Consider the following 57206-nt stretch of genomic DNA (forward strand, 5'->3'; position numbering starts at 1 on the left):
CGAGGCTTCTTCTTCCCCATACGCTCCATGATGGACATCCTCCCAAGAGGGGCAAAGCCCTCAGACAGGGTGTCCGTCAAACCGGATCAAGCCCACTGCTGGAGGCGACGGCGAAGGCTTCCGGCACCAGCGTGGAGAAGCTCGGCGCGGCCCCCGAAGCGAGCGAGGCGCCCGCGCCCCGAGACCTGAGCCACTTCGCCGGAACGACACTCGACGCGGCCGACATCGAGTCCGCCGCCCTCCGGTACCGGCTGCCCGGTCCGGCGATGGAGGGCTTCATGACCAGCCTGGCGGCGATCGAGGAGGTGCTGTCGGAGCGGGCCGCCACGCTCGGCGTCGAGATCGTCCGGGGCGCCGACGTCACGGCCGTGACGCAGGACGACCAGACCGTGACCGTCACCGCCGCCGGACAGCGGTACCAGGGGCGCTGGCTGGTGGGATGCGACGGCGGGCACAGCACGGTCCGCACGCTCGCAGGCTTCGACTTCGTCGGCACCGAGCCCCTGTTCACCGGCTACGCCGCCCAGGTCACCTTCGCCGACCCCGGCCGGCTGCCCCTCGGGTTCAACCCGACGGCGAACGGCATGTATCTGCGTACGCCGCTCGAAGGACACCTGGGGATGATGGACTTCGACGGGGGTACCTTCGACCGCTCCCAGCCGCTCACCCGCGAGCACCTCCAGACGGTGCTGCGCCGCATCACCGGCACCGACGCGACGCTGACCGAGGTTCACCTCGCTTCCAGCTTCACCGACCGCGCGATGCAGGTGACCACCTACCGCCGGGGCCGCGTGCTGCTCGCCGGCGACGCCGCCCACATCCACTCACCGCTCGGTGGACAGGGACTCAATCTCGGCATCGGCGATGCCCTCAACCTCGGCTGGAAACTCGCCGCCGCCGCGCACGGCACGGCGCCGGACGGCCTGCTCGACACCTACACCAGTGAGCGCCATCCCGTCGGCGCCGCCGTGCTCGACTGGTCCCGCGCCCAGGTGGCGACGATGAATCCGGGCCCCAACGCCCCGGCGCTGCGCCGGCTGATCCACGACCTGATGAGCACCCCCGACGGCGCCACGCACGTCTACCGCAGGACGTCGGGTCTGTTCAACCGGTACGACCTGGCCGACGAGCACCCGCTCGTCGGCCGCACCGCGCCCGACTTTTGCTTCGAGGACGGCACTCGCCTGGGCAATCTGCTGCACCAGGGTCAGGGCGTCGCACTCGACTTCGGCACCCATCGCGTGCTCCAGGACGCGGCCGGGGAATGGAAGGGCCGGATCCGGTACGCCGCGGGACCGGTCCGCAACGATCTCGGTTTCACCGCCCTGCTCGTCCGCCCCGACGGCGTCGTGGCGTGGGCGAGTGAGCACACCCCCCAACGTGAGGCGTTCGCGCAGGCCACCGCCCGGTGGTTCGGCACTCCGCAGAGCTAGGAACGCTCGACGGTACCCGGCCCGACGAGGCGGTTTGCCGACGGCCTTCAAGGCCGAACGCCAAAATGCTGAACCTCGCCGGATTCCCCATCCCTGGTCTCACCATTCCGGCCTCGGCCGCGACATCGCGCGATTCGTCGGGACGGCGCCGCCGGGCCACGCCGGTCCCCGCGGCGATGCCGGCCGACGGCGGTTGCTCCGGTCGCCGTGTTCCCGAATCAGGCGAGGTACGCGACGACGGAACCGGCCGATACCCACGGGATGGGCGCCTCCGCCGGCTTCATCCGCGGCGTCGCGCCGGCCATCGTGCTCGGCCGCCAGTGACAGCGGATCGTGTCTCCCCGCGGATGGGGCGCGCGCTGATCACCGCAGGCGCGGTCTGCCGTTGACGACCCTCCACCTCGCCATGATCGTCACCTCGGGCGAGCCCCATCGGCCCGGTCGAACGTGGCGCCTTGTCCGTTCCCGATCGACCTCGTCTGCGCCGGAGCGTCGATCCGCAAGCGGCGGACCGCGAACGACCGGTCTGCACACCCCATCACCTCCGGACCCCCGGGTGACTTCGAACCCGGTGCGTATCACCGTCCCGGACACCAATCCCGAAACCGAAAGCCCAAGGAGCCCGATTATGCACACCACCCACAACTCCCCCTCGGCTCCGGTAGGTTCGAACCCTCCCGGATGGGTGCGCACCTGGGGAGCCGCGCCGCAGGCGCCGGACGACTCCGTCTCCGGCATCGAACCCTTCGAGAACGCGACGCTGCGCCAAATCGTGCGCGTCAGCGGTGGCGGAGGCCGCATCCGGATCCGTCTCAGCAACGAGTACGGAAACGCCCCCGTGACCATCGGCGCCGCCCGTATCGGCCTCGCGGACTCCGACCGCGAGATCCGGCACGGCAGCGCTCGTGCGGTCACGTTCAGCGGCCGGCCGACCGCCATCGTCCCGCCCGGCGCGCCGGTCCTCAGCGACCCCATCGACCTGGACGTTGCCGCGCTGTCGCGGCTGACGATCAGCATCCACCTGCCCGGCCGCGTCGCCGCCGTCACCTGCCACGGCACCTTCCACGCGCTCGGCTGGATCATCCCCGGCGACGCGACCACCTTCACGTCGCTGCCCACAGGCGCAATCCCCCTGCCGGCGCAAGCCCTGATCACCGCCGTGGAAGTACAGCCCGACAACCCCACCCGCGCCATCGCCGTCCTCGGTGACTCCCGCGTCGACGGCTTCGGCTCCAGCCCCGGCGCGGATCGGCGCTGGACCGACCTGCTCGCCGAGCGGCTGGACACCCGCGGCGGCCCGGCGTGCTGCGTGGTCAGCCAGAGCATCAGCGGAAACCGACTGCTCACCGACGGGATCGGCACCGCCGCCATCGCCCGCTTCGACCGCGACATCCTCGCCACCCCGGGCCTCGGCCACGTCGTGATCGCCGTCGGCAACGACCTCGTCTTCTCCTTCGCGCCCGACACCGAGGAGAACTCCGAGTTCCTCGCGATGTTCCCCGGCGACCCGGTTGGCGTGGACGACATAATCGCCGCCCACATCCAGGTCGCGACCCGAGCCCGCGCGCACGGCGCAAAGGTGCACGCCGCGACCATCGCTCCCTACGGCGCCTCCGAAATGTACTCGCCCGAGGGTGACAAGGCGCGCGAGCAGGTCAACTCCTGGATCCGCACGAGCGGTGCCTTCGACGGCGTCCTCGACTTCGATGCCGTGTGGAGCGACCCCTCCGATTCCACCCGTATCCGCAGCGACCTGCACATGGGTGACAACCTCTACGGCAACGACGCCGGCTACCAAGCCCTCGCGGAAGCCGTCGATCTCTCCCTCTTCGACTGGGCACCGCCCTTTCGGGGTCTCGGACGCACCCGGCCCCGGCCGTCGTCAAACGATCGGCTGAGACGACAGCCGAGGCGGAGCACTGTGGAATCGAAGGCGTCATCCGACAGCACGCACAGTCGGCACTGCATCGGTGATCTCACCCGGCGCGAACCCGTCACTGCTGCGCTTGCACCGGATCGTGCCGCCCCGGGCCGGCGTATGCGTCCGCCGCTGCGCTGGGCCGGTGGATGCGCGGACGACCCTCCTTTCTGACCCGGGAGGACGACTGGGCGTGGGTCAGGGTCCGTCTCCTCGACGGCTGGGACGTGGTGGCGCGAGGTGGTCCGGCACGAAGCGGGATGGCATCGCTGTTCACGCGACGCGCTTCGTGCCGGAATTCACCGTAGTGTCGCTGGATGGGCGCATGATGATGAACACCACCGTCTGAGGCAACGGCAACGGCAACGTCGCCATCCGCCCCTGGCGTCTGCCGGCGGAGCCGTCTCTCGCCTTGACAGTGGACTCAGTCGTTCCAGGTCAGAGCGTCTCCATCGACGAACTTCGTCGTTCAGGGACGGTTCGTCGAGCAAACGACACGAAGTTGAGACTCCAGCGCCCGACACCTCGTGAGACTGCGCGAGAAGCAGCAGGTCACGAAGGCGGCCTCCGACGCGAGCCGCGAGACCCTACAAACTGTGTAGGTTCTCAAAACGCGTGTCAGATTCTCAGTCACGATGTCAGATGAGTGTCAGATCTGACATGGATCTGAGAACATGCGACTTTTCTTGATAGGTGACACCTGATCGCGATGGTTGCCGCCGATGGCAGGGGCAGTGCCACGTCGCTCATGCCGTAACAACATGGTGCGCGATTGCCTGGGGCAACGCGTCCCGGGCGGAGCGGGACTATCGAACGTGCTGGGTAAGGCCGAACAGAGCACCGGTGGGATCGCGCATGGCCACGTCTCCGTTGGAGTCCTGGCGAACTTCGGTCGCACCGAGCTGTCGGGCCTGCTTGGCGTCGGCATCGGGTCTGTTGCTGGCGAAGCTGACCAGCCAGAGTGATCGCTGCACTGTTGGTTTCCCTGGCGGCTTGCCGGTGGCGGCGATGGAGTTGTCCGGCAACCGGAACTCGGTGTGCTCAGGGTTGGAGTTCCAGTGCAGTGCTGGTCGGTAGAAGGCGGCGGCATGCGCGGAGTGGTCGGTGAGAAGGCTGATGCCGGCGAAGGTGCCCGGTTCGTGGTTCAGCTGCACGCCGGTTTGGGTGCCGGGCTGCCAGAGTGACAGTGGTGCGCCGACGGGGTCGAGAGCGACGGCGTAGTGGCCGAGTGGCCCGACTTCGGTGGGTGCCACGATGATCTGGGCGCCCAGGTTCGTGAAGCGGGTGGCGGTGGCTTGGATGTCCGACACGGTGACGTTGATCGTCCAGTAGGGTGCGCCTGCGTCCTCGGCCGGCCCCAGGGCGGCGACGAGATGTCCGCGCAGCGTGCAGAGCCGGTAGCCGTTGGGGTCCGGTTGGGCGACGGTCCAGCCGAACAGCGCGGTGTAGAAGGCCGTCGTCGTCTCCGTGTCGGGAGTGCCGAGGTCGATCCAGCTCACGGTGTTCTCGGGGTGTCGCGTGATGTTCATCGAGATGCCTCTCCGTTGGGACCGCCTCGCTCCGGCAGTGGAGCGAGGCGGTGTCCAGAGCTGACTCCGCGGCGCCCTGCGGTGTCAGGTGTAGTAGGGCGAGTTCAGGTCGATACTGGCGTCCTTGACGATGTCGCCGTCGAACAGTCGTGTCGTTGCCGGGGCTCCGGCCCGGCGGGCTTCTTCGGCGAAGGGGCCCTGGGCGAAGGCCAGGGCGTTCTCGGCGCTGTCGAACTCGTAGAAACCACCGATGGTGTGGGTGCCGATCCCGGACAGCCACGTCTTGCGGATCAGGCCCGGCGCGGTCTTCAGAGCCACGTTGACCTGGTGCCAGTCGAACTGATCGAACGGCACTGCCGCTTGGATCTCGGTGTAGAGAAAGGTCTTGCCCATCACGAACCTCCGGTTTTGGGGGCTTTCCAGCCCACCCCACTAGTACGTGCGTCCTAGTGGGGTGAGCATGGACTAGGATGTCCGTACTAGTCAAGGGGGTCGCGATGGCCGCGGACACGAAGTCCCGCATGATCAGCGCAGCGATCGGACTGCTGCAGCGCCACGGCCTGGCCGCGATGTCCTTCACCGACGTCCTGGCCGAGAGTGGGGCCGCGCGCGGAGCGATCTATCACCATTTCCCGGGCGGCAAACAGCAACTCGCGCTCGAAGCCGCTCGCCGCAACGCGGAGGACGTTCGCAGCCACCTGCAGGAACTGCCGGCCCGCACGCCACGCGAAGTCGTGGAGGCGTTCCTTGGCAACGTCCGCCCTGTCGTGCGGGCGTCCGCCGGGGGCGGCGGTTGCGCAGTCGCGGCGGTCACCGTCGACGGCGGTGCGGCCATTGCCGACCAGGGCAGCCTGCGCACTGTCGCGGCCGAAGGGTTCGCCGGCTGGGCCGGCGAACTCACCGGAAAACTCACCCACGCCGGAATGAGCTCATCCCGGGCCGCCGATCTGGCCACCCTCATGATCGTCACACTCGAAGGCGCCCACATCCTGTGTCGCGCTGCGGGCAGCATCGCCCCTTTCGACAGAGCTGCCGCGGCCCTGCTCTCCGGCCTCCCGAGCTCGGGTTGAGCCGGTGCCGGAACACCACAACGTGGCGCGCTGACACGATCAGGCTTCTGCCATGGCATGCACATGGCTGTGCGGGCTGGGTGTTGCTGTGACGCAACACCTTGGCCGCACGGCCTTGTCCCATCGTGTCTTCACCGGCCTCCAGCGCCGTCGACTCGGTTCGCTGATCGCAGAGTTGGCCGAGGCGTGGATGGCCGCCGAGGAGGGCCGACTGCACGAGCGTCGAGGCCGCAGCCGGTTGCGTGCGGTCGGCGCGGGACCGAATCACCAGCTGGTGTTCACCGACCGGGTCATCGCCACGCTGGTCCTCCTGCGATTCCAGCTCCCGCACGGGGCTCTGGCCCTGCTCTACGGAGTGGACCGCTCCACGATCACCCGGGCTGTCCACGAGGTCCGTCCCCTTCTGGCCGCTCGTGGCTTTGCTGTTCCCGGGCAGGGTGACCGGCGGCTTCGCACTCTCGCGGACGTCTTCGCCTATGCGGCGGTTGAGGACGTCGAGCTGCGGCTGGACGGGACGGAGGTCCGGGTTCGACGACCCCGGGCGAACAAGCCAGGCCGTCGCGTCTACGTCTCGGGCAAGATGCGGCAGAACACCAAGAAGGCCACCGTCGTCACTGACGGGCAGGGCCGCACCCTGTGGGCCGGGGCCTTCCGGCCCGGCCGAATGCACGACCAGACAGCCGTGAAGACCGAGGGAATCTGCGAGCTGTTCGAGCAGTACCCCCAGGTCAGGGCCAAGGTCGACGCGGGCTACCGGGGACTGGCCAAGCAATTCCCCGACCAGGTCCAAGCCCCGCCGCTCAAACCGAAGAAGGGCGCCGCGCCCGAAGACATCGCCGCCTGGGACGCAGCCCGCCATCAGCAGTCCTCGGAGCGCATCTGCGTCGAGCATGCCAACGCTGAACACAAGCAGTGGCGAACCCTCCAGCGCTACCTCGGACGCCGCGAGTACTTCGACGGGACCTACGCCGCAGTCGCCGCCCTGGTCTCCGACCGCGCCGCCGAGAGGTGAGCACCCATCAGACAACCCGCCAGGCCAACACGCCCCGACCTCATTCGTACACAAGGCCGTAAGGGACCTGGGGGTGCCCCCTGGCGGCTGATGTGGGGGTTCGGTGGGGTGTAGGAACGGTCGGAGGGCGGAGTCCGTTGGACGTGCATGGACCTGAACATGCGAGCGGGACATCAGGGGACGGGACCTGGTGCGATTACCCCCGACGGCTGCGCGGTCGAGCTGTATTCGCGGCTGCCGGTCGGGGCCGAGCCTGACATCATCGTCGCGGCGGTGCCGGCGGGCGCGCACATCCTGGAACTGGGCTGTGGTGTGGGGCGGGTGACCCATCCGCTCTTGGAGCGGGGCTTCACGGTGACTGCGTTGGACGAGTCCCGGGAGATGCTGGAGCGCGTCCGCGGGGCGCGCACGGTGTGCAGTCCGATCGACGACCTCGACCTGGGTGAGACGTTCGATGTGGTGATGCTGGCGTCGTTTCTTGTCCACGCTGGAGATGTCGATGTCCGACAGGCGCTGTTGCGCGCCTGTGTGCGGCATGTCGCTCCAGGAGGCTGCGTACTGCTGCAGCGGGAGGGCGAGGGGTGGCATACGGACCTGCCGCGCGAGCGTGTCGACCCCAGTGGCTTCACTGCGCGGATCGTGTCGTCGGAGCCGGTCGGTGATGGGGTGCACTCGGTGTATGCGGAGTACGAGTTTCCGGACGCCACATGGACACAGACTTTCCTTTCTCGGCCGCTGACAAAGGAACAGTTCGAGGGGGCACTGGCGGGGGCGGGTCTGACGGTGGACAAGTACCTAACGGCGGACCAGACGTGGGTGCGCGCGGTTCTTGCAGGCTGAGGCATTCCCTGTCGGTGTACGACGATGAGATTGATGTTGACCGTCAGGTCGGCGGCTGCCATGACGGCCAGGGCGATCGTTGTTCGTGCTGGTCGTCGTCGCTGCTCAGGTCTGTCGGCTGAATTCCAGGTGAAACCACCAATTGGGTATCTCCCTTTGTAAAGAGTCGCACTGCTTCGAACTTCGAAGCTGGTGTCAACCGGACCGAAAAACAGGCGAAGGCGCCAACAAAGAACGACCTTCCGGTGCCAAGTAGAACGACCAGATCGACCGCAGGCTCCAGGTCAACACGCCGGCTCGGTGTCATCTATCTCGAAAGGTCGCAGAACAGCAGGTTGAGACGTCACTCGTTCGAGTGATGCCTCAATCTGCCGCCCTGTCTCTTGCTTAGCCGGTGGGATCGTATTTCCGGATGGTGCAACCCGGGACTTGGGGGCGCTATGACGGCCGAACCTATACCTGAACACATCACGGTGAGTCTGCGCCGCAGCAACGGCTCCGTGGCCGAGGACCGTACATGGGCCTCGACGCAACTGGGCGAGCTGTCAACGGCCGTACCTTGGCGGACATTTCGTTGGCGCGCAGGTCAGAAGCACTACTCAGGCGCCTACTGGTCGGGGACGACGCGTGACCACGTGATCTACGAGTCGCGTCTGGAACTTGCCCGGCTGCTCTTCGCCGATTTCGATCCGGCCGTACATCGCATCCTGGCCCAGCCCTTCTGCTGAAAGCGGAGCTGGACAGGAAGGTCCGTAAGCACATCCCGGATTACTTGCTGATCACTGACGGGGGGCCGGTCGTGGTGGATGTCAAGCCGCTTAGCCGGTTGTCCAAGCCCGAGGTCGCCTTCACCTTTGAATGGACCCGTCGGGCAGTGGAATCCCGGGGATGGCAGTACGAGGTCTGGAGTGAACCGTCGCCAGCAAGGCTGGAGAACATTCGGTTCCTTGCGGGCTACCGCAGGGACTGGCTGTTTGACCCCGAACTCGTGGAAGAACTCCGCAACGCCGAAATTGACGGCACGCCGCTGGGTCAGGTCGTACGGTGTCTTCCCGGCCGTCCGGTACCGCAAGTCCGGTCAGCGGTATACCACTTGCTCTGGACTCACCGCCTCGTCACAGACCTCGATCAGCCGCTCAGGGCCACGCAGATCCTGAGGACAGTGGCATGAGCAGGGCCGCAGCCCGCGTCGGGGTGGGTACGCGCTTCCGCTACGACGGAGAGACCGTCGAGGTGGTCCGAGATGGCAGCGACCACCTCGGGCAATGAGGTCGTCCTGAAGGACGGCCGGGGGCGACTCGTGCGCTTGTCCCTCAAAGGGCAGTGTGCATCGTGAAGTTGCAGGTCACCGGTGTGGTGTGAGGGGGGCCGTAGGGGGACTCGTGCTGGTCGGCGGCCGGTGTCCATGGCGAAGATCGTCCGACCGGTCAGCTGGAGTGCTTCTCGGGTTCTGCTGTACTTGCTCGGGGGCTGGCCAGCACTCTGGAATCATTCCCCGCGCCAGGCGGCTGACCGGCCACCAGGGCACACCGCAGCGAGTGGCGCCGATGCGCGCAGGACGGAGTGCAAGTCATGATCCTCCCGAAGGTCCGGGACCCTCGCTTCGTGACGATCCGCCGTGGTGGAACTCTCACTGATGCGGATCACCGTCTCCTCGCTCTATGGGCTGCCTCGTGCGCAGAGCATGTCCTTGGCCACTTCGAGTCGGCCCAGCCTGGGGACCCGCGACCGCGCCAGGCGATCGAGCATGCCCGGGCCTGGGTACGTGGCGAGGTCAAGATGATGCAGGCTCGCGCGGCGGGCGGCCATGCGATGGGGGCAGCCAGAGACCTGCGCGGGGCAGCACGGCATGCCGCGTACGCCGCAGGCCAGGCCGGGGTTGTCGCCCATGTCGCCGCGCACGAGCTCGGCGCGGCTGCCTACGCGATCAAGGCCGTACGTGCAGCGGCGCTGGAAGGCGAGAACGAGACCGCAGGACGACTCGAGTGCCAGTGGCAGCGCGATCAGCTCCCGGAGGCGATCCGTGAGCTCGTACTTGATGACCAGAGGTTGCGCAACGACATCTGCTGGTCGGTGTTCGACTGTTGAGTCGGATTCTGCTGCGTCTGCCGTGGGGGTCCGTCTACGATCCGTCGCTGTGCGGATACGCCGCCGGGTCGCGGGGAGGGTATGGGGATGTCGGAGCTGGAGCGGATCACGGCTCGCCGGAGCGAGTTGGATGCGCTCGCCGAGGAGCTGGGCAAGCAGCTTCAGGAGGTCCAGGCGGAGCGGGAGGAGTTGGTGATCGCCGAGCGGGTCCTGCAGCGGCTGGCTGAGCAGGATCGGGTCGAGGCGCAGGCCGCCGTGCTGGAGGCCCCGGTGAAGGTGCAGGTGGCGGGGCGTGCGGCGCTGCTGGTCCCGCACCGCGGCGAGTGCCCGGACGAGACCGCGCTGCCCGGTGACTACCAGCGGATCTTGTCAATCGTGCGGGCCGCCGGCGGCCCGGTACAGGTGCGGGCGGTGGGCGAGGAGCTGGGCCTGGAAGTGGAGGTGCGTGGGAAGTTGGAGCCACTGCGGGCGAAGCTGGTCAAGCTTGCGGACCGCGGCTGGCTGCACAAACGTGGCGACGGGAAGTTCACCGCCCGCCTGTAGCCGAGCCGGAGGTGTGCGCCGCCACGGCGTAACCTCAGGGTCCCCGGCGGCAGTTGATTTTGGTGTGAAGAAAAACAACCCTCACGCCGAGGGCCCCGATGGTCTTGTCTACACCGCTCGCCTGCCGCTGTCGAGTGCCACCCTGAACTGGCTCGCCGACCTGATACGCGGCCACCTGAAGAAGATCGGCTCCAGGTGGCGGGCCCTGTCCGCCGGGAAGATCGCCGGAATCGTGCTGGCGGTGCTGCGCTTTGACCAGCGGCCCGGCGACCTGGCCGGCGGGAACGGCGTGCACCGCACCACCGTCACCCGGTGGGTGAGGGAGGTCGTGGGCCTGCTGGCCGCCCGCGCCCCGCGCCTGGACCGCGCGCTCAAGAAGATCGCCCGATCGGGTGGCGGGGTGGTGCTGCTGGACGGCTCCCTGATACGCACCCGTCGGCGCACCGGGGCCGAGAACCGGAAGAATTACTCCGGCAAGCACAAATGCCACGGCCTGCTCGTGATCGCGCTCACCGACGACAAGGGCCGCTTGGTGTGGGTCTCCGCGGTCCGGCCCGGACGCACCTCGGAGATCACCGCCTGCCGCCACGACCGACTCACCGCCCATCTGCGCGCGGCCGGCCTCGGCGCGATCGCCGACCTGGGCTTCGTCGGCCTCGACGACAGCGGCCCGGACGCCGACCCAGCGGTGATCACCGGCTACAAGGCCGCCCGCAACCGGCCCTTGACCCGAGGGCAGAAGCTGTCCAACAAGGTGCTGGCCGCGGTCCGGGCGCCAGTCGAGCACGGCTTCGCCCACCTGAAGAACTGGCGCGTGCTCAGCAAGGTCCGCACCGACCCGAAGTGGGCGACCGCGCTGGTACGGGCCCTGCTGGTCCTGACGAACCGCGAAATCGCCCGCTGACCGACGATCTTCGCGAAAGTCATCCGCCCATGACCAGCGTGAGCACGCCGACATCGACGCACACCAGACCCGCGACCTGCAACTTCACGATGCACACCGCTCATTGCGGTGCGCTCTGTACGGCAGCGTTTGCCTCTTTCGTGGGGTTTGATCTCACTTCGCTGGTCTCGTTCTCACTGCACCTGTCACGGTCGCCTCCGGTGTGTACGTGAGTACTGGAGGTGACGATGGACCCGGATCTGATCGAGGTCGAGTGGGCTGATGGGGGCGGTGGTGGGCTGCGGACGTCGGTTCTCGGGGCGGCGGTTCGGGTTGCGTTCGAGTCGGTGCTTCCGGTCCGGCGTTTTGCTTCCTACCGAGGGCAGCGGCACTTTCCGGGGTGGTACTGGGCTGCGACGACCGAGTCGTTGGTGGGATTCGAGTCCTGGCTGGAGCGGGACCGGGCGATGTTGCTCGACCATGATCGGCGGGTGGTGGGGCTGGCGTCGCAGCCGTTCCGGGTGTCGTGGCCGGGGCCGACGCGCCGGATCTCGCATACGCCGGACTACTTCGCACGGTTGGACGACGGCTCGGGGTTGGTGATCGATGTCCGGCCGGCGGACCGAGTGGGGCCGGATGACGCGGTGAAGTTCGCGGCGACCGAGGCGATGTGCAGGGCGATGGGGTGCTGGTCGTTTTCGCTGGTACACGAGCCGGATCCGGTGGAGATGGCCAATGTCCGCTGGCTGTCGGGCTATCGGCACCCGCGCAACCGGGTCGGCACGGTCGCGGCCCGGCTTGAAGAGGCTTTCCACGAGCCGCAGTTGCTGATGGACGGGGCCGAGGCGGCGGGTGACCCGTTGGCGGTGCTGCCCACGCTCTTTCACCTGTTGTGGTGGGGTGACCTGCACACCGATCTGAGGATTCCGCTGAGCGATGGCACCCGGGTCGGACTCGCGGCGGTGAACCATGGGTGAGTTGGCTCCCCGAGGGGTGCTGCGGGTCGGGGACCGGATCCGGTTCGAGGGCCGCACTCGGCAGATCGTCGGACTGGAGGGAACGGCTCTGCGGCTGGTCGGCGAGGAGGGGGACGTCAGCGTGATGGCGGCCTCTCACGTGATGGCCGCCACCGACTTCGAAGTCCTGGGGCAGGCACCCGATGCGGTCCCGGAGGCGACGTTGCCGCCGTTCGCCCTGGTGGACGCGCTGCCTCCGCCGGTGGTCGAGCAGGCCCGGTTCTGGGAACGGCACGTCGTGGAAGTGATCACCGGCCTGCCCCCGGACGCGGAGGAGGGAACCGCTCCTCGTCCCGAGTTCGACCCGGCCTGGCGGACCCTGCTGGAGCGGGAGGCCGCGAAGGTTGCCGAGTTGGTGGCCGGCGGACAGCAGCTCAGCCAACGGACGTTCCTGCGGATGCGTCAGCGTTACGAAGCCGAGGGGCTGTGGGGACTGGTGGACGGCCGGTTCCGGAAGCCGCCGGCGCCGATCCCAGGCACCGGTCGGGTTGACGAACGTGTCGTATCGTCGGCCATCACTCGTCGATCGCCGTCAACCTCTCCCGCCGGTACACCACGTGCGTGCCGTCGCGTTGTCGATCGACCAACCCGGCGCGATACAGCAGTTGCAGGTGATGCGACGCGGTCGAGCGCGCCACGCCTAGCCGGGAGGCGACTTCGGCGGTGGTGGCACCGCCGGTCAACTTGGCAAGGATCAGCGCACGCGTCTCCCCCATCACCTCACCGAGTCCCGTCGCGGCCGGCTTGCGACCCCGCTGGCCGCGCCCGGTGCGCCGATCGGGCCTGGCCGGATAGTGAATGACCGGGCTGCGCCGATCGGGAGATCCCGGCGGATCGATGGCGAACCGCGTGCGGTGGAACCACGGTGAGGGTTGGAAGATCAGGCGCGGCTCGGCGAGACGCGCCCCACGCGGATGCGGATACCGCAACCCGATGTCGATCCCACCGCCGTTCCAGACCACACACCCCGTCGAGATTGTCGATCGCGGCCACGAGCCCCGCGCCCGCCGCCGTACGTGCCCGGGAGGCGATGTCGGCCTCCAGAGAGTCGCGGATGCGCGGCCAATCGGCCCGACGACGGCGTGGAACAGCCGGGCGAGCTGATCCGCGGCGGCCTGCGTCAGGTCCGCCTCGCCCTGCTCCGTCGCACGGGCGAGCTTGCCCGGTAACTTCCCCCGCCGGTGATGATGGCGATCTCATGCCGGATCCGATCGGTTCCGGTGGCGGTGATCACGTGCAACTCCTCGTCCAGATGACCGATGTGCGCCGCTGGAAGCGGACGCAGGAAGTCCGGACAATAGCCGTGCGCACGGCGGGGCCGGAGCGGTCGCCCGAACGCGGTGTCCAAGGCCGTAGTCCCGTGCGGCGGGTTCTGCTCCGTCCCCGACGCCACAACGACCGTGTGCGGACGGCTGGTGCGGAACCTGAGGCGGCCCCGCACCAGCCGAGAATCGTCGTTCTTCGCAGCCGCGGACGCCAGGCCGCCTACGCTCACGGCACGGCGATCACCTGCGGCCGGCGAGGCGACTTCGAGAACACCGCCGTCGACGCACTGCACGCCGAGGGGCTCCGGCTGCCGGCTCCCGGACATCAACGGGCCGGGGAAGGTGCACCGCCACGGCCTCGGTTGCCCATCGCGTCCGCCAAGAAGCTTCCGCGGAAAGGACTCAGGACACTAGCCGACCTGCTCCACTGTCCAGTAATGGGAGGTGACGGGGACCCTCTGCACGACGAGACGGCCTGTGACACCGGGGTTGTCCACCAGACTGCCCCAGGACGCGGAGTGGTCGCCGGGTGTGTGCTCGATGTCGACGTACACAGGGCTTCCCGGACTGTCGGAGCCGACGGAGACGGTCCAGTCCGCGTAAATGTCACCGCAGTTGTCGCTGACGACCACGTGGTAGAAGTCCGTCACTCGCAGGCACGCGTGCCGGCCGGAGCCTTGGGCGGAGACCTCCATCGTCCCGTTGGAGCGTTGCCGCACCTGCCAGTTTGCCGAGGTCGATGCGGTCTCCGTGCAGGCGCCGAGAGATACCGTCCCGACGCTCCCGCCGGTTTTGGGCCAGGTCAGGCACTTTCCGTCGCTGAGTGCCGGGAATCGATAGACACCGTCCATCAGCGGGGCGGCTTGGGCGGGCTGGGCAAGAACAGCAACCGCAGCCAGGGCAGCGGCTGTCACAGCGACGAAACGAGAACGCACGGCTGGGAACTCCTCGGACAGTCGTGGGTGAGCCGATTGCGCGGCGCGAAGCCGTTACGGACTCACCCGCCGCTCGGTTGGCGGCGGGATCGATACTCGAACGCCGGCTCGTCGCGCCGCAGCCCGAGAGGCGTTCCGTCACCCGCCCGGCCGAACGCCGTCACTCCGCGGTGTGAACGGTGTATACGCGTCGCCGTATCCCTTCGGCAGCGACGGCTCGGGCCCCGCTCCGTGCACGCGCACGCCCGTGCCTCCTCGCCGCCGACCAGCGGGATCGGACCGGTTTGCGGACCGACAGAGACGGGCGGACATTCTGCTTTTGAGCAGTTCCCTCCCTGTTCCTCGCGCTCAACCGCTGTGATGGTGCGCGGTTTGTGCCCGTGACGGTGCCCATCGACCCTGGCCATTCATCGAAGGGTGCCGGTCGCGGGTCGGGTCTTCGGTGCCGACAGTGCGACGCGAACGCCGCCCGGATCGCGATGTCAGTCGCGGGGTGCGTGCAGGACCCGGTACCCGGCCTTGCCGAGCAGCCCGTCCAGGTACGCGCCGCTCGCGGCCGCGGTGGCGGCGGTCAGCAGGAATTGGCCCTCGACCGAGAGGTTGTGGGTGGAGGAGGTGCGGGCCTTCGTGAGCATCGCGTCGACGGCGGTGTGCATGGTGGGGTCGGTGGGGGTGTGCAGGACGAGCGCTGGTACCAGGCGTCGCTCGGCGTCGCGTCGGGCTTCGAGGCGGCCGCCCCACCACGCGTCCCCTGCGTCGGTGATCAGGTCGTACAGCTGGTGCGCACGTACTCCGCCGTCGAGGGCGAGCCCGACTGGGCGTGGGCCCGGATCGACACCACTGTCGCCGTCGACTTCGCCTTCCACGCGGACGACGCCCGGATCGAGGCCGGCGACCTGCCCGACGTGCAGGACGATCGCGCTCCCTCCGTCGATCTGTGGCTGGAGTGCAAGGGGGTGGAAGCAGATCTTTGCCGACGCCAACGGCCGGTGCCGTGTGCAGGGGGTCGGTGTCGCGGCGACGTCGCACCGGCTCCGACGTCCACTTGAGCGCCTGCGGACCCGACCCGAAGTCGGCGGTGACAGAGACGGGTTGAAGCTCGTGGCCGTCGTCGAAGAACCCGGAACGGGGGCGTATCCGCACGCGCCGCGGAACCTCCTGTCGCCGGCCCTGGCCCACGCGGCGGCCATCCGCGACCACCTCAACGAGCTCTATGTCCGTACCGCCGTCGCGGTGCTCACTGCTCCCGGCGGGCCCTACTCGCGCCATACCCGGGAGCGGGTGCACGGTTGGCTGGCCGTCCTCGCCGGATATCTGCACACCAATACCCCCACCGGACGCACAGTCGCGCGATGGACGTTCGTCCGGAAGCGACCTGGTCCTGCACGACCTCCGGCCTCTGGTCGGTGAGTGACGCGCCCGCAGGATCCACACGGTGCTGATCGCCGTGGTGGTGATGTTCGCAGCGGGCATCGGGACACGCGACTTCGAGTCGTCGACGTACGGCCTCCTGGGCGCGGACGCGACCGCCCTGATCCTCCTTCCCACCCTGGTGGCAAGCACGTGGGGAGCGTGGACGACTCCACGGCATGCCAACCCATCCCGGCGGCGAACCCGCCAGGGCGTCGGGCACTGGGACTGTCGACACCATGAGGCGCGGGCGAACATTGCCTTCCGGAGGCAATCGAGTTGCCCGTGGGAGGCAAGGTCCGGATCCGATGTGTCGACCTCGGGTCGACACATCGCGCGGTGAAGCCGAAGAAGTGCGCGGCGTTCCGAAAGCGTCACGGCGGCGACGACTGTTCGCCGCGATGTACGGGGACCGCTTCCGGCACGTGGAGGGCCTGGGCTGGTACGCGTGGGACACCTACCGGTGGCGCCGTACCGGCGGCGAGACGCCTCGGCGGTGCCGTCGTCGACCTGCGTCACGACAGGGTCGGGGCAGTACCGTCTCGTCCCACGCGCCGGGGTCCGCGTTGCGATCGACGGCGGTGTAGCGGCCCGTCGCGCGGTCGGCGCGCCACACCGTGTCGGGTGCGAACGCGGCGCGTGGCACGGCGAGCAGGGCCCCGCGTACCCACGAGGTGGGGAAGGCGCCCTCGGCGTCGAGGGCGCCCACGATCTCGGCGTCGTCGCGCACTACGCCTTGTCCCGTCCCGGGCCAGGGTCCCCGATGCCGGGCAGCGCGCCGTCCTGCTTCTGCTTGGGATCGGGCTGCGGCGGATCCGGCTGCGGCGCCGGCGGGGCACGTGGCACTGGCAAAACAGCGGCGACCGTGCCGGCTATGTCGCCACCCGCCTGTGGCAACAACACCAGCCGGCCGGGCCGCCCCGACCGTCTGCGGACACTCGTCGCCGGCGGTGCAGCCGGCTGTGCCGATGATCACCCCGAGGCGGCGGTAGTGCTGTCCTCGGCGCTCGGTCTGGTGTCAGCGGCGGGTTTCGATCTTCAGGTCGCCTGCGGTCACCGTGCGGATGTGGTCACTGGCGAGCAGGTCGTGCGGGTAGCCGAGGTCGATCGCACTGACCTTGTCGAGGCGGGCCAGCTGATGGGCGGTGAGGTCGACCTCCAGGGCGCCCAGATTCCCCACCAGCTGCTCCGGGGTGCGAGCGCCGATGACGGGTGCCGTCACGCCCGGATTCTGCAGGGTCCACGCCAGTGCGACCTGGGCGGGTGTGTGTCCCACCTCCGCGGCGATCTCCCGCACGACGTCGGCGATGGCGAGGGTGCGTTCGGTGACCATGCCCAAGCCGGCGTTGAAGCTCTTGCGGTTGCTTTCACCGGAGTCAGCGCCCGTCGCGGTCAGGTCGGCGCGGCTGTACTTGCCGGAAAGCACGCCGCCGCCCAGGGGTGAGTACGGGGTTACTCCGAGCCCCATCGCCCGCGCCATCGGGATCAGGTCACGTTCTCCGCCCCGGTTGATGAGGCTGTACTCGATCTGCAGCGCGACCAGCGGCGACCAGCTGCGCAGGTCGGCGATCGCCTGCATGCGCGAGATCTCCCAGGCCGGAGCATTGGAGATCGCCACGTACAGGACCTTGCCGTGGCGGACCAGGTCGTCCAGGCCGCGCAGAATCTCCTCGACCGGTGTCATGAAGTCCCACACGTGCAGGAAGAGTAGATCGATGTAGTCCGTTTTCAGCTGCCGCAGGCTGGTTTCCACCGACCCGAACAGGCTCTTGCGGTGAGCGCCCCCGGAATTCGGGTCGCCGGGCCGGCGCAATGTCGTGTACTTCGTCGCCAGTACCAGGCTCTCGCGGTGGTCGCGGGTGAATTCGCCCAGCATGCGCTCGGAGCTGCCATTGGTGTAGGTACTGGCCGTGTCGATGAAGTTGCCACCGCGCTCGACGTAGAGGTCGAACAGCTTGCGCGCATCGTCGTGCCCGGCACCCCAGCCCCACTCGGTGCCGAAGGTCGCCGTGCCCAGTGCCAGCGGTGACACCCGCAGCCCGGAACGGCCCAGCAACCGATAGGTGTCGAGGGTGAGTGACATCATGTCCTCCTGTGCTCGTGATCGTCGTCGAGCACCAGCCTGCGACCATTGCCGCCCGACGGTAAGGGAAGGAAGTTCCTGGGAACACCAGTCCTACCCCGGGGCGTTGGACCAGCCATGAGCATCGGCACAGTGGACGTGACACAGGAGCTGGCCGCATTCCTACGGACCCGGCGCGAACGCCTGGATCCGCGGGATTTCGGCCTGCCTTCGCGTCGGCAGACCCGGCGAACCCCGGGACTGCGCCGCGAAGAGGTTGCCGAGCTGGCCGGGGTCAGCACCGACTACATCGTGCGACTGGAACAAGCCCGCGGGCTGCGGCCTTCAGCGGACGTGGTGGAGGGGCTGGCCCGGGCGCTGCGCCTCGCCCCCGATGAACGTGCCTACCTCTTCGGCCTGGCCCAGCAGCGCCCCCGCGATGCCGACGAGCTCGCCACCACTGCGGCGCCATCACTGGCCCGGCTGGTCGCCGACCTGTCGCCGCTGCCGGCCATGCTGATGAACCACCGCTACGACATCCTGGCCTGGAACGGCGAAATGGCGAGGCTGCTACTGGATTTCGACACCCTGCCGCCGTCGCAGCGCAATGCCATGTGGTTGTGTCTGATGCATCCGGAGCTACGGGAGTTCTACGTCGACCGCGAACGCGTCGTGCGGGAGGGGATCGCTCACCTGCGCGCTGCGTGGGCCGCGCATCCGCAGGATCAGGCGTTGAGCGACCTCATCGCCGAATTCATCACGCGTGACGAGCAATTCGCGCGATTGTGGGCCGAGCGAGAAATCAAGGTCAACGGCCGCGGGCGCAAGGTGATACGGCATCCGGACGTCGGTATGATCGCGGTGCATTTCGAAACGCTTACGCCACTTCAAGATCCGGACCAGCTGTTGGTGATCTACCGCGCCGCGGACGATGAGAGCCAGTCCGCATTGGACGAACTGTGCGCACGGTGAGTGATGTGGAACCGTCCGTTCGTGCACTGAGTCGAACCGTCGTGCCGGCCTCTTTCCGGGATCCATCGGCGAAATCCGAGCCGAAAACATGCCGAGATCGCTGCGGCTTTGCCACCGGCCGCGCCGGGCATACGGCGTCGGTGATCGCATGCGCGGCTGAACCCCGAACAACCTCGCCTCGGGTGTCACGTGGCCCGGTGCGACCCGACCGTTCGGGGTCGGGGCGGCCGGGTCGCGGCTGGTGTCCGGGGTGGGGCTGCGGACCCGGGCCGAACCGGGCCTGAGGAAGGCGTCCGCGGCGTGCGCTGCCGGCCGGGGGCACTACGTGCCCGCCCTCGTCACGGACCACTTCGTGACGGATCCGACGATGTCGTTCGGGACCCTTCGGGACCCGTCCACGGGCACCGGCGCGTTCTTGCTCCGATCCGCAGGACACCTGGCACGACGCGCCCCGGATCTGAAGGCGAGCCGGAGCGTGCCGAAGCCCTTCTTGTTCCTTGCCTCGACGATGCACCGGACCGACCGCGACGGTGACGGCGACCCGCATCGACCGAGCGCCCGCACGCCCCTAGGCACTTCGAGGCAAAGCTGACATCGGACCTGCGCGCGGTCGTGGAGCTTGATGCCGAGCGGATCATGCGGTCCGTGCGTGTCCGGTGTACGGGCGAATCCCTGACCGATTGCGCACAGTGTGGCCTGGACCGAACTTCGGGCCGTGGTGTCGAGGCGCTGTGGACAACACGGCCCGGTCCGGGCGTCGAGATCCGGATCGTCGACGACGCGGGGCACTCGCTGCCGACCGGTGTCACCGTCCGATCCGTACCGCCGGCCCTCTTCCCTGTCCGGTGTCATTGCAGTCAGTCGGTCGCGGCGCGCCGACCTGCAGCGACTAAGTTCGATGACACGACGTCCGAGCGTCGAGCGATGGGCCGAACTTACGAACGCGATTCCGATGCGGACGGCCTCCCTGTTGCGGCGGCGTCACCGACGCTCCGCGGCCACCCTGAGATCCGTCACGCTGAGCTGAGTGCTGTGGGGTCACAGGCTGTGGGCGATGGGGTGCAGCGGTTCGTACAGGGGGAGTTCGGCGCCGCTGGGGAGCCGGATCGCAGTCAGTTTGCCCCAGCGCTGTTCGCTGACCGGGCGGGTGATCTCGACACCCTGCGCGCGGAACTCGCCGAGCTGGGAATCAAGGTCATCGCACATCAGGAAGAACTCGTGCTGGGGCGGGCCGTCGGTCGGGTGCACGGCCACCTCGGCCGGGGGCAGTTTGAAGATGAGCCAGCCGCCGCCCGCGTCGACGCCGGGAAAGTCGAGGACGTCACGGATGAAGGCACGGTCCGCCTCGGCGTCCTGGCTGTAGAGGATGACATGTGCACCGCTGATCATGGCTGGCTCCTGCCCGTTGGGGTGCCGGCGGTCGTGTCCCGGCATCCTGGCACGCTCAGTGCAAGAAACCTTCGACTGCATTCGATGACACGACGACTGAGTTGCATGACAACGGAAATTCCCGCTCCGGCGAGCCGGGCGCTGCCCGAATGGCTATGACGGTCGCCGGCGGGCTCTGGCACAAGTTCCGGTTCCGTGATCCGGTAACGCTGGGTGACGAATATGGCTGCGGGGTTGGCTCGGAGATTGCCTGAAAATCGCGTATGAGGCCTGCCGGCCGGCCCAGAATCATCGGACATGGAGAGTGCGTCGTCGCTGGAGAAGGTGCTGTTTCCGGGTCTGTCGGGGGTGTCCCTATCGTCCGTGGACCTGGATGACGGTGTGCTGAAAGTGAAGGCACGGGGGCGGACGGCGAGGCGAACTGCCCGGTTTGAGTGGATGGAAAATGTGTGGCTGGTGCCGGAACAACTGTGGCGGTACCGAGAGTTCGCGGATCGACGTCTCGGGGCTCGCCGAGGAGGTCATGCGGTCGGCTTGTCTCAACCGGAACGACAGCCAGGCCTTGATATCCCTGGTCGAGGGCATCCCCCCGATGGACATCCAGGAGTTCCTCGATGCCGGCGGCAGGAGTCCCCGCTGGTTCGAGACGGCGGTGAGTGGGTCGGCGACGCTGGGGACGATGGCCGCGGCCGCGTCGGTACCGGGGGCGCGGCCACGCTCTGTTCGTGAATTCCGGCGACGATGTCATCGACCAAGTGTTCGGTCGTGAGTGTAGGGCGGACCGGTCTGTCCGAGCGGCTGGTGTCCGGTGGGCGGCGTTGATCCGGTCATGTGGTGGATAGTTCCGGTCAGCTTTGCTCGGGTGGTTCCCGCCTGGTTGGTGGCGTGTCAGGATCACGTGTCTCCGTCGGCTGGAGGTGGGCGCGAGCCGGTCGGTCGGGGTTGTCTGTGCGATGCCGGGCGAGTGGTTGCGGGTGTCGTGCGTGAGGCGGGGCGCGTCGTGGCTGGTTGGGGTTGGCCTGGCCGGTGACGTGCAGGTCTTGGGATGGACGATGACGAGGGGGACTCGTGGCGTTGTCCGATGAACTCGCCCTGCCGGGCGTCGAATCCGGGCGGTTACCGGCGATCGCACGGTTCCTGACGGACAACGAGGGTTGCCGTCATCGGCGTGGAGGTCGTTGCGACCTGGCCGACCTGGCAGATCGACATGCCGTACCTGACCTGCGACCTGAGCTCCCTGTCCGAACTGGGTTTCGGGTCCGCCGCGCTCGCCCTGCCGGCGGCGCCGAACGAGGAGGGCGTCCTGTGGCCCGGGGCGATGGCGGCCCTCGCCTTTCCTGGAGCGGGCCGCGCCGAGCACCTGCTGATGGCGGAGCAGGAGCTGACCGGCGTGTGGCGCGTGGTCGGCTACTTCGCCGACCGTCTCACCTTCGCCTCGCTGACATCACTGGCCGCGCTTCCCTTCGTGGACGCCGACGTCCTCGGGGACGTCGCGCTCCCGGACGAGATCCAGGACATCCTGTCGTCGCTGTACCTGGTCAGCATCGGCGGGGCCTTCGACACCGTGACCGGGCGCTTCCGGGAGATCACGCTCGACCTGCGCCTGGACACCACCGACTGGGAACTTCTCCCGGACGTTCTGACTCTGGACGAACTACGCCTGTGGCTGCACCTGATGACCGCCACACCCGCCCCGGGCACCGCAAGCCCCGGGCCGATCGCCACACAGGCGCGCGAATCCGGCCCGCCCGGCGGGGGATTCTCGGCCGCTCCTTTGCTGCGCGGTGGGTTGTCCGGGCACTGCCGGCTCGACGGCGGTTACGTCCTGGACGCGGCGGTCTCCTTCCCCGACGCCTACCTGACCGCGGTCGTGTGGAACCCGAGCGGCGGCGCCGACCTGATCGGCGATTCCCTCGAGGGGACCGGTCTGCCCTCTGGTATCGCCCTGCGTCGCCTGGCGGTGGGCTGTGCGCCCGGGTCGGGCGTGTACACCCTCGCGCTCGCACTGGACACGAACTGGGAGTTCGCCCCCGGCCTCGAACTCACGGGACTGTCACTCCAGTTGACCCATGGGAGCGCGGCCACGGACGTGGTCTTGACCGGGTTGGTCGACCTGGACGGTGTACCGCTGATTCTCCAGGCCCGCCGCGGCGCCGACGGCTGGGGCGTGGCCGGCGCCGCCTACGGCATCGACCTGGGCGCGGTGGACGCGTTGTTCGAGACGGCGTTCGGCGTGCCCTTGCCGGGTTCCCTCGCGGGCCTGGAACTGACCGAGATTCACGTCGCGTTGAACTCCACACCCGCCGGGTCGGTCACCCTCACCGGGACGCTGCCGATGGGCGACGCCGGCAACCGCGCCGCGTTCACCCTCGACGCGCAGGTCACCAGGGACGGCGGCGGGACGCCGAACGTGACGTTCTCCGGCTCCCTGGACCTGGTCGTCGCGCTGGAGGACATCGACTACCCCATGCGTTTGGACATGGAACTGGATCACGGCGGCACGGGCACGGCATGGAGCGCCCGGTGGAACGCCTCCGACCGGGCCGTGCCCTTGTTCGCCCTGCTGGCCGCGGTCGGCGTGGACGGTATCGACACGGCGGAGCAGGTGTGGCCGGCCGCACTGCGGCCGGAGCTGCGGTCACTGGGGATCGTGTACGACTCGGTGGGCGGCCGCACCGTGTTCTTCGCCGCGGTCGACCCGCTGCAGGTCGTGGTCGCGTCCGGGCGCAACCCGCAGGGCCGCCCGGTCACCGCCGTGCAGGCCGTGGTGGCCGCCGAGGCCGGATTGTCGTCGCTCCCGCTGCTGGAGGGCCTGATCCCGCCTGCCGCGGATCTGATGCTGCATGGGGTTCGACTCCTTTACACCTCGGCCCCCGTGCCCGCGCCGCTGTGGGAGGGCCTGAACGCGGCGATCGTCGCGGCCGGGTCCGAACTGACCCTGCCCGCGCTGGACCCGGGCGTCGACGGCCTGGGCGCGGGAGCGTGGCTGGCGGTCGACTACACACTCCCGGGCATCGCGCGATCGGTGATGTCGCTCCGGCTTGCCGGACCCCGCCCACCGGTCAACCCCCAATCCCTGGAGCCGGCCCAAACCCCGTCGCCGCCGCAGCCGTCCACGGCACCCGGCGCGTGGCTGGACGTGGGTCGCGCGTTCGGGCCGCTGCACGTCGCCAGGATCGGTTTGGCCTACACCGAGGGCACGGTGTGGCTGATGGTCGACGCGTCCTTGTCCGCCGCGGGGTTGACGATCGGTGTGGCGGGCCTGGGCCTGGGCATCGACCTGAACGGTGAGGGCTCGTTCCCGGTGGAAACCCGCCTGGACGGGTTGGGCGTGGGTTTCGAACGCCCGCCGTTGCGCGTGGCCGGCGCCCTGGTCAGCCGCCCCACGCCCGAGTGGCCGGTGCTGGTCCAGGGTTCGTTGACGGTGGAGTTGGCCCCGAAGTTCGCCGTGTTGGCGCTCGGCGCCTACCAGAAGTCGCGAACCGGGGCGGTGTCGTTGTTCGTGTTCGGGCGGGCGTCGGGCCCGTTCGGGGGCCCGCCGCCGTTCCACGTGACCGGCTTCGCCCTCGGGTTCGGCTACCAGTCGAGCGTGCGAATCCCCGAACAGCACGAGATCGAGTCGTTCCCCCTGCTCCAGGGCGTGAAAGACGAGGAAGTAGACCTCCCGGCGGATCCGCTGCAGACCCTGGCGTTGCTCACCGGCGGCGAGAACCCGTGGGTGAAACCGACCCAAGGCCAGATCTGGCTGGCCGGCGGTCTGGACTTCACCTCGTTCGAGTTCGTCCGAACCCGCGTGCTGCTGCTCCTGGAGGCCGGAAACGACCTCACCCTCGCGTTGATCGGCAGAGCATCGGCGAGCTTCCCCAAGACCGGCAAGGCGTATGCGCGCATCGGCGTGGACCTGCGCGTGGTGTACCAGTCCGCGCGCGGTGAACTCGCCGCCACCGCACAACTCGTCGACTCCTACGTCATCGACCCGTCCTGCGTCCTCGCCGGCGGGTTCGCGTTCTACCTGTGGTCAGGCAAGAGCAGTCACGCCGGAGACTTCGTGATCACGGTCGGCGGCTACCACCCGGACTACCGGAGCCCCGGCCACTTCCCGGTCGTGCCGCGACTGGGGTTCGCCTGGTCGCTCGGCTCGACGGTCAACATCACCGGCGCCGCGTACTTCGCCCTGACGCCCAACGCGGTGATGGCCGGCGGCATGCTCGATGTCCGCTACCGCTCCGGGAACGTCGAGGCCTGGCTGACCGCGAAGGCCGACATCCTGATCCAGTGGGCGCCCCTGCACTTTCGCGCCGGGATCTCGGTGACCGTCGGCGCCAAGGTCAAGCTGCTGTTCACCGTACGCGGCGAACTCGGCGCATCGCTCGATCTGTGGGGGCCACCGACCGGCGGCACGGTCACCGCGAAGTTCGTCTTCATCAAGATCACCGTCAAGTTCGGCGCCTCGCTGAAGGAACAGCTGGTGCTGGAGGACTGGGCCGAGTTCGCCGGCCAACTCCTACCCCCCGACGCGCCTCGGGTTCGTCTCCGCCGGCGGCGGCAAGTGGTTCTCCCAGGGCCTGCGCCGGCCGCGCCCGGGGGCCCGGGTTGACGTGTACATCCCCAAGGTCGGCTACCTGGGCGTCGGCGAGGTCTGCGGTGAGCCGGCGCCGTTCAGGGAGGCGGTGGTCGGGGACGGCTCGGTGCGCCTGGCCGAGCAGCAGCTCGTGGGGAACTACCGCCACGTCGGGGACGAGACCGATCCCGACATGGCCGAGTACGTCCTGCCCGTGCGGTGGCTCAAGACGCTCGACCGCAGAGACAGCGTGACCGCCAAGGGCATATTTGCCCTCCAGCGCCCCATGTGCCGGCTGAGCAACGCCGCCACGCTCGCGATCCTGAACGCGGAGTTCTTCCCGGAGCGCACCACCACCTGAATGCGTGGCCTGCCCGGTCGGGTGCGGATGCTTGCGTGGTCCGGGCGGCTGGGGGCGGCGTGGTTCGACGTCCGGGAACGGGGCGAACCACCGCTGCGGGTCCTCGTCGGGGGTTCGGCGGGTGGTGAGCAGGTGTCGCCGGCAGGCGTTCCATTGGTAGTCGGTGGGGTTGCCGGGGAGGCCGACGGCTTCGTCGGCGACCAGGTCGGGGTCCTCGTCGAGTGTGGCCTCGGCGCCGGCGAGGGCCAGGCCGTGGTGTTCCGCCGGTGGGGGAAGGGAAGCCGGCCGCGTTCGAGGTCGGCGATCAGGTCGTCGACGGCGGCGGCCATGTTCCGCCGCCACGGAGTGTCGCCGTCCCACGGAATGCGGCGCACGATCCCCACGGCACATTCCGACCACTGCTGAAACAGTGACATGCGTCACGGGCGCGCGAGTGACCACGAAAGCGTTACGTCTTTGAACCGCGCCCGGATGTCGTGCTTTATCCGATTAGAAGCGATCAATCCGCTTCTCAGCTGAATTGAGAATCTCAGCGAACGGAATCCCATGCGTCGTTTTCGATGGTCAGAGCCGTTTCCGATCGCCGATCACCAATTTCGCACCACCTGGTGACCACACCACAGGCATGACTGTCGGCCCGAGTCAAGCCTCCCGTCCGGCTCCGCCCCGCACGTGGGCGCCGATACTTGCGAGCCCGTTCCCGGACTTCCAACAATGGCGGCCCGCCGGCGTCCGGCAGCCCCCGATAGCAGGACGCTACGCCGAAACCAAGTGAGGTCACGCATGCGGAAGCACCGTAGGACGCAATACAAAAAGAAGATGGTCATAGCCGCCGCCACCCTGGGCATCATCGGCGTACCCACCGCCGCCATAGCCTGCATAGCCCCCCAGGGGCCCGCCGGGACGAAGAACGTCGCGGGCGCAACGAGGAACGTCGGCAACCAGAGCACGTACCCCTCCTCCAGTCGGCCCCTCCCCGGCCCACCGGTCCCCAACTGGACGGACAGTGCGGCCGATCCAACCGGGGGAACCCAGCCGACCGCGAAGACCACTCACACTCCGCACAAGCGGAAACCCACCCGGACGACCGAGCGGCCCACCGCGACGACACCGACACAGCCTGCCGCGCCCCGGCCGACGAACCCGGTCGGCAAGCCGACCACCGAGGCAAGCAAGCCCCCCACCTCGACGAAGCCGACTACCCCGGCCGACACGCAGAAGCCGACCGCCCCGGCCGACACGCAGAAGCCGACCGCCCCGGCCGTTCCGCCCTCGGGCCCCGCCGCCGAGGTGGTGAGCCTCGTCAATCAGGAGCGCGCCAAGGCAGGATGCTCGGCACTCACCGTCAACACGAAACTGACGGCCGCCGCCCTGCAACACAGCCAGGACATGGCCGCGCACGCCAACATGTCGCACACCGGTTCCGACGGCTCCGACCCGGGCGAGCGCATCACCCGCGCCGGCTACACCTGGAAAACCTACGGCGAAAACATCGCCTACGGCTACAGCACGGCCCAGCAGGTCATGACCGGCTGGATGAACAGCCCCGGACACAGGCAGAACATCCTCAACTGCGCCTTCAAGGAAATCGGCGTCGGCCTCGCAGGCCCGAACTCCTACTGGACGCAGGACTTCGGCACGGCCCGCTGACACCACCGGCCCGCCCATACCGCCGGCCGGTTTCCAACACCCACCGCACCGGCCGGCGGATGCGGATCGCCCATGGCGCGCACTGCGGCTCGCCGCACCTCCCCGGCGCCCCACCCCCGCCCGGCACTCCGCTCCCGGACCTCGGGCCGGGAGCCTGAGAACGTCCACGTCTGCCACGGCCTGGCCGGGGTGAGCCTATTCGGCGCGGCGGGTCCGCCCAGGCCGCCGCAGGTCGTCGGCGGGCGGGCGTGCGATGAAGAGCCACGTGTGGGCGGCGATGACGATCCAGGTCCGCGGGCCGGCTGATTCGCGGTCGCGGAGCCTGGGGGCGGTCCAGCCGAGGGTGCGCTCGAACACACCGAACGTGCGCGTTGTCGAAGCTGCGCAGGAACCACTGCCGGCACCGGTCGACGTCGGCGCCGGTCGCGTCGGTCCTGAACCACCACAACCGAACCGGTCTCGGGTCGCTGCCGCCGGGCAGGTGGTCGACCTGAAGCCGGATCACCGCCCCCACCCTCACCGTCTGCATCAACTACGGCGGCCGCGACGAGATCACACGGACAGCCGCAGCTCTTGCCCAGGCAGCCCACGCAGGCGACATCGACCCCGACCTCATCGGTGAAGGCGACTTCGCCCGCTCGCGGGGCGTGTGCCGGCACCCCGACGCGGCCAAGGCCGCGCGCACGCGGACCTGTTGGCGGTGTGTCTGCGGGCGGCCGTCGTGGCGCCTCGGGCGGTGGTGTGCGGGGAATCGGCCCTCGCGCTGCACGAGCTGATCGACGACATCCCCGCCGCGGTCCACATCGCGGTGCCCCGCGGGTCGACCCGGCCGACGATCTCCTACCTGCCCACCGTGGTCGCGCGGTACGCCGCCGCGACGTTCGACGTGGGCGCCGAGCGCTTCGACGCCGCCTCCGGCGAGACGATCCCCGTGTACGACGCCGCCCGCAGCGTCGTCGAAATGCGCCATCGCGCCCGCATCGGCGAATCCCTCGCCCTGTCCGCGCTCGGCTGTCTACTCGCCGACCACTCCGTCGATCGCTTCACGCAGCAGGTCGGCGTGGCCGTTGTGCCGCGCGTACTCCTCGATCATGTGGGTGAGGACGTAGCGCAGCGAGATGGTCTCGCCTCGGAAGTCGACTGTGTCGTCAAGGGAGTTGAAGGACGCGGCGACGGCACGGGCGCGGGCGCACTCCTCGCGCCAAACCCTGAACGCCTCGCCGACATCGGCGTCCTCGACGTGGAACTCGGCGAACGTGCCATCGACCTCTATGCCGCTCCCATCGGGTGTTGATGTCGTCCCGCGCGCGGCGGACGGCGCCGGCTGCGAGGTGTTTGCGGCCGGCGCCGCAGCCGGGGACATCCCCGCGTGCGCGGGGCCGACGCCGCTACCGCAACGCAGTACGCGCCGAGCGCGGGAACATCCCCGCGTGCGCGGGGCCGATACGGCCACGATGGCGCTGCCGATGGCGAACGCCGGAGCATCCCCGCGTGCGCGGGGCCGATAACGTCGTGGACGGCCGCTGGCACATCGCAACGGGAGCATCCCCGCGTGCGCGGGGCCGATAGAGCGAACCCGGCGTACAGCGCGCACTTGCCGGGAGCATCCCCGCGTGCGCGGGGCCGATCGCACCCTGGCCCATCGAGACGAAGAGGCCGGAGGAGCATCCCCGCGTGCGCGGGGCCGATGGGAGATTACGAATCGGGAGTCCTACGCGCTCGGGAGCATCCCCGCGTGCGCGGGGCCGATTCGGGAAACGCCGTGGTCACTCGCGCGCCGGTGGGAGCATCCCCGCGTGCGCGGGGCCGATACTGGACGACCTGGGGTTCTACCAGTGGGTAACGCCGTTTTCATTCGGTTGCATCTTGCCACCCATCCGCTGTCTCCCACGAAAACCGATCGCCTTCGACATCACCGTAGTTCAACCGGCAACCCCTCCAACGCTGTTCCACGGGACGAACCCAAGGGGCCGACATCGCATCGCTGCGCCGGACCGGACGGGCGTGCCGGTCCAAGGTCCGCGCGGAGCCGACCAGACCAGGCCACGGGACAACGTGCCGGCTGAAGGAACGTCCCTGCTTGCGCGGTCCTCGTACTCGGCACACTGGCGACGGATGCTCTCCCCGCTGCTGTCAGCGTGGGAGCTGAAAGCAACAACACCGCCTACCGCCCCGTGATGGACGCGATCGAATCCGCGACGTGCACTACTCGGCGATCCGCCAGCCGCAGGACCCGCAGGAGTTCATCGCCGCCCTGCAGAAGCGGCTGCGCGACGCACTCACGGGCTTCGACCGGGCCTTGGAGCTCGGCACCACGGGCGGGGTGGAGATCACCAGGAAACACGACGAGCCGTGGAACAGGGTGTCCCCGCTGGCCAAGCAGGAGGAACCGGAGAACCTGGTCGCCCTGAAAGCCGAGATCCAGCGCCGCTGGGGGACGATCGACCTGATCGACATCCTTAAAGAAGCCGAGTTCGCCACCGGCTTCACCTCCGAGTTCACCTCGGTGGCCTCCCGGGAGGTGGTCCCACGGGACGTCCTGCGGCGCCGGCTGCTGCTGGTGCTGTTCGCGCTGGGCACCAACATGGGCATCAAGCGGGTGGTGGCCACCGGCAAGCACGGCGAGTCCGAGGAGGTCCAGCGCCGAATCCGGCACCTGTTCGTGAACCGGGCCAACATGAGGGCCGCGCTGATCAAGCTGGTCAACAGCACCTTCGCGGCCAGGGACGAGGGCTGGTGGGGCGTAGGCACCGCGTGCCCCTCCGACGGCCGCAAGTTCGGCGCCTGGTCCAGCAACTTCATGACCGAGTGGCACCAGCGCTAGCGGGGACCCGGCGTGATGATCTACTGGTACGTGGAGCGCAAGTCGGAGTGCATCTACTCCTAGCTCAAACACTACTCGGCCGTGCTGGACCCGGTCGACGAGGACGGCGCGTTCGCGGTGCCCGGGACGTGGGGCGAGAAGATCTACGACAAGTCGCTGCTGCTCGGTACCCGGGACGAGTTGCGCGAGCGTCCGGCCATCGCCGTGCCCGAGGACGTGCAACGGGTGATCGACAACGTCTACACGGACGCGTTCCTCCTGGGACCGGCGGCATCGTCCGGCGTCTCGCCGGCGCCGGACGCGGCTGCGCGCGCCGCGGCGGAGCGTCGCCGCGTCGCCCGTGAGGCCGCCGAGCGTGCCCTGGCGAACATGGTGTCGGTCAAACCCCCGCACGAGTCCCGCCACGACCTGCAGCAGCGCTTCAGTCGGGGCACCGGCTTGATCGACGAGGCCCTGATCACCACTCGTCTGGGCGCCGACTCGGGGCAGTTGGTGTGCGTGTACGAGCAGGGCCACGACCGCTGGAGCCTGGACGAGGCCGGCGAGGTCCCGGTCCCGGCTGGGGCTCGGCCCGCGCGCTGACCCGCGAGCGGCTGAAGGCGATCGCGGCCTTCATGATCCCCACGCCGGGGTCGTGGCCGGCCGCCGGCGCGGATCTGGCCGAGCTGCCGCGGTCGTGGCAGCGCAGCGCCGTCGCCCGGTACTGGGTGGTGCTTCCGATGCACCGCACCGCGCGGGGGACCTGGCGGGGACGGTTGGCACGCGGACCGGTCGCCTACGACGGCGAGCGCGGGCCGCGCGAGGTGGAGGAGTAGGTGCGGGCGTCGGGCGCGGGGACGAACGGGCGGCGCACGGCAACGGCCTGTGTCTTTGGGGGAATCGCCAATCGGGTCCGCGTGGTCGGTGCGCTTCTGTAGCGTGACGTGACGTCGCCCTTGGGTGTCGCGGCCGTGTTCATGGCCGAGCCGCGGCATGCCGGAAGGACGTCGACCGTCGAGTCGTCGACGGCGCGCCATCGTTTGCCGGCGTCGCGACCCACAGCGCTCACACTTCCGAGGCACCCGGAGAGGGGACCACCGTTGTCGATGGCCGGCACCGCGCCGGCCTGCACACCGTGCTGGCGTGCGGCGTCGGCGCGGAGAAGCCGAAGGAGCCCACGGACCCGAACGAGCCGTGGGACACCAACGCCATGGTGTACGTCCCCGGCACCGCCATCGGCGAACTCGCCTCCATCGCGGCCGAGTTCCGGGCCGAGCTCTCAGGCGCCAAGGACGGCAGGAGCATCAAGCCCAAGGACAAGGGCGTCCTGCCCGCCGACCGAATCGACGCCAGGCTGCGCTCGCGCAACGGCGTGATCAACCTCTTCGGCCGCATGCTCGCCGAGATCGACGACGCCAAGGTCGACGGCGCCGCCCAGGTCGCCCACGCGTTCACCACCCACGCCACCGACACCGAGATCGACATCATGCGCGTGGTCCAGGACGACACCGGCGTCGATGCCGTCGTCGAGGCCCCCGGCGGCGGCGAACAACGTGTCGCCATCTCCACCGCCGCCCTCAGCTGTCTCCTCCTGGCCCCGGCACCTCCATCACCGCCCGCGCCCTGAGCACCCTCGCCCGACACGGCACCACCGTGCTGCGCGTGGGCGTCGGCGGCGTGCGCTGCTACGCCGCGATCGCCCCGACCAACGCCACCAGTCGCCGGCTCGAACACCAGGCCCGCTCCTGGGCCGATGATGCCACCCGTACCGCCGTCGCCCACCGCATGTACGCGCTCCGCTTCAGCGCCGCGCCCGCCGGCGCCACGATCACCCAGCTGCGCGGCTACGAGGGCGACCGGATGAAGGCGCTGTACAACGACGACTTCAAGCGCGTGGAATCGCACGACTGCCCGATGTCCACCTGCGCCGCCCCCGCGGGCTCCCCGTGCCGGACCGGCAAGGGGAAGGTGGCCATCCGGTACCACACCGCCCGCTTCCGCCTCGTACCCCAACTCGCCAAGGCGCTGAGCGTGCCGACGCCAGCCGTACGCAAGCCGGGGTCCGTGTGGGCCGAGCTGCCCCAGCCGGTGAGCGCCGGCGCCGAACCGGTCGGGCACGTCCGCCTCGGGTACGCCCGCGCCTCGACCGCCCGGCAGTCCTTCGACGCGCAGCTCGACTCACTCGCCGAGGCCGGACTGACGCGCATCTTCTCGGAGAAGATCTCCACCCGCGCCACCCGGCGCCCCGAGTTGGAGGCCGCCGTCAAGCTCGCCGGGGAGATCCGTTCCTCCGGCGTTCGCCGTCACCCTCGTCGTCCACGAGCACAAGCGGCTCGGCCGAGGCATCGAACTCGCCATGCTCGCCGAAGAGCTGAAGGCGAGCGATGTCGGGCTGGAGTTCCTCACAGGCGAACTCAAGGGCTCGCACGACCCGTCCGGGATCGTGTTCACGGTGCCGGCCGCGATGTCGGGCATGGAGCACGAGTACATCCGCGACCGCACCCTGGAGGGCCGTGAGTCCGCCCGCAAGCGTGGCAAGACGATCGGTGGCGTGGGCGTCACCGACGAGTCGATGCTTTCCATGGCCCTCCACCTGCGCGAGCAGGAGATGAGCCTGCGCGACATCGCCAAACGCCTCGTCATCACCACCGGCACGAAGAAAGGCCGGCACCCCTCACCCGCCACCGTCATGCGCATGCTGCGTGAACACGACGAGCACACAACCGCGATGGAAACCACCGGCTGACCCGCGGCCCAGCCCTTGATGCCGACTCCGCGAGATGAGTGATCACCTCGTGCCCGTCTTGGCTTGTGCGCCCACCAACTACCAGTAAGGCCCGTGGGGATGGGCGCCGCGCAAGAGGCCAGTGATCGTCACGGCGGGGGTTGAAAACACCCAGGCAGGCTTCGGGCGGAGACGGCGCGGCATGGTCTCACCAGGGAATCGGCCCGTCCTCGGCCAAAAAGGCGCCCGTCGGGCCGTCTTCGCCCGCCGTCGCCAGGTCAACCGCCAGGGCCGCGCCCTCCTCCGCCGTGCGTATCCCGGTGTGGCGGTTGAGGTCGGTCGCGCAGTAGCCGGGACTCACCGCGTTGACCAGGATCCCTTCGGCGCGCAGTTCATTGGCGTAGAGCACGGTGATCGCGTTCAGCGCGCTCTTCGAGGTGCAGTAAGGGAGGAGGATCGAGGAGTAGGCGGACCACGGGCTGCGCGGGTCGGCCAGGTGGGTGAGGGAGCCGAGTTCGCTGGACATGTTGACGATGCGTGCGGCGGCCGAGCGGCGGAGCAGGGGAAGCATGGCGTGGGTCACCGCGATGACGCCGAACACGTTGGTCTCGTAGACCTGGCGGACGGTAGCGGCTGGGGTTTCACTCGGTTTTTGCGGTCCGGCGGCGATCGCGGCGTTGTTGACGAGGATGTCGAGGCGGCCGAACGTGGCGTCGATGTGCTGGGCGGCGGCCTGGACCGAGGTCTCGTCGGTGACGTCCAGCGGAACGAACCGTACGTCGGCGCCGCCCGCGCGAAGCTCCTCGGTCGCCGCCTCGCCACGCTCGGCGTTGCGGGCGCCGATCAGCACGGTGATGCCGAGGGCCGCGAGCCTGCGCGCCGTTTCCTTGCCGATGCCCTTGTTCGCGCCGGTGATCAGAGCAGTCTTCTGCGAAGTCGTCATGGTACCCAGCCTCCCCTCACCCACGGGCGGCAGGGAAAGACCAGAAGACTCTGGATCTATAGTCCACGGATATGAGTGAGCTGGAGGTGCGGGAGCTGAGGTACTTCATCGCGGTCGCCGAGGAACTGAACTTCAGCCGGGCCGCGCAACGCCTGGGGATGGCGCAGCCCCCGCTGTCGAAGGCGATCGCTCAGATGGAGTCCCGGCTCGGGGTACGCCTGCTGGAGCGCACCACCCGGCAGGTGAGGCTGACCAACGCCGGTCAGGTGCTGCTCGACCAGGCCCGGATCGCGGTCGACGCGGTGCACGCGGCGGCCCGGCGAGCACGCCGGGCGGGTCAGCCGACACCCCAGCTCGTCGTGGCGGTCAAACCGGGAGGCGATGCCGGGCTGCTGCGGGAGATCCTCGCCGCCTACCGGGGAAGGGGTTCGCATCTGCCGCCGCCTGAAGTCGTCGTCGGCGGCGGCGGAGAGCCGATCGCCATGCTGCGGGACGGCCGTGCCGACGTAGCGCTGCTGCGCAGCCCGTTCGACGGTCAAGGGCTGGATTCCCAGACACTCGTGGTCGAGCCGCGACTGGCCGTCCTCCCCGCCGCGCACCGCCTGGCCGGACGCCGGCGACTGCGGCTGACCGACCTCAAGGGCGAACCGATCCCGCGCTGGAAGGGGGCCGCCCCCTCCACCACCGCCTACTACACCGGCTGCGACGGCGCAGAAGAAGCAGGCGATGGCCACACAGGCTCGGCGCCGGCTGACACTCCTGAGGGGCCGCTCGTGGCCGGCGTCGAGCAACTCCTGGAGGTGGTCGCGCTGGGGCAGGCGGTGGCGTTCCTGTCACGCTCCACCACCGAGCGGCACCAGCGTCCGGACATCGCATACCGGCCGGTCACCGGCCTCAGCCCCAGCGCGGTCATGGTCGCCTGGCCGGAGACCTCGCGATCCGCAGCCGTCGCCACCTTTGTCCAAGCCGCCCACGACGTCGCCACCCACCACCCTGACCACATGACCGCACTGGCCTGACCGGCGTACTCAACCCCTGGTCGCGCCGACCACGCGCTTCTTTCCTCGCCCCGATAGCCAGACAGCAACCGGCGCGAAGAATGGCCAGCTCCCACCCGTCACCGTCATGCGCATGCCGCGGGAACACGACCAACAGGCAGTGATGACAACTGACCGACACATCGGCCGCGCCACAGCCGGCCCGGCCGGCGCCTCCCAACCACGCGACCGCCCGGGCGGATGGAGAGGTTTCCCGGCCGGGATCGGCAGGTGACCGCCGGACCGGATCGCGCCGGCGAGTACGAGCGGGGACGATCTCCCGATCCTCTCCGACGTGGCCGTCCACGCCACAGAGCCCAGCAATTGCGTCCGAAGCCGAGTACCGCGCTGCGGGACACCGGCGAGGGCGGCTCCGAACCGCCCCGCCGGCCAGCCCGGTTCCGGGCCGACTCGGCCGCCTCGGGCCGGGCGGGTGTGCACACGGCCGTGGAAGCAGTACGTCCACCGCGAGGTGCGGCGAGTGCCTGCCACCGGGCACCCCGTTTCCTCCGATCTCTGCCCCTCGTCCGATGCCGTTCCTGCCGCGCCGAATCTGGTCGGATGAGGACTGGTATCGCACCCAACTCGGTTACTGCTTCCGCGATATGGACGAGAAGTGGGATGTCTTCGTCGAGGATCATGTTGTTTTCCCGCACCGAAGCTGGACGGGGCACGGGGTCTTCGAAGCGACCTTTGCCCCAGCCGACGGCGGTGGCCGGCAGATCGCCGAGGCCGTGGCGGAACGCGACCTGGAGCGCTATCGCGGTGATGATGAGTACGACTGCCTGACGCTGGAGCTGGTGCTCAGCGCAATCGTTCTCGGAGAGCCCTCTCGAGAACTCCGGAAAAATTGGTGGAGTCGACCCGACCCGGAAGAGGTCGGGAGCACGGATGTTCCCGCTTGGCTCGTGCGACACAGCACTCTCGGCCTGCGCGCGGATTCATAGGTCGCGCCGCCCGCCGGTCAGCTGGGCTGGACCTGTTCAGACCAGCCCCGGTGCCTTCGGTCGTATCAGCAGGAGCGGGCGGCCGCAGGCGATGGCCCATACGACGGTGGCTCGGGGGGTGGCATCGCGGGCGTGGATGGCCCCGGTGGGCGGCGGCGAGTTCGGGCAGCCCCCGGTGCTCAGCGTGTTCTCGCGGCATGGGTCACGGCCGCGAGCGCCTTCGACAACCCCGGCGGTGTGCGCCTGTTCTCGGTGTCGCCGCCCGCCGATCCACCCTCGTCGGGTTCGGTGCCCACTCGAACTCAAGACCGCCTGAGCAAAACGGTTCCCTCCGCCTCGCTGATCTGTTCGAACCCTTGGGATGTGAGTTCCTCCACCGCGTGCTTGCCCCAGTCGGCGTAGTTGTCCCAGAACTCGATGACCGCGTATCCGGGTCCGGGGAGGACGTTGGGGAATTCGGTGACCCGGGTGCGCGAGGTGAGTTGCGGCGCGTAGTGCTCCGTGACGGTGACCTGAGCGCCGTCGGGGATCGCGTCCAGGACGCGCCGCGCGGCCACGACCCGATCAGGCACGCGCCAACTGTCCCCACGAAACAGGTCCATGAGCGGGAAGTCCCGGGCCAGCGCGAGCGACGTCACCAGCGGGACGACGGCGGCCTTGGCCGCGTAGCGGCGCAGCCAATCCGTCCGGGACGCACGCAGGCGGCGCAGTCCGTCCAGGAAGGCGGCGAAGACGATGGGCATCAACACCGCGCTGTAGTGGAAGCGGGTGTCCCAGTACAGGGCGTTGTCGGAGGTGAAGCGCCACAGCAGGGTCGGAAGCAGCATGACGGCCAGCGGTGAGCGCAGGGCGATGAACCCGGTGGGCACCAGGAGGGTGAACAGGGTCATCCATTTCTGTTCCGGGAGGATCATCGCCTTGGGCAGGTCCAGGAGCAACTGCATCATTGGTACATTGCCCAGTGAGGCGCCGCTGTTGCTCTTGTCGTTCTCGGATGTCCCGTCGAGCGAGCCCCAGAACGCGAAGGTGCCGTGCGGGTTGAGGGCAGGCAGGATCACGAAGATCGTGAGAAGGAATGCCGCGATGCCGATGGCCGCGTGCAGCGCGGCCATGCGCCGTTGCCGTGCGAAGGCCAGGGGAACCGCTGCAGCGGCGATCGTCAATCCGAGGTCTTCCTTGACCAGCAACAGGGGCAGCCACCACAACAGGGCCGCCCGATACCTGCCCGCCAGGAAGTGTTCCAGACCGAACGCCAGCATCGGCACGGCGAAACAGACCTCGTGGAAATCGAAGTCGACTGCGGACTGGAGGCCCCAGGAAATGGCATAGGCGCCACCCACCGCGGAGCCGCCCAGCGTCCCCAGGACCCCGCTCGCCATCCGTGTGACGGGCACCACCGAGACCGCGAGCAGCATGGCCTGCGCCACCAACAGCGTCTGAGCCGAGGGGAACACCCGATAAATCGGTGCGAGCAGGATGAGAATGGGATGGAAGTGCTCGCCGATGGTGTTGAAACCCGGACCCCGAATGTCGGAGACCGGCGCATCGAAATGGGCGTACGCGCGGACGACCTGTTCGAAGATCCCGAGATCGTAACCGTGGGTCGCCATGCGCTGATGCCGCAACAACGAATGCGTCTCGTACACCACGAACGCCAACACGGCCAAGACATAAGGAGCGCGGTCCGGTTGCGCGAGGGCGGCATCGGGCGAGTCCGGCTTCTCAGTGGCCTCCTGGTCGCGGGGCGAGACGAGTTTGGGTGTCCACGACGGCTCGACCGTCGACAGTTCCTTGCTCAAGGTTGACTTTCCTGTTCGGGTCGCCACCGCGAAACGCCGTCGATGTGCCCCCCTGCCGACGAGCACCCCAAGTGACGTGACAAGTAGCGGCGGTGTGGGCAGGGAGCATCCACCGATGGGTGTGCCACCCGTGCGCCGTGGCGGGAATCGACAGGAAATCTGCGGGGATAGTGGAACCGATCCTAAAATTGCCTTCCGGTCGTCGGCTATCCGTAACGCGCGAATATAGGGTCTTGAGCCACAGCCCGTGGGGCGACCAGGGACGCGGACGCGGCTTTGCCGCGCCTGGAACGTCTGCCCTTGAGCTTGTTCCTTATCCTGTGCGCTCGTGGTGGGCCGTGAGGGTGCGCTCGCGTTTGATGGTCTTTCCGACGTCGTAGCGGGTGCTGGTCGAAGTTCCTGGAGCCGGAAGGGCGTCCCGGGCCGGGTTTTCCGAGTTTCGGTGCACCGGCCGGCTGGGCGAGAGGCTGTCGCACAACTTCACCGGTGTAGTTGTCAAGACGTTGGCATCGCCGCGTGCCGTTTATTCAGGTTGTGGACAAGGCCCAAGAGCTTGACCTCGGTGTCCACACCGTCGCGTCCGCAGTAGTGGAGGCCCGCGCCCGAATCGCTGAAACAACTGGGCGAAGCTCCGGGCTCCACCAGCGCGGCTCGGCGCTTATAGAGGCGGCGGCCTCCTGGAGTGGCCGGCCGGTCGGCCATGGGACGATGCGCTGCGCTGATCGAGGTGACATCCGGCCGGCCGATGACCTGTGGTGCGCCGCCGGTCACCGCGACGAGCAGCGGCAATTCGGTGAGCGCGTCGAAGTTCGCGGCCGACGCGTAGCCGTTGTCCGCGAGCCGGACGTTCACGTCGTCGACAACGCCGGCGGCCCGGCAGTTGCGCTGTACCTGCCGCACCATCGGGACCAGAGCGGTCATGTCGGCAGGATCGCCGGCAGCACCTGTCGGCCAGCGCACGCGATCTGTGGGCGAGGACGGTCCGTCACGTCGACGGGCGAATTGCGCCGTCGCGGGTCGGCTGTTCGGTCTCGCCCAGTTCATTCCTTTCTCGCGGGCCGACCTTCGTCGAACCGCGCCCGTCCGGTGCCGGGGTCCACGGACTACCCGTCGGTGCTGTGGAGGTGCCGTTGACTCGGGTGCAGTCTTGAGACGAGGGATCAGGCGTGCATGACGATGGGGCGAGTCTTCGGGTTCGTCGGCACCCACCCGTCACGGGACCGGGCGAGATGGGACCAGGGTGGTCGAACCACCGCACTCCACAAGGTGATGCCGGCCGACCACTGCCCCCAGTTCGGGAGTCCGCCGCGGGGCGCTACTCTGCGTGGCCGACGTCACCGCGTCGGCGGGGTGGGTGGCCCTGGGGAGGGGCCGCCGGGGGAGGGATCATGGAAACACGAAACACGTCGGTGGAAAACGCGAAACGGTGTCCGGACTGCGGGGCGGACATGCCGGTCGAGGCGCGGTTCGTGACGTGGTGCGCGCACTGCGAATGGAACGTGGACCCCGGCGGCCGTGAACCCGGGTATGGGCGCATCGAGGAACTGCGCAGGCGCTCGGCACGCCTGCACGCGGAGCAGCTGTTCGCCGACGTACTGCGAGATGCGGCCGCCCGTCCTCGCCGTGACGTCTACGCCGTGCTCGCCTTCACCACCGCGCTCGCCGTGCACGGGATCACCCTCGGCCTCGCCGTCGGCGGCCTCCTGCTGGTCGTGCTCGGCTGGTCCACCGGGGTGCAACCGGTGCTCGGCGTCGTACTGTTGCTCGCGGCGCTGACGCTGCGCCCGCGCCTGGGCGCCCTCGACAAGAACGTGCCGGCCCTGTATCGGGCCGACGCGCCGCAGCTGTTCGCCCTGATCGACGAGGTCGCGGCGGCCGCCGACACGACCGGGGTGCACGTCGTCGAGGTCGACGCCGACGTCAACGCGAGCGTTCGAACCTTCGGCCCGCGGCAGCGCCGGGTCCTGCGCCTGGGGCTCGGCCTGTGGGAGGTCCTCACCCCCAGGCAGCGCGTCGCGCTCCTGGGCCACGAACTCGCCCACTACGCGAACGGCGACAGCCGACACGGGCTCGTCGTGGGAAACGCCCTGCGTTCCCTGGACGGTTGGCGCTATCTGCTCGCCCCGAGCGGGAAGCGCGGGCTCGCCGGCCTGGTGGACATCGTGCTGTTCCCGCCCAGGGCCGCGGTGCACGGCATGCTGATCCTGCTCGACCACTTCACGCTGCGCGCCACCCAGCGCGCCGAATACCTCGCCGACCGGACCGCCGCGCGGGTCGCCTCGTCGGCGGCGGTCGTAGAACTCCTGGACCGGCTCCTGGTCGAAGGCTCGGTACGCACCGAACTGCACCGACGGGCGGTCGCGGCCAACACCCGAGGGCGACCCGGGACGCGGCGTGGCGAGACCGTCCCCGAACATACGTTGTGGGAGGACCTGGCCGCACACATCGCGCGAATCCCGGAACGGGAGTACGAACGACTGCGCCGGGTCGCGGCGCTGCGCGGACACAGCGTCGACGCGACCCACCCGCCCACCCGGCTGCGCCGGCGACACGCGCTGGAGGGCGAACGCTTCGAGGGGGTCGTCCCCGTCGACGAACGCATCTGGGCGGCGGTGGCGGCCGAACTCGCCGACGTCCGCGCCGCAGCCGCACACCGGATCATCCGCGATCAGGTGGACCGACCGGCGCCGTGACGACCCCGGGCTCGCTCAGGCTCCCCTGCGTTCTCCGACCTCCCGATCACCATCGCCGGTGATCCACGACGACCGCTGCGAAACCGCGGGAACGGGCGCAGGAGATCCTGTTTGACTGCGACGCTGCCGTGGCGTCCCCGGGTCCCCTCGGGCCAGGCCGCCGGTCGATGGTGTCGAATGGGTTTTCGAAGGGGTGTGTGCCGGTGGAGGGCGAGGGTTTCGAGTGGGCGTCGGAGGAGGACTGGTTCGAGCGGGCTGAGGGGACGGATCGGGACGTGCGGGTGGTGGTGGCGGAAATGCCGCTGCTCACCGACCCCGTGGTTCTGCACGAGCACCTGGGCCGGATCCGCGATGGGTTCGAACGCGATCCCGCCGCGGCGATCGCCTCGTGCAAGGAACTCGTCGAGAGCCTGCTCAAGACGATCCTCGACAAGAGCACGGTCGAACACACCAAGAACGACAACATCCCCAAGCTCTACGCACAGGTCGCCGCCCTGCCGGCCCTCAAGGCCGAATCCGTCCCCGCGAGCGCGAAGGGCAGCGAGGCGTCCCACAAGGTCCTGGGCATCCTCGCCCAGACGGTCAACTCCCTGGCCGAACTGCGCAACCAACTCGGCCTGGGCCACGGCCGCGCCCGGCGGACCCTGGTACGTCGTTCACCGCTTCCGCGACGCACAGGCCCAGGAAAGCCGGCATCGCTTACCCGAACGCGCCCACTGGTTCGCCCCGCGCGGACGGCCACCACGCGGAGGTCGACCGACGGCCACCGACCGGACTGGAGACCTGGTTCACCGCGCCGGATTCCTTCCACCGGCCCCCGCCGCGCTGGAAGATGGCGATCACAGCGGCCATCGGGATCTTTCCGATCTCCCTGTTCGCCGGCATGGTCCTCCAGCCTGCGCTCGGCACCGTCCCGGTCGTCGCCCGCACCGCGCTGATCGCCGCCATCTTCAGCCTGGCCATGACGTACGCCGTCATGCCGGCCCTCACCCGCACACTGCGACGCTGGCTGACCTAGAGAAGGACCGAGGCATGAGCCAAACCCCCAACGTGACCGACAACCTCGCTGCGAAGCGCTACGAGGCCCGTCTCGACGGCGACCTCGCCGGCACTGCCGAGTACATCCGCACCCGCGAGGTGATCGCCTTCGTGTACACCACGGACCTGCGAGCAGGGGAGCGCCGCCGTCGGGCCGGTGACCGTCTGGTAGCGGCCGTGCCGGCCGCCGTCGGGCACGCCCTTCCAGCCGCGCCCGTGGAACGGGACGCCCATGGTGAGCTGCCCGGCCGGAAAGCCGCTGTTCAGGTAGTGGCCGATGGCGTCGTTGGCGGTGAACTGCGTGCCGTACGCGGGGCTGGTGGGGTGTCGTACAGCGGGGCCTGGAAGTTGGTGGGCCCGCTCGCCTCGAACGCGCCGTGCAAGTCGCAGCTCATGACGTTGCCGAGGCCGAGGACGTTCGCGACGCTGGGTACGTCCAGGTTGCCGATCTCGGTCGGCCCGCCCCGGGACGCCGCGGAGACGGTCCGAACCGCCGCGGACGTGCCCCGGGGCGTCGGGCACAAGTCCCCGGCCGGGATTCGTTTCCCTCACAACCCCGTGAGGGTGAGCTTGCCGATCGTGCTGCCGGACTCCTGGAGCCGGTGAGCTTCGCGTAGGTTGGCGGCGTTCACCGGGCCGAGGTCGCGGGTGGCCGTGGAGGCGACGGTGCCCGCGTCGACGAGCCGCGCGACCTCGGTGAGGATGTGGTGCTGCTCCTGCTGGTCGGGGGTGGCGAACATTGACCGGGTGAACATGAACTCCCAGTGGAAGGCGATGCTCTTCGCCTTCAGCGAGCCGATGGGCAGGGAGTCGAAGTCGTCGATGGCGACGATCGCGCCGAACGGCTTCAACACCTCGGCGTAGACAGGCAGGTTGCGTTCGGTGCCGGTGGTGCTGAAGACGTAGTCGACGCCGCCCGGTGCCGTTTCGGCGAGTTGCGGTGCGAGGGGGCGGTGGTGGTCGACGATGTGGTGGGCGCCCATCCGCCGCGCGAACTCGGCCGTCTCGGGCCGGGAGGCGGTGCCGATGACGGTCAGCCCCGTGCGGGCCCGCGCCAGTTGCGTCACCATCGAGCCGACGCCGCCCGCCGCAGCGGTGACCAGCAGGGTGCCGCCCGCGTCCGCGAGCTTGAGGTGGTCGAACAGGCCCTCCCAGGCGGTGAGCGAAGTGAGGGGAAGCGCGGCGGCCTCGGGGAAGGAGAGCGAGACGGGCTTGCGGGCGACCAGGCGTTCGTCCACGGCGTGGAACCCGGCGTTCGCGCCGGGCCGGTCCAACGCCCCGGCGTAGTAAACCTCGTCGCCGACCGAGAACAGCTTCACCTGATCGCCGACCGCGACGACGGTGCCGGCCGCGTCCCAGCCCAGCACCCTCGGCTCGCCGCCCGGGTCGGCGTTCTGCCGGACCTTGTAGTCCACGGGGTTGAGCGCCACCGCCTCGACCCGGACGAGCAGGTCGCGCGGTCCCGGTGTAGGGACGGGGAGTTCGAGGTCGAGCAGGCTCTCCGGGTCGTCGACCGGCAGGCTCTTGCGGTAGGCGACGGCATGCATCGTGGACGGGATCGCGTTCATGAGAAGTCCTCGCATGATGAGGGGGCTGCAGCCCGGCGGATCCGACCACCGGGCTTCACGCACGGTAGGAGAAGAGAAGTAGTTACCCGCAAGGACGACAAGTACCCATCGGATACCATGCAGGTCATGGACCTGGAGACCCGCGACTGCGACGATCCTGTCGACGTCTACGCGGCGGCGTGCCCGTGCCGCGACATGCTCGACCTGCTCGCGAACAAGTGGAGCGCGCTCGCCCTCGGCGCGCTGGAACAAGGCCCGCAGCGCTTCGGTGCGCTGCGAACCCGCCTGCAGGGCATCAGCCCCAAGGTGCTGACCCAGACGCTGCGCCGCCTGGAGGATCACGGGCTGGTGCACCGTGAGATCTACGCCGAGGTGCCGCTGCGCGTCGAGTACAGCCTGACCCCGCTGGGCGCCGACGCCTGCGCGCCGCTCGCTCACCTGCGGACGTGGGTGGAACAGAACATAGGGCGCTTCCCCGCGTCCGCCTGAGTTCAGGGCGTCGCAGGCACGCCTGGGGCGGGTCCGGATCCGGATGCGGTTCGTGCTCGGGTCAGAGCGTCGTGGAGGGACTTGAGGTCGTCGGTGTGGAGCCTGATAACCCGTACGAGGCGGGGGCGGCCGAAGAATCCCGGGAAATGGTGGGGTTCTGTACGACGGCGGCCGCAGCCCTCCGCACCGGAGAGCGGGCCGTGCCCCGGCTGTTCGAAAACGGCGGTCCGCTGGTGGGCCGTGAGGCCGACCTGGCCAGGATCGATGCCTTCCTCTGCGGACCGGTGAGAGCCGGCGCCCCGTTGTTGCTGCTGGGGGAGCCCGGCGTAGGCAAGACCGCGCTGCTGGCCTCCGCCGCGTCCCGGGCCGCCGAGCGCGGCGTGCGTGTCGTTGCCGCAGCCGGGATGGAGTACGAGGCGCACCTGAGCTACAGCGGCCTGGGGCGGCTCCTGGCCGCGCCGGCCACCCGCCGGCCCTCGCTCGTCCTCGACAATGCCCTGGCCGTGGCCTTGGGCAGGGAGCACGGCCCGGCGCCCGAACCCGAAGCGGTCGTCGCTGCCGTGCCGGCGCTCCTCCGCCAAGTCGCGGACGACACCCCGGCCCTGCTCGCCGTCGACGACGTGCACTGCCTGGACCCGGCCAGCGCCCTGGTCCGCCCAGGACCCGGCCAGCGCCCTGGTCCTGGGCGAGGTCGCGCGACGCCTGGCCGGCACCGGCGTCCGCATGCTGTGTACGGCCCGCCCTGTCGTGGACAGCTTCTTCGACCACAGCGGGCTTCCCGCGCAGGACGTGGCCCCGCTCGGCGACGCCTCGGCCGAGGGCCTGCTCGTCCAGCGCTTCCCGGCCCTCGCCGTGCGGGTACGCCGCCGTCTGATGGCCGAGGCGCAGGGAAACCCTCTGGCGCTGCTGGAACTTCCCGTCGCGCTCAACAGCCGGCAGCAGGCCGCTGCGGAAGCCCTGCCCGGCCGCCTTCCGCTGAGCCGCCGCCTCCAGTCCGGGTTCGCATCCCGCATCACCGGCCTGCCCGCGGCAACCCGCCACCTGCTCCTGCTGGCTGCCTTGGACGGCACCGGCGACTTGCGCGTACTGCGGCGCGCGGTGGCCGGGCGGTGCAGCATCAAGCACCTGGGGGCCGCCGAACGCGCCCGCAGCCTCGCCGAAGCCGCGTACACCGGCGCGCGATCCCGGTGGGGAACCGCAGGTGCGGGATGCCCTGGAGGCATTGGCGTCGCTGCGCCGCTCCGTCGGATTCCGCAACCGGGACCCGGAATCGCTGAAAGTCGTCGTCGGTATCGACTCCGATGCCTGGGACCGGCTCGTCTCAGGCCCGCGCCCCGCCCGACTGCACCCCTTCACCGCCCTCAAGGGTCCGGTCCACGACGCGCCCGCAACGCCCGGAGACCTCCTCCTGCACGTGCGTGCCGACCGAATGGACCTGTGTTTCGAACTCGCGGACCGGATGCTCTCCCGACTTCGCGGCGCGGTATCGGTGGCCGATGAGACGCACGGCTTCGGGTACTTCGACTCTCGGGACCTGCTCGGCTTCGTCGGCGGCACCGAGAATCCCGAAGGCGCGGACGCCGGAACATGGGCGTACGCGTCCGCTGCCCAGGAGCCGGACCACCCGGGCGGGTCGTACGTGATCGTGCAGAAATACCTCCACGACCGCGACGCCTGGGACTCCCTGCCGATCGAGGAGCAGGAGGGTGCCGTGGGGCGCACCAAGGCCGAGGACATCGAACTGGACGACGACGCCAAGCCGGCAGACGCACACACGGCCCTGACCGTCATCGAGGACGCGGGCGGCAACGAACTCAAGATCGTGCGCCGCAACATGCCGTTCTTCCAGCACGACCAGCGCACCTACGGCACCTACTTCATCGGCTACGCCGCCGACCCCGGGATCACCGAGCAGATGCTCCGCAACATGTTCCTCGGCATCGAGGACGCCTCCCACGGTCGGATCCTCGACTTCTCGACAGCCACGACGGGCGGCTTGTTCTTCGTACCGCCCGCCTCCTTCCTGGCCGATCGACCCCCGACCCCGGCCGTGTAGGACGCCGATTCCCTCAAGCTCCCGTGCTTGCTGAGCTGGGCCCGGGAGCGCACAGTGAGCTCGACGAAAATGGACCGGGCATTAATGGTCGATGCTTGGCGACCCCGGAAAGCTCGACCGGACAGGCTCCAAGGGCCGGGCCGCGAGCCGGGCGCCGCTGTGGGGCGGGATGTCAGCCCACCTGGGTGCGGTCGTACCTGGCGTCCGATCGCTCGCCGAGGTATTCCACCCAGACCGTCTTGGCGCACGGGTAGTTCGTGGCGGCCTCGACGAGTTCCAGCCAGTTGGCGATGGTTGTGCGGAAGCGCTCCCTCAGCAGTTCGTCCGTGAGGCCCCCGTCGGGCGCGAAGGCGGTGTGCGCCTGGGCCAGCGAGAACATGTCCGGGTACAGGCGCGCACCCAGGTGTTCGAGGGGGATCCGCAGGGCCCACAGCCCCCGGTTGCCGCCGGCCATCGACGGGGAGGCGGACATGACGAGCCCCTGCCTTTCGTTGAACGGCTGTGGCCGGAACCGGGACGTCCAGTCGATCAGGTTCTTCAGGACGCCCGGGACCGAGGCGTTGTACTCGGGCGACACGATCACGAAGCCGTGGGCGCTCGTCAGGCGCTCCTTGAAGCGGACCGCCCCGGCCGGGATTCCGTCGGCCTGCTCCTCGTCCCCGTCGTACCCGGGCACCGTGAACTCGGCGATGGACGCGAAGTCGACCTCCGGCCCGGTCGCCCGGATCGCCGCGGCCGCGAGCCGGGCGAGCATCGTGTTCCACGACCCGTCCCGCCCGGAGGCGGACAGCACCAGGAACCGCATCGATTGGCGCGCTTGCATGTTCAAGCCCTCTCGTCGTCAGCGGACCGCGTGGGCACAGGAGGCGGAAGTTCCCGCGCCACGCTCCTTCACGTTAGGCAAGAACCAGTGCGTCATCCCGTATTCGCCCCTACTCGCCGCCCCGAGTTCACCGCGGGTGACTCCGATGCCGTAATCACGGGCGCACGACGAGGACATCGCACCGCTCGCGCAGGCGACGGACGCTGTGCGGTGCCGCGCGATCCAATGCCCGATGTCTTCGCCGCCGGCGGTGTATCCGGGCGCGAGTTCGCCCAGGCCGCCTCCCCGCCCCCGAATCAGGGGTACCTCGCCGACCGCGCGTTGCCAGGCGACGGACCCACCCCTCCGGGTTTCCTCCGCGGGTCCAACGCGTCGAGTGCGTCGCGGCGTTCGTCGTGCACCGGTGTCCGCGGCTTGTTGATGTATCCAAACATACAGTTGGCTTCGCCTGCGCCGTTGCGGAGGCCGGGTCGGCCCCGCTCGGGGCGGGCGAGCCACGGTGTACGCGGCGATGGCGTCACCGGGGCGGCCGACGGCGTGATGACCCTGTCCGATTCCTCCGCTCGTCATCGCGGCCATCCGCAGGTCGCGTAGCTGCGGGGCCGGCCTGCCGGTCCCTTGCCACCGACCCGCGCAAGGCCGTGTCTCCAGGACCGATCCGCCGTTCGGATCACAAAAGGCGGCCCCGTGCGGTGAATACCGAACGTCTCGTGAGTGAGGTACCCGTCGCAGGGGGTACGGCATCTCAGCAGGGGGGAACAGGAACCCGCGAGGAGATCGGCCATGTACGCAGCAGTCCGGCGGTATGAAGGGGTGACCGACCCGGCCGGGGCGGCCCGCATCGTGAAAGAAGGCTTCGTGCCGCTCATGCGCCGGGTTCCCGGCTTCGTGGCCTACTACTGGATCGATGCCGGGAACGGAGTGATGGTCTCGACCAGTGTCTTTCGGGACCAGACCGGTGCCGAAGACTCGATTTCGAGGGCGTCGGAGTTCGTGCGGGACAACCTCGCGTCACTGCTCCCCACTCCTCCCCAGGTCACGGCCGGGGAGGTTGTGGCTTCCACATAGCAGCGGCAAGCGTGCACCTGGTTCGGAGCGCGCCGCAGCGTCCAGGTCGCGGGCGAACTCGCGCCGTGTCCGCTTCGGGATCTCGGCGGCGCTGACGTCGGGGGGCCAGGCGTCGGGCAGGGTCGCGAAGCTCGCACGGACGCGTTCGCGTTTGGAGACTCGTCGCGTCACTGCCGGATTTCCTCGAGGGCGTCGCGCAGTCCGGCCCGGGAGGTCACGCCCAGCTTGGGGAATGCCCGGTAGAGATGAGAGAAGACCGTTCGCGGGGACAGGAAGAGTCGCTCGCCGATCTGCTTGTTGCTCAGACCGGTTGCGGCCAGGCTCGCGATCCGGTGTTCCTGAGGTGTGAGTGCGCCGATCTCCTGCGGACCGGCGATGTGGTCCTCGTCGCAGGCGTGTAGTTGTTGGCCGGCTCGGTGCGCCCAAGGCGTCGCACCGAGCCGTTCGAAGATCTCCGCAGCCGCAGTCAGGTGGGAGCGGGCCGGAGCAAGTGCCCCGCTGCCACGCAGCCGTTCGCCGTAGTACAGCCGGACACGGGCATGCTCGAAGGGAAGAGCGCCCTCGAGTTGCGTCAAATGACGCAAGAATCATGGCCGTTCGCGTCCCTAGTGTCGGTGCCAAGGGGCTGGGTCATCAGCGTCATCAGCCCCGCAGGACTCGGGAGGAATGATGAGCGACAACGCACCGCGCGGGAACGTCGTCCTCGTCCACGGCGGCTTCGTGGACGGCGCCGGCTGGCAGGGGGTGCACGAGGCCCTGACGGAGGACGGGTACAACGTGGCCGTCGTGCAGAACCCCACGCTGTCGCTGGACGACGACGTGATCGCCACCCGGCGGGTGATCGACGCGCAACCGGGCCTCAGGCTACCGAGCGGCCACCGGCGGCCGACGAGTGAAGACCGGGCGCGAGTGGAGGGGAGGCCGAGCGGGGCGGGAAACCGTTCGCAGCACGCGGGTAGCGCCGCCTCCGATCTCGGCAACCCCCGGGATCGTTGGGCGTGATCGTCGGGGCGCGGGCGTTTTCGATCCGGGGAAGTCCGGGTCGCCATCGGGTCGTCAGCCGTTCTGGAAGGGCAGTATCTTGCCCAGCCTGGTGTCGGCTTCGCGGCAAGTGCGCCACTTGACGGCGATCGTGCTGCCGTTTCGGAGTTCAAGGCGCAGTTTGGTTTCGCCGGACCAGTGGATCTTGCGTCGGGAGCGTTGAATGGTTTCCCAGGGAATGTCGTGGATCCGGGCGGCGTCCTGTCCGGCCAGGTACCGGGCCCATTCGTCGGTGTTCGCGCAGGTGGTCGATCACCTGCTCGGCCTCGTCCGGGGACGGTCGATCCCATGCGCAAAAAACACGGACGCGGCCTTGAGGACCTCGTTCGCCCGCCGCAACTCCGGCACTTCCTTGGGTAGTTGCCTGAGTTCCTCCGCCTCCGCGGTGGTCGGCCGGTCGTCGCGCTCGCCGGCGTCGGCCTGCCGGACCCAGTTGCGCAGGGCCTCCTTGTGGATGCCCAGGTCCCGGGCGACGTGCGCGAGCGGCCGCCCGGAGGTGCGGACCTCCCGGACCGCCCGTTCGCGCAGCTCGCCGGGGTATTTGCAGGGTGCTGGCATGGTTTGTGGTGCTCCTTACGCCGGACGCCATAGCCCGGCTTCAAGGACTCCACAAACCTCAGAGCAGCTCACCTCCAACTATCGGGCCTGTCAAGGCCATGCCCCTACCAACGCGACGGGAGCGTGGCATCAGGCCACAGAGATCGCGAACACCGCAATCACGCACCAAGTCGTTATAAAGCATGGCCCCCGGTGACCCAATGGCGTCCTCAGCCGCTCAAGGTCCATCGTCGCCACCGATGTCGCCACCGATGTCGCCACCGTGAAGGCGAGGGCACCCGCAGCCCCGCATCGGTGCGGGGCTGCGGACACTGGAACCGGTCCCGTCGGACCGAGGATCCCGTGCCGAGTGGGTCAGCGGTTCGGGGAGAGTTCGATGATCGAGCCGTTGGCCGCCCCGCTCACCACGATCGTGCCGTCCGCACGCGCAACCACATCGGACGTGAAGGTGAAGCCGGGAATCAGCGTGATTCCGGTGATCTTGGTGGGCAGCCCGGTCGCCAGAGTGGTTCGGCTCGCGGTCCCGGGAACGACGCGCAGCAGGCTGCCGGGAGCGGCGGGGTTCTGCTGGGCGCCACCCTGGGCATCGACGACGAGGAGTCGGCCCTGGCCGTCCAGCGTCACGCCTTCGGGCTTGTCGAGACCGCCGGCGACCGTGCGGGGGGTGCCGCCCTGGACCGGCACGGCAACCACGCGCCCGGCGCCCGCCTCGGCGATGTAGACCTGCTGCGTGTGGGCGTCGTACGCGAGGCCGGCCGGAGAGTTCAGCCCCGTGGCGACCACCGTCTGGGTGCCGTCGGCGACGTTCACGCGGTAGACCTTGCCCAGTGCCTCGTCGGACACCAGCACGGTGCCCGCGGGGCCTTGCCGCACATGCCAGGGGATGACGAACCCGCTCGCGACGACGCTTCGGGTGCCTGTGCGGAGGTCGAGTTTCATCAGGCGTCCGGGACGCGAAGAGTCGAGCCAGTCGGTGTAGTACAACGTGGTGCCGATCTGCACGGCTCCGGGGGTGACGCCCTGGTTCTGGCTGATCAGGAACTGCGAGAGCGTCGTCACCCGGCCGCGAGGCGACACCGAGGCGAGCGACGTGGCACCGGCGACGAGGAGAGATCCGTCGGGGTTGAGGCTCAACGACGTGGGGGTGGCCAGCGGCCCGGTCGGGAAGACCTCAGTCAGCGTGCGCGTGCGCGGATTCACCCGCTGGATCCCGCCCTGCACGAAGTTCGAGACGTAGATCGTGCCGCTGCGCGGATCGATCGCCAGATTGTCGAAGGCTCCGCGGCCGGTGGCGAGCAGCGTCTTGTTTCCCGAGGCCCGGTCCACCCGCCACACGTTGCCTTGGCCCGGAAGGTTCTCCACCAGGACCAACGACTCGGCCGGGTCGAGAGTCTTCGGCATCACCTTCACCGCCGACACCAGACCCTGGAACCGGGTGGAGAGTCCGGCGACAGAGCCCGGGTTGCCGGGGTCCACGACTGCGATCCGCCCGGCGTAGTACTCCGCTACGTATGCCAGACCGTCGGACGCCATGCCGAAGCCCTCCGGCACGCGAAGTCGGTGGGTGAGCTGTCTCGGAGCGGCTGCTCCTTGGGGATCGACCTGCCACAGGCCACCCGGGTGCGCGGGGTCGAACGCCAGGTCGCTCACGAACAACCGTCCGTCGGAGGCGAAGGCGATGCCGTTCGGCCCGGTGACCCCGTCGGTCACCTCGGAGGCGATGGTGGTCCGCGCGGAGCCGTCCGGCGCCATCCGGACCACCGACTTCTTCAAGGCGTTGGTGACGTAGAGGTTCCCGTCCGGGCCGACGGCCACGTCGTCGGGAGATTGCAGGGCATCGGCCACCGGATCGGTGTCGTCCGCGATGCGCACGGCGGCACCCGTGGCGAGGTCGATCCGCGTGATGCGGTCGTAGAGCGCCTGGGCCACATACAGGTTCCCCCGGCCATCCAGAGCCAACCCATTGGTCGACGGCAGCGGATTGGGCCGCACGAGGTAGCGCGCACTGTAGGCGTCGTTCTCGACCGCTGCCGCCGGCGCACCGCTTGGCGCCGCAATGCCGGGCGCCGCCACGAGCAGCGGAGCCGCTGCGAGGAACAGCACGGCGGACGGGCGGGTCGCCCACCTGCCGACCAGCCGGGATCGTGCCGTTCGGGCCATCCTGAAACCTCCGTGTCACCAAGCACCTGCGACGCAGGGGGTCTCGTTCCCCGTCGCGCGGCACAGCGGCGTCGGGCGACGGAAACCATCTCGCGTCGTATACCGAGACGATCGCAAGCAGCGCAGCTCTGAAATCGGCGATCCGCGCACAGCGAACTGGCGATCCGCGCAAGGCGACCGGAAGGACCCCCCACGCCTCCCGGTGGCCATCCTCGGCCCGACACCGTCGGCGCGCCGCCCCTACGATGGGCCCTCGTCAATGGGCGAACGCTCCCCGATATGCCCACACTGGAAAGGATGTTGGCCGCATGACAGGTCCACGAGAATCCGACATGCCGCGTTCACGGAAGCGGTCGCTCGCGGGTTCGGGCTCCGGGAACGCCCCACGCCACCGCATCGGTCCGGACGGTCGCCGGCGGTCGACGCCGCGCCCCGCTGCCGCGCCCTCGGCCGGCTCCGCTCCGGACGTCGACACCTGGCGCGAGATCCTGCGTGACGCGATCTTCCAGTTGGACGCCACCCCGTTCCGCCCGCCGGACCCCCGCGGCTACACGGGCTGGGTGAACGTCCACGACTTCGGTGCCGTCAGCATCAGCGATGTGGCCTCCGATCCGGTACGCGTCGCCCGAACTCCCCGCCTCATCAAGCGCAACCCGGTCGACATGTACCTCCTCCTGCTCGCAGTGCGGCCCAGCCGGGCCGCCGCCGGCACGCACCACGATCTGCTGGGCCCGGGCGACGCCGTGCTGGTCGACTCGACCCAGCCCTACTCGCTCACCGCCGACGCCTTCGCCCACTACCTGTCGATCCACGTGCCACGCGCCGCGCTCCGGCGGGACCTACGCACCGCCCCCGCCGTCGGTCGGGTCATCCCGGCCCACGACCCGACGCTGCGCGTGCTCACCGCGGTCGTCACCGAACTCGCCCGCAGCCCGCTCGGCCGGCCGTCCGAGGTCCTGACCGAACTCGGGCACACGACCTACGAGTTGCTCGTGTCCACACTTCGCACAGCCGCAGGACCAGATATGTGGAGCTCCGACGTGCAACTCTCCCGGCGTGCACAGTCGGCGCGCATGCGCGCGTTCATCCGCCTCCATCTGGCCGACCCGGACCTGTCCCCGACAACGCTCGCCGCCGCTTTCGGCGTCTCGACCCGTTACGTCGACCTGGTCTTTCGCGAAGGCGACAGCTCTCCCGCCGAGTTCATCCGCGAAACCCGCCTCGACCAAGCCCGCCGCAGATTCGCCGATCCCCGGCAACGGCACCTTTCCGTCAGCTCGGTCGGCCAGTCCGTCGGCTTCACCGACCCCGGGGTTCTCATCCGCGGCTTCCGACGCCGGTACGGAGTCACCCCGGGCGAGTACCGCCGTACGCGCCTTGCCGGAACCGCCGGGCAACCGTCGTGGAATTCGTCGACGTGACCGAACCGAAGGCGCAGATGGATGAACCGTGAGGGTGTACCCCGGGCCGATGAACGAAGAGCGTGCGGCACGCCCCGCGCGCCCAGCCATGGTGACTGGGCGCGGACACCCCCATACCCGGGCAGTTCCGGATGGGGACCGACGAACCCTGCTGTCCGCTCCGCATACCGATTCCAGCTCGTGCGGTGCGTGGTCGCCGTGCGCACTGTCGCGTCGCTGCCGACCGCGCCTCCTCACGTATGGAACGAACGCGACGACTCCGGCGACGATCAGCAGGACCTGGACAACCACCTCTCCCGCTGGTTCGGCAAGCCCGCCAACTGATGTGGCCCGAGCAGCCCCAGCGGCCGTGAGCAGGATGGAACGGCCGCCAACGACGCCAGGCGCGATCCCGTTTCGGCCACACGGCGCAGGCCGGCACGTTCGCCTCGCGTTTTACGGATGTTCGCGAGGAGACCCACGGTTTTCGGCCACGGCAGCGTTGATTTCGTGCTGTTCGTCCTTCCTGGCAGATGCATCGTAACGGTTGGCCGGATATCGTCGGCAGCCCCTATGGCTCGTTCGTCTCCCGACGGACGGTCGATTCCGACACCGGTCGCGCGCCACCCCTCACGTTCACACCGGGCCCAGACCTGACCCGGGAACACATCGGCCACAGAGACCCTGTCGGTTGCGAAAGTTCCCCGACGACCGTGAATCGCCTCACCTCCGATCCCTTCCGCAGGCGGATCCCGATGCGAACTTGAGATCACCAAAGAGTGCGATCCGCACGATAGTTCATCGCAAGACACCTATATCGACCACAGAAATCGCCCTCGCTCGACTGGACATCGCCTGATGCAGATACCCGACGCACTCGCCGTGGTGCTGACCGTCGGCGCCGCCGCCGGCGTCATCGCAGTGCCCTGGCTGATCCGGACTCACCGGCGTGCACGCCGCCTTGGACGGGCGTTGCACGAGGCCGAGGCCGGCACCGCCCGAGCCGAGCAGGCTCTCCAAGCGCTCCGGATCGAGATCGACATGTGTCGCGTCGATCTCCGGGACGTTCACGAGGAACTGCGTCACCTGGGCAAGGTCCGGCTCCCCGGCCTGATCACCCACCTCGCGCATCCCCACGTGCCCGTGCCGCCCCTGGACAATCCACGCTGGGCGGGGACCGAACTGGACGAACTGCAACGACAGATCCTGGACGTTGCGGCCTCGGGCGTTCGTGACGAACGCATCCGCGTGGACGAGGCGGCGCAGGACATCCTGCGCCGCACGGCGGCCGGTTCACGAACCCTCTCGCAGCAGATGCAGCGCATCCTGATCGAGGCCCAGGACCGATTCGAGGATCCGCAGATCCTGGACAGCCTGGTCAAGCTGGACCACCTCAACGAGCGCACCAAGCGGCTGTGGCAGATCATGGCGGTTGCCTGCGGCGACTCGACCGGACTGTCGCGCGTGGACTCGCACTTGGAGGACCTGGTCGCCGGCGCCCAGGCGCGCATCGAGAGCTACCAGCTGATCAGGCCCGTCAACAACCTCAGCGTCGAGCGACGCGTGGGCGTGGTCGCGCACGCGGCCGAACCGGTGGCCGTCATCCTCGCGGAGTTGATGGCGAACGCCGCCTACTTCTCCACGGGAACGGTGCCCGTCTCCGTCGCGATCCACGAAACGGCCACCGGAGCCTTGGTCGTCATCGACGACGCGGGCCCCGGAATCCATCCCGACGACCGGGAGTTCGTGGACCGGATGTCCTCGGGCAGCAGGCGTGTGCTGTTGACCGAGCTCGGGTCACCGCCGCGGCTGGGCTTCGCGGGCATCGGCCGCTTGGTACGCGAGTATCCGATCGACGTGAACGTTTCGGTGTCACAGTACGGAGGAGTGCACGCAGCCGTACACATCGCGAAGGACTTGCTGGTGTCGATGGATCCCGCCACTCAGCCGGTCTCGGCCGCCGCCGCCGTACCCGTGGGTCTGCTGCGGCAACAATCCCGGGAGTCGACGCCCGAAGCTGCGGCTGCGGCGCTGCCCGCCATCGCGCCCGACGGCATGCCCCGGCGTCGACGGCAGCGCCCGGACCCGAAGCCGGCATCGCTCGAGAGCGAACGACCGCAGGACGCGGACGAGGTGCGCCACCGCTTCTCCGGCTTCCAAGACGTCACCCGGCAGCACCGCGCCGACGCCGATCGTCCCGAATCCAGCGAAGGGAATCCCACATGACCCAGGCCCGTCGTCACTCGATGAACGAGCAGCCGGACCATTCAGCGTGGGCCGAACGACTCGTGAGGTCCGAACCGGGCATCGCCAGCGCCCTGTTCTTTACCGCGGACGGTCTCAAGGCCGGTGCCCACGCGATGGACGTCGACACCCAGGACAGCGTCGCGAGCATGGGCTCCGGCCTGCACAGCACCGCGAAGGCGACGGTCCGCGCGATGGCTTCCGGCGACGGCGCCGAACTGGAGATTCGCAATGTGGTCGTGGACACCGATCAGGGCTACCTGATCGTGATGGACGCCGGGAAGAACACCCGCCTCGCGGCCTTCACCACGCCCGACGCGGAACTGGGCACGGCCGCCTACTCGATGCTCAAGCTGATCGCGCTGGTCGGGCGGGGCGTGGGCGCCGAGACACGGGAGGACGTCGCGCAATGAACGCACGCAGGCAGGCCCCACGGACCGTGCCTGCGTACCTGGCCACCGGCGGACGCAGCGCGACGCACCGGAACACCTACGACCAACTCACCAGGCTCTCACGGCTCGGGGAGTACGTACCCAACGGCATGGACTCACCCCACCTTCGGCTCCTGGAGGTACTGGCCGGCGGGACGCTCACCATCGCCGATGCCGCGGCCTTCCTGCGCCTTCCCGTCTTCGTGATCCGCGTGTTGGTCGGCGACCTGGTGGACCTGGGCGTAGTGCAGGCCGTGCCGCCGGCGGACCTTCCCGACGTCGATCTTTTGGAGAGAGTGCTCAATGGACTCGTCAAGGCTCGCGAGAACGACCTCGCCCGTTGAACCGGCGTATCTCGACGAGTCGTCGACGTACCTCGTCAAGATCGTCGTCGCGGGCGGCCTCGGCGTCGGCAAGACGACGTTGATCCGCGCGGTCTCCGAGATGAGGTCGGTGCACACCGAGGAGGTGATGACGGCCGCGAGCATGTCCCTGGACAACCTCGAGTTCACCCCCGAGAAGACGACGACCACCGTCGCCATGGATTTCGGGCGGATCACGCTCGACCCCGGCGACACGATCCTCTACCTGTTCGGAGCACCCGGACAGCGCCGCTTCAAAGAGGCGTGGGACGACGTCTCCCATGGGGCCAAGGGCGTCCTCGTCCTGTTCGACGTCCGCCGGCTGGACGCGAGCTTCGAAGCGCTCGACATGGTCGAACGCAGCGGACTGCCCTACTGCGTGGCCGTCAACCGCTTCCCCACCTCACCCGATGTCAGCCCCGAGGTACTGCGCGACCACCTCGACCTGGACGCGGACACTCCCGTGGTGTCCTGCAACGCGTTGGACTTCACATCCTCGCTGGACGCGTTGATCGAACTGGTCCGCCATGCCCTCACCCGAATCCGCCTGGACGCTGCCTCGTGACCACACCGCTGTACCTGCCCAACGCCTACCAGCTGTACAGCCGGGAGTTCGCCCGGGATCAGCAAGGCCACTACCGCGACATGCGCGCCAACCACGGGATGATCGCTCCGGTGGAGATCGCGCCGGGGGTGTACGGCCATCTGGTGATCGGCTATCGGGCCGCGCTGGAGTTGCTGCACGACACCGAGACGTGGAGCAAGGATCCCACGACCTGGGCCGCGAGCCTGTCGTCGGACCACCCCATCCTCGGCATGTTGGGGCCGCGTCCCAACCCGCTGTACACCGACGGCATCGCACACGAACGGTACCGCAGGGTGGTCACCGACTGCTTCGATCTGGTCGAGCCACATCACCTGCGCGACCTCGTCCGCGAGATCGCCGATCAGCTCATCGACCGATTCGCCCACAGCGGGCAGGTCGACCTGATCACCGACTTCTCCCGTCCGCTTCCCTCCTACGTCTTCAACCGGCTCTTCGGCCAACGCGACGATGCCGCGCCACAGTTGATCACCGCGCTGGCGAGCCTGCTGGAAAGCGGGGCGGGCGAGGCGGAGTTCTACGAGTACATAAACCGGCTCGTCGGTTCCAAGATCGAGCGGCGCGACAACGACCTGACGTCCTGGTTCTTGGACCACCCGGCCGACCTGTCCACGGAGGAACTGCTGCACACTGTGGTTCTCACGGTCGCGGCCGGGCAGGAACCGACCACCAATCTGATCGCCAACACACTTTCGCTCATGCTCAGCGACAACCAGTACTACAACGACCTGTCCAACGGCGCGCTGAGCACCGAGCACGCGATCGGTCGCATCCTGCGGGAGCGGCCGCCCATGAGCAACTTCGCCCCGCACTACCCCACACGCACGGTCAACTTCCACGGCACCACGATTGCGGCGCACACCCTCGTCATGGTGTCCTTCGCCGCCGCCAACACGGACCCGAACGGGCCCGGTTCCGACCGGCTTGCCGGGGGCGGCGCGCATCTGGCCTGGTCCGCCGGCCCGCACGCGTGTCCGGTGCGTCACGATGCGCTCGTGATCGCCACCACCGCGATCGAACAGCTCATCCGGCGCTGCACCGACCTCGAACTCACCATCCCCGAGGAAGAATTGGAAGCGCGTATCGGCCCCTTCCACAGCGCCCTGGCGCACCTGCCCGCGCGGTTCACCCCGCTGCGGAGCACGAGGAGGGCAGGGAGTCGGGCGTGGCCGGGCAATCCGTTCTCGGCGGCGATCCCGACTACGACGAACTGACCTTCGTCGCCCGGCGGCCGGCGCGGCGGCGCCGAGACAGACGGAACGCGGGACGTCGTCGGCGATGTCCCGCGCTCGGCCCTCGCGCACGATGCGCCCGCCACGCAGGACCGGCGCTCGTGCTGCGCCTGACCTGAGCGCAGGCACGGGGCGGTCCCGGTCGCGGTCGCTCAGCAGCTCTCGCGCACGTTCTCGATGACCGCCGCGCTCTCGATCGTGGTCGGTGTGCTGGTCTCGGTCTCCGGCACGGCGCTGACGTACTACGT

Annotated in this window: 51 protein-coding genes, 4 pseudogenes and 1 CRISPR repeat array; of the genes and pseudogenes, 38 read left to right on the forward strand and 17 right to left on the reverse strand. The window is 69.1% G+C overall.

All coding sequences use genetic code 11. The features are described from left to right. Window positions 1-1433, forward strand: a 1433-nt coding sequence (locus tag ABZS54_RS17430; RefSeq protein ID WP_355536012.1) for an FAD-dependent monooxygenase, incomplete at its 5' end; no start/stop codon positions are given. Between the two features lie 628 nt (window positions 1434-2061). Then, a complete protein-coding gene (locus ABZS54_RS17435) occupies window positions 2062-3525 on the forward strand; it encodes a GDSL-type esterase/lipase family protein (protein WP_355536015.1) in 1464 nt (487 codons plus the stop codon). 632 nt (window positions 3526-4157) lie between these two features. Here ABZS54_RS17435 and ABZS54_RS17440 read toward each other — a convergent pair. Then, entirely contained in the window at window positions 4158-4880 is a 723-nt protein-coding gene (locus ABZS54_RS17440; RefSeq protein WP_355536018.1) for a VOC family protein, read from the reverse strand. Between the two features lie 84 nt (window positions 4881-4964). Continuing rightward, entirely contained in the window at window positions 4965-5276 is a 312-nt protein-coding gene (locus tag ABZS54_RS17445) for a hypothetical protein (protein ID WP_355536021.1), read from the reverse strand. A 101-nt stretch (window positions 5277-5377) separates the two neighbouring features. Here ABZS54_RS17445 and ABZS54_RS17450 point away from each other — a divergent pair, with 101 nt between their 5' ends. The 8 genes from ABZS54_RS17450 to ABZS54_RS17485 all read left to right on the forward strand — a co-directional run bounded on the left by ABZS54_RS17450 (window position 5378) and on the right by ABZS54_RS17485 (window position 12293). Continuing rightward, window positions 5378-5950 carry a TetR/AcrR family transcriptional regulator gene (locus tag ABZS54_RS17450; RefSeq protein ID WP_355536024.1) on the forward strand — a complete coding sequence of 191 codons (573 nt, stop codon included), beginning with the start codon at window positions 5378-5380 and terminating at the stop codon, window positions 5948-5950. A gap of 88 nt (window positions 5951-6038) precedes the next feature. Continuing rightward, window positions 6039-6962 carry a transposase family protein gene (locus tag ABZS54_RS17455; RefSeq protein ID WP_355536027.1) on the forward strand — a complete coding sequence of 308 codons (924 nt, stop codon included), beginning with the start codon at window positions 6039-6041 and terminating at the stop codon, window positions 6960-6962. Between the two features lie 159 nt (window positions 6963-7121). Next, window positions 7122-7802 carry a class I SAM-dependent methyltransferase gene (locus tag ABZS54_RS17460; RefSeq protein WP_355536141.1) on the forward strand — a complete coding sequence of 227 codons (681 nt, stop codon included), beginning with the start codon at window positions 7122-7124 and terminating at the stop codon, window positions 7800-7802. A gap of 772 nt (window positions 7803-8574) precedes the next feature. Continuing rightward, window positions 8575-8973: a TnsA-like heteromeric transposase endonuclease subunit gene (locus ABZS54_RS17465; RefSeq protein WP_355536030.1), complete on the forward strand. Its 399-nt coding sequence runs from the start codon at window positions 8575-8577 to the stop codon at window positions 8971-8973. A 401-nt stretch (window positions 8974-9374) separates the two neighbouring features. Next, window positions 9375-9890 (forward strand): putative immunity protein, encoded by a 516-nt coding sequence (locus ABZS54_RS17470; RefSeq protein WP_355536033.1) that lies wholly within the window; start codon window positions 9375-9377, stop codon window positions 9888-9890. Window positions 9891-9977: 87 nt separating this feature from the next. Then, window positions 9978-10433, forward strand: coding sequence for a hypothetical protein (locus ABZS54_RS17475; protein ID WP_355536036.1), 456 nt, complete (start codon window positions 9978-9980; stop codon window positions 10431-10433). Window positions 10434-10497: 64 nt separating this feature from the next. Continuing rightward, entirely contained in the window at window positions 10498-11337 is an 840-nt protein-coding gene (locus tag ABZS54_RS17480) for a transposase family protein (protein WP_355536039.1), read from the forward strand. 227 nt (window positions 11338-11564) lie between these two features. Further along, a complete protein-coding gene (locus ABZS54_RS17485) occupies window positions 11565-12293 on the forward strand; it encodes a TnsA-like heteromeric transposase endonuclease subunit (RefSeq protein WP_355536042.1) in 729 nt (242 codons plus the stop codon). A 554-nt stretch (window positions 12294-12847) separates the two neighbouring features. On the opposite strand, the gene ABZS54_RS17490 is transcribed toward ABZS54_RS17485, so the two are convergent. The 3 genes from ABZS54_RS17490 to ABZS54_RS17500 all read right to left on the reverse strand — a co-directional run bounded on the left by ABZS54_RS17490 (window position 12848) and on the right by ABZS54_RS17500 (window position 15515). Continuing rightward, window positions 12848-13294, reverse strand: a complete 447-nt coding sequence (locus tag ABZS54_RS17490) for a winged helix-turn-helix domain-containing protein (protein ID WP_355536045.1) — start codon at window positions 13292-13294, stop codon at window positions 12848-12850. Between the two features lie 713 nt (window positions 13295-14007). After that, window positions 14008-14532, reverse strand: a complete 525-nt coding sequence (locus ABZS54_RS17495) for a hypothetical protein (RefSeq protein ID WP_355536048.1) — start codon at window positions 14530-14532, stop codon at window positions 14008-14010. 482 nt (window positions 14533-15014) lie between these two features. Continuing rightward, the gene (locus ABZS54_RS17500; RefSeq protein WP_355536051.1) at window positions 15015-15515 is read right to left on the reverse strand and encodes a hypothetical protein; all 501 of its coding nucleotides are present in this window, start codon (window positions 15513-15515) and stop codon (window positions 15015-15017) included. A gap of 735 nt (window positions 15516-16250) precedes the next feature. Between ABZS54_RS17500 and ABZS54_RS17505 the strand changes: the two are divergent. Beyond that, window positions 16251-16427: pseudogene (locus tag ABZS54_RS17505) on the forward strand (hypothetical protein); the annotation flags it as partial. Here ABZS54_RS17505 and ABZS54_RS17510 read toward each other — a convergent pair. Continuing rightward, window positions 16400-16672, reverse strand: coding sequence for a hypothetical protein (locus ABZS54_RS17510; protein ID WP_355536156.1), 273 nt, complete (start codon window positions 16670-16672; stop codon window positions 16400-16402). The pseudogene ABZS54_RS17505 and the gene ABZS54_RS17510 sit on opposite strands and share 28 nt — an antisense overlap. A gap of 288 nt (window positions 16673-16960) precedes the next feature. Further along, window positions 16961-18025 carry an aldo/keto reductase gene (locus ABZS54_RS17515; RefSeq protein ID WP_355536054.1) on the reverse strand — a complete coding sequence of 355 codons (1065 nt, stop codon included), beginning with the start codon at window positions 18023-18025 and terminating at the stop codon, window positions 16961-16963. A gap of 117 nt (window positions 18026-18142) precedes the next feature. On the opposite strand from ABZS54_RS17515, the gene ABZS54_RS17520 reads away from it, so the two are divergent. Continuing rightward, window positions 18143-18976 carry a helix-turn-helix transcriptional regulator gene (locus ABZS54_RS17520; RefSeq protein WP_355536056.1) on the forward strand — a complete coding sequence of 278 codons (834 nt, stop codon included), beginning with the start codon at window positions 18143-18145 and terminating at the stop codon, window positions 18974-18976. Window positions 18977-20014: 1038 nt separating this feature from the next. Here the strand turns inward: ABZS54_RS17520 and ABZS54_RS17525 are convergent. Next, complete coding sequence (locus tag ABZS54_RS17525) at window positions 20015-20365, reverse strand: extradiol dioxygenase (protein ID WP_355536058.1); 351 nt, start codon at window positions 20363-20365, stop codon at window positions 20015-20017. Between the two features lie 1168 nt (window positions 20366-21533). On the opposite strand from ABZS54_RS17525, the gene ABZS54_RS17530 reads away from it, so the two are divergent. The 3 genes from ABZS54_RS17530 to ABZS54_RS17540 all read left to right on the forward strand — a co-directional run bounded on the left by ABZS54_RS17530 (window position 21534) and on the right by ABZS54_RS17540 (window position 26937). Further along, window positions 21534-24962 carry a DUF6603 domain-containing protein gene (locus tag ABZS54_RS17530; RefSeq protein WP_355536061.1) on the forward strand — a complete coding sequence of 1143 codons (3429 nt, stop codon included), beginning with the start codon at window positions 21534-21536 and terminating at the stop codon, window positions 24960-24962. A 1-nt stretch (window position 24963) separates the two neighbouring features. Then, on the forward strand, window positions 24964-25287 hold the full coding sequence (locus ABZS54_RS17535) for a hypothetical protein (protein ID WP_355536064.1): 324 nt from the start codon (window positions 24964-24966) through the stop codon (window positions 25285-25287). Window positions 25288-26106: 819 nt separating this feature from the next. Beyond that, window positions 26107-26937, forward strand: coding sequence for a CAP domain-containing protein (locus ABZS54_RS17540; RefSeq protein WP_355536067.1), 831 nt, complete (start codon window positions 26107-26109; stop codon window positions 26935-26937). A 1015-nt stretch (window positions 26938-27952) separates the two neighbouring features. Here the strand turns inward: ABZS54_RS17540 and ABZS54_RS17545 are convergent. Further along, window positions 27953-28210: a DUF664 domain-containing protein gene (locus ABZS54_RS17545; RefSeq protein ID WP_355536144.1), complete on the reverse strand. Its 258-nt coding sequence runs from the start codon at window positions 28208-28210 to the stop codon at window positions 27953-27955. 81 nt (window positions 28211-28291) lie between these two features. Next, window positions 28292-28748: a CRISPR direct-repeat array (repeat unit 28 nt; unit sequence GGAGCATCCCCGCGTGCGCGGGGCCGAT). Between the two features lie 389 nt (window positions 28749-29137). Between ABZS54_RS17545 and ABZS54_RS17550 the strand changes: the two genes are divergently transcribed. The 5 genes from ABZS54_RS17550 to ABZS54_RS17570 all read left to right on the forward strand — a co-directional run bounded on the left by ABZS54_RS17550 (window position 29138) and on the right by ABZS54_RS17570 (window position 32486). Beyond that, a complete protein-coding gene (locus ABZS54_RS17550) occupies window positions 29138-29761 on the forward strand; it encodes a Tn3 family transposase (protein WP_355536070.1) in 624 nt (207 codons plus the stop codon). An 81-nt stretch (window positions 29762-29842) separates the two neighbouring features. After that, window positions 29843-30343, forward strand: coding sequence for a hypothetical protein (locus ABZS54_RS17555; RefSeq protein ID WP_355536073.1), 501 nt, complete (start codon window positions 29843-29845; stop codon window positions 30341-30343). Between the two features lie 32 nt (window positions 30344-30375). After that, window positions 30376-30576: a hypothetical protein gene (locus tag ABZS54_RS17560; RefSeq protein WP_355536075.1), complete on the forward strand. Its 201-nt coding sequence runs from the start codon at window positions 30376-30378 to the stop codon at window positions 30574-30576. A 299-nt stretch (window positions 30577-30875) separates the two neighbouring features. Further along, a complete protein-coding gene (locus ABZS54_RS17565) occupies window positions 30876-31367 on the forward strand; it encodes a type I-E CRISPR-associated protein Cas7/Cse4/CasC (protein ID WP_355536078.1) in 492 nt (163 codons plus the stop codon). A 729-nt stretch (window positions 31368-32096) separates the two neighbouring features. Next, window positions 32097-32486: a recombinase family protein gene (locus ABZS54_RS17570; RefSeq protein WP_355536081.1), complete on the forward strand. Its 390-nt coding sequence runs from the start codon at window positions 32097-32099 to the stop codon at window positions 32484-32486. A 187-nt stretch (window positions 32487-32673) separates the two neighbouring features. On the opposite strand, the gene ABZS54_RS17575 is transcribed toward ABZS54_RS17570, so the two are convergent. After that, entirely contained in the window at window positions 32674-33408 is a 735-nt protein-coding gene (locus tag ABZS54_RS17575) for an SDR family oxidoreductase (RefSeq protein ID WP_355536084.1), read from the reverse strand. A gap of 71 nt (window positions 33409-33479) precedes the next feature. Here ABZS54_RS17575 and ABZS54_RS17580 point away from each other — a divergent pair, with 71 nt between their 5' ends. Then, window positions 33480-34427 carry a LysR family transcriptional regulator gene (locus ABZS54_RS17580; RefSeq protein ID WP_355536087.1) on the forward strand — a complete coding sequence of 316 codons (948 nt, stop codon included), beginning with the start codon at window positions 33480-33482 and terminating at the stop codon, window positions 34425-34427. A 548-nt stretch (window positions 34428-34975) separates the two neighbouring features. Continuing rightward, the gene (locus tag ABZS54_RS17585; RefSeq protein ID WP_355536090.1) at window positions 34976-35392 is read left to right on the forward strand and encodes a hypothetical protein; all 417 of its coding nucleotides are present in this window, start codon (window positions 34976-34978) and stop codon (window positions 35390-35392) included. Between the two features lie 302 nt (window positions 35393-35694). Here the strand turns inward: ABZS54_RS17585 and ABZS54_RS17590 are convergent, their stop codons facing one another. After that, window positions 35695-37191, reverse strand: coding sequence for a DUF2079 domain-containing protein (locus ABZS54_RS17590; protein WP_355536093.1), 1497 nt, complete (start codon window positions 37189-37191; stop codon window positions 35695-35697). Between the two features lie 495 nt (window positions 37192-37686). Then, window positions 37687-38112, reverse strand: a complete 426-nt coding sequence (locus ABZS54_RS17595) for a hypothetical protein (RefSeq protein ID WP_355536096.1) — start codon at window positions 38110-38112, stop codon at window positions 37687-37689. A 467-nt stretch (window positions 38113-38579) separates the two neighbouring features. On the opposite strand from ABZS54_RS17595, the gene ABZS54_RS17600 reads away from it, so the two are divergent. The 4 genes and pseudogenes from ABZS54_RS17600 to ABZS54_RS17615 form a co-directional block, all read left to right on the forward strand. Continuing rightward, window positions 38580-39884 carry a M48 family metallopeptidase gene (locus tag ABZS54_RS17600; protein ID WP_355536099.1) on the forward strand — a complete coding sequence of 435 codons (1305 nt, stop codon included), beginning with the start codon at window positions 38580-38582 and terminating at the stop codon, window positions 39882-39884. A gap of 296 nt (window positions 39885-40180) precedes the next feature. Then, window positions 40181-40513: pseudogene (locus ABZS54_RS17605) on the forward strand (abortive infection family protein); the annotation flags it as partial. Window positions 40514-40716: 203 nt separating this feature from the next. Further along, entirely contained in the window at window positions 40717-40902 is a 186-nt protein-coding gene (locus ABZS54_RS17610) for a hypothetical protein (RefSeq protein ID WP_355536159.1), read from the forward strand. Between the two features lie 14 nt (window positions 40903-40916). Then, window positions 40917-41042 (forward strand): annotated as a pseudogene (locus tag ABZS54_RS17615) (GNAT family N-acetyltransferase); the annotation flags it as partial. Window positions 41043-41470: 428 nt separating this feature from the next. On the opposite strand, the gene ABZS54_RS17620 reads toward ABZS54_RS17615, so the two are convergent. Further along, window positions 41471-42490 (reverse strand): zinc-binding alcohol dehydrogenase family protein, encoded by a 1020-nt coding sequence (locus tag ABZS54_RS17620; RefSeq protein WP_355536102.1) that lies wholly within the window; start codon window positions 42488-42490, stop codon window positions 41471-41473. 195 nt (window positions 42491-42685) lie between these two features. On the opposite strand from ABZS54_RS17620, the gene ABZS54_RS17625 reads away from it, so the two are divergent. The 3 genes from ABZS54_RS17625 to ABZS54_RS17635 all read left to right on the forward strand — a co-directional run bounded on the left by ABZS54_RS17625 (window position 42686) and on the right by ABZS54_RS17635 (window position 45035). Then, window positions 42686-42979, forward strand: a complete 294-nt coding sequence (locus ABZS54_RS17625; protein ID WP_355536147.1) for a helix-turn-helix domain-containing protein — start codon at window positions 42686-42688, stop codon at window positions 42977-42979. A 146-nt stretch (window positions 42980-43125) separates the two neighbouring features. Continuing rightward, window positions 43126-44256: an ATP-binding protein gene (locus tag ABZS54_RS17630; protein WP_355536150.1), complete on the forward strand. Its 1131-nt coding sequence runs from the start codon at window positions 43126-43128 to the stop codon at window positions 44254-44256. Next, a complete protein-coding gene (locus tag ABZS54_RS17635; protein ID WP_355536105.1) occupies window positions 44181-45035 on the forward strand; it encodes a Dyp-type peroxidase in 855 nt (284 codons plus the stop codon). Before ABZS54_RS17630 ends, ABZS54_RS17635 begins: the two co-directional genes overlap by 76 nt. A gap of 172 nt (window positions 45036-45207) precedes the next feature. Here ABZS54_RS17635 and ABZS54_RS17640 read toward each other — a convergent pair whose 3' ends face one another. Continuing rightward, entirely contained in the window at window positions 45208-45858 is a 651-nt protein-coding gene (locus ABZS54_RS17640; RefSeq protein ID WP_355536153.1) for an NAD(P)H-dependent oxidoreductase, read from the reverse strand. Window positions 45859-46641: 783 nt separating this feature from the next. Between ABZS54_RS17640 and ABZS54_RS17645 the strand changes: the two genes are divergently transcribed. Then, entirely contained in the window at window positions 46642-46926 is a 285-nt protein-coding gene (locus ABZS54_RS17645) for a hypothetical protein (RefSeq protein WP_355536108.1), read from the forward strand. A gap of 167 nt (window positions 46927-47093) precedes the next feature. Here ABZS54_RS17645 and ABZS54_RS17650 read toward each other — a convergent pair whose 3' ends face one another. Beyond that, window positions 47094-47501 (reverse strand): LuxR C-terminal-related transcriptional regulator, encoded by a 408-nt coding sequence (locus ABZS54_RS17650; protein WP_355536111.1) that lies wholly within the window; start codon window positions 47499-47501, stop codon window positions 47094-47096. A 94-nt stretch (window positions 47502-47595) separates the two neighbouring features. On the opposite strand from ABZS54_RS17650, the pseudogene ABZS54_RS17655 reads away from it, so the two are divergent. Continuing rightward, window positions 47596-47775: pseudogene (locus ABZS54_RS17655) on the forward strand (alpha/beta hydrolase); the annotation flags it as partial. A gap of 444 nt (window positions 47776-48219) precedes the next feature. Here the strand turns inward: ABZS54_RS17655 and ABZS54_RS17660 are convergent. After that, on the reverse strand, window positions 48220-48525 hold the full coding sequence (locus ABZS54_RS17660) for a transposase (protein WP_355536114.1): 306 nt from the start codon (window positions 48523-48525) through the stop codon (window positions 48220-48222). Between the two features lie 354 nt (window positions 48526-48879). Continuing rightward, the gene (locus ABZS54_RS17665) at window positions 48880-50685 is read right to left on the reverse strand and encodes a hypothetical protein (RefSeq protein WP_355536117.1); all 1806 of its coding nucleotides are present in this window, start codon (window positions 50683-50685) and stop codon (window positions 48880-48882) included. 332 nt (window positions 50686-51017) lie between these two features. Between ABZS54_RS17665 and ABZS54_RS17670 the strand changes: the two genes are divergently transcribed. The 7 genes from ABZS54_RS17670 (at window position 51018) to ABZS54_RS17700 (ending at window position 56940) form a co-directional block, all read left to right on the forward strand. Then, window positions 51018-52106, forward strand: a complete 1089-nt coding sequence (locus ABZS54_RS17670) for a helix-turn-helix domain-containing protein (protein WP_355536120.1) — start codon at window positions 51018-51020, stop codon at window positions 52104-52106. A gap of 198 nt (window positions 52107-52304) precedes the next feature. After that, entirely contained in the window at window positions 52305-52430 is a 126-nt protein-coding gene (locus ABZS54_RS17675) for a hypothetical protein (RefSeq protein ID WP_355536123.1), read from the forward strand. A 513-nt stretch (window positions 52431-52943) separates the two neighbouring features. Then, on the forward strand, window positions 52944-54311 hold the full coding sequence (locus ABZS54_RS17680; protein WP_355536126.1) for a sensor histidine kinase: 1368 nt from the start codon (window positions 52944-52946) through the stop codon (window positions 54309-54311). Continuing rightward, a complete protein-coding gene (locus ABZS54_RS17685; RefSeq protein WP_355536129.1) occupies window positions 54308-54742 on the forward strand; it encodes a roadblock/LC7 domain-containing protein in 435 nt (144 codons plus the stop codon). The genes ABZS54_RS17680 and ABZS54_RS17685 overlap by 4 nt, the downstream gene beginning before the upstream one ends. Further along, window positions 54739-55104, forward strand: coding sequence for a DUF742 domain-containing protein (locus tag ABZS54_RS17690; protein WP_355536132.1), 366 nt, complete (start codon window positions 54739-54741; stop codon window positions 55102-55104). Before ABZS54_RS17685 ends, ABZS54_RS17690 begins: the two co-directional genes overlap by 4 nt. Further along, the gene (locus ABZS54_RS17695; RefSeq protein WP_355536135.1) at window positions 55064-55687 is read left to right on the forward strand and encodes an ATP/GTP-binding protein; all 624 of its coding nucleotides are present in this window, start codon (window positions 55064-55066) and stop codon (window positions 55685-55687) included. The genes ABZS54_RS17690 and ABZS54_RS17695 overlap by 41 nt, the downstream gene beginning before the upstream one ends. Continuing rightward, window positions 55684-56940: a cytochrome P450 gene (locus tag ABZS54_RS17700; RefSeq protein WP_355536138.1), complete on the forward strand. Its 1257-nt coding sequence runs from the start codon at window positions 55684-55686 to the stop codon at window positions 56938-56940. Before ABZS54_RS17695 ends, ABZS54_RS17700 begins: the two co-directional genes overlap by 4 nt. Window positions 56941-57206: the final 266 nt, after the last annotated feature.

Origin of the sequence: Embleya sp. NPDC005575 (assembly GCF_040605455.1) — a bacterium.
Taxonomy (GTDB): domain Bacteria; phylum Actinomycetota; class Actinomycetes; order Streptomycetales; family Streptomycetaceae; genus Embleya.

Bases quoted from the DNA above. Each gene is read 5' to 3' on its own strand.
- ABZS54_RS17435 (WP_355536015.1), top strand. From the start codon at position 2,062: ATGCACACCACCCACAACTCCCCCTCGGCTCCGGTAGGTTCGAACCCT.
- ABZS54_RS17440 (WP_355536018.1), bottom strand. From the start codon at position 4,880: ATGAACATCACGCGACACCCCGAGAACACCGTGAGCTGGATCGACCTC.
- ABZS54_RS17450 (WP_355536024.1), top strand. From the start codon at position 5,378: ATGGCCGCGGACACGAAGTCCCGCATGATCAGCGCAGCGATCGGACTG.
- ABZS54_RS17460 (WP_355536141.1), top strand. From the start codon at position 7,122: ATGCGAGCGGGACATCAGGGGACGGGACCTGGTGCGATTACCCCCGAC.
- ABZS54_RS17470 (WP_355536033.1), top strand. From the start codon at position 9,375: ATGATCCTCCCGAAGGTCCGGGACCCTCGCTTCGTGACGATCCGCCGT.
- ABZS54_RS17475 (WP_355536036.1), top strand. From the start codon at position 9,978: ATGTCGGAGCTGGAGCGGATCACGGCTCGCCGGAGCGAGTTGGATGCG.
- ABZS54_RS17485 (WP_355536042.1), top strand. From the start codon at position 11,565: ATGGACCCGGATCTGATCGAGGTCGAGTGGGCTGATGGGGGCGGTGGT.
- ABZS54_RS17515 (WP_355536054.1), bottom strand. From the start codon at position 18,025: ATGTCACTCACCCTCGACACCTATCGGTTGCTGGGCCGTTCCGGGCTG.
- ABZS54_RS17520 (WP_355536056.1), top strand. From the start codon at position 18,143: ATGAGCATCGGCACAGTGGACGTGACACAGGAGCTGGCCGCATTCCTA.
- ABZS54_RS17525 (WP_355536058.1), bottom strand. From the start codon at position 20,365: ATGATCAGCGGTGCACATGTCATCCTCTACAGCCAGGACGCCGAGGCG.
- ABZS54_RS17540 (WP_355536067.1), top strand. From the start codon at position 26,107: ATGGTCATAGCCGCCGCCACCCTGGGCATCATCGGCGTACCCACCGCC.
- ABZS54_RS17560 (WP_355536075.1), top strand. From the start codon at position 30,376: ATGATCCCCACGCCGGGGTCGTGGCCGGCCGCCGGCGCGGATCTGGCC.
- ABZS54_RS17570 (WP_355536081.1), top strand. From the start codon at position 32,097: ATGCTCGCCGAAGAGCTGAAGGCGAGCGATGTCGGGCTGGAGTTCCTC.
- ABZS54_RS17575 (WP_355536084.1), bottom strand. From the start codon at position 33,408: ATGACGACTTCGCAGAAGACTGCTCTGATCACCGGCGCGAACAAGGGC.
- ABZS54_RS17580 (WP_355536087.1), top strand. From the start codon at position 33,480: ATGAGTGAGCTGGAGGTGCGGGAGCTGAGGTACTTCATCGCGGTCGCC.
- ABZS54_RS17585 (WP_355536090.1), top strand. From the start codon at position 34,976: ATGCCGTTCCTGCCGCGCCGAATCTGGTCGGATGAGGACTGGTATCGC.
- ABZS54_RS17595 (WP_355536096.1), bottom strand. From the start codon at position 38,112: ATGACCGCTCTGGTCCCGATGGTGCGGCAGGTACAGCGCAACTGCCGG.
- ABZS54_RS17600 (WP_355536099.1), top strand. From the start codon at position 38,580: ATGGAAACACGAAACACGTCGGTGGAAAACGCGAAACGGTGTCCGGAC.
- ABZS54_RS17610 (WP_355536159.1), top strand. From the start codon at position 40,717: ATGGCGATCACAGCGGCCATCGGGATCTTTCCGATCTCCCTGTTCGCC.
- ABZS54_RS17620 (WP_355536102.1), bottom strand. From the start codon at position 42,490: ATGAACGCGATCCCGTCCACGATGCATGCCGTCGCCTACCGCAAGAGC.
- ABZS54_RS17625 (WP_355536147.1), top strand. From the start codon at position 42,686: ATGCTCGACCTGCTCGCGAACAAGTGGAGCGCGCTCGCCCTCGGCGCG.
- ABZS54_RS17630 (WP_355536150.1), top strand. From the start codon at position 43,126: ATGGTGGGGTTCTGTACGACGGCGGCCGCAGCCCTCCGCACCGGAGAG.
- ABZS54_RS17640 (WP_355536153.1), bottom strand. From the start codon at position 45,858: ATGCAAGCGCGCCAATCGATGCGGTTCCTGGTGCTGTCCGCCTCCGGG.
- ABZS54_RS17645 (WP_355536108.1), top strand. From the start codon at position 46,642: ATGTACGCAGCAGTCCGGCGGTATGAAGGGGTGACCGACCCGGCCGGG.
- ABZS54_RS17660 (WP_355536114.1), bottom strand. From the start codon at position 48,525: ATGCCAGCACCCTGCAAATACCCCGGCGAGCTGCGCGAACGGGCGGTC.
- ABZS54_RS17665 (WP_355536117.1), bottom strand. From the start codon at position 50,685: ATGGCCCGAACGGCACGATCCCGGCTGGTCGGCAGGTGGGCGACCCGC.
- ABZS54_RS17670 (WP_355536120.1), top strand. From the start codon at position 51,018: ATGCCGCGTTCACGGAAGCGGTCGCTCGCGGGTTCGGGCTCCGGGAAC.
- ABZS54_RS17680 (WP_355536126.1), top strand. From the start codon at position 52,944: ATGCAGATACCCGACGCACTCGCCGTGGTGCTGACCGTCGGCGCCGCC.
- ABZS54_RS17685 (WP_355536129.1), top strand. From the start codon at position 54,308: ATGACCCAGGCCCGTCGTCACTCGATGAACGAGCAGCCGGACCATTCA.
- ABZS54_RS17690 (WP_355536132.1), top strand. From the start codon at position 54,739: ATGAACGCACGCAGGCAGGCCCCACGGACCGTGCCTGCGTACCTGGCC.
- ABZS54_RS17695 (WP_355536135.1), top strand. From the start codon at position 55,064: ATGGACTCGTCAAGGCTCGCGAGAACGACCTCGCCCGTTGAACCGGCG.